The sequence below is a fragment of the Telluria sp. ZB4P36 genome (assembly GCF_059685865.1).
The window spans coordinates 56,784-112,607 of record NZ_JCASIE010000015.1 but is presented as its reverse complement, the minus strand read 5'-3'; the positions used below and the strand labels follow the sequence as shown (position 1 = coordinate 112,607).

General features: G+C 66.3%; 52 protein-coding genes, 1 tRNA gene and 1 riboswitch (2 of these 54 running past the window's edge). Of the genes, 31 read left to right on the top strand and 22 right to left on the bottom strand.

The features are described from left to right. From AC56LK_RS18710 to glyA, 5 genes are all read right to left on the bottom strand, one after another. On the bottom strand, positions 1-580 hold the 5' portion of the coding sequence (locus tag AC56LK_RS18710) for a pilus assembly PilX family protein (protein WP_497185990.1). 95 nt of this gene lie to the left of the window's left edge; 580 of the gene's 675 nt are visible here — the first part of the coding sequence; its start codon is at positions 578-580; the stop codon falls past the left edge of the window. A gap of 7 nt (positions 581-587) precedes the next feature. Then, positions 588-1,520 carry a PilW family protein gene (locus AC56LK_RS18705; protein ID WP_497185989.1) on the bottom strand — a complete coding sequence of 311 codons (933 nt, stop codon included), beginning with the start codon at positions 1,518-1,520 and terminating at the stop codon, positions 588-590. Beyond that, positions 1,517-2,023 carry a type IV pilus modification protein PilV gene (pilV, locus tag AC56LK_RS18700; protein WP_497185988.1) on the bottom strand — a complete coding sequence of 169 codons (507 nt, stop codon included), beginning with the start codon at positions 2,021-2,023 and terminating at the stop codon, positions 1,517-1,519. The genes AC56LK_RS18705 and pilV overlap by 4 nt, the downstream gene beginning before the upstream one ends. A gap of 112 nt (positions 2,024-2,135) precedes the next feature. Beyond that, positions 2,136-2,594: a transcriptional regulator NrdR gene (nrdR, locus tag AC56LK_RS18695; protein WP_497185987.1), complete on the bottom strand. Its 459-nt coding sequence runs from the start codon at positions 2,592-2,594 to the stop codon at positions 2,136-2,138. 27 nt (positions 2,595-2,621) lie between these two features. Beyond that, complete coding sequence (glyA, locus tag AC56LK_RS18690) at positions 2,622-3,869, bottom strand: serine hydroxymethyltransferase (protein ID WP_497185986.1); 1,248 nt, start codon at positions 3,867-3,869, stop codon at positions 2,622-2,624. A gap of 100 nt (positions 3,870-3,969) precedes the next feature. Next, a riboswitch (ZMP/ZTP riboswitch) is annotated at positions 3,970-4,086 on the bottom strand. Between the two features lie 145 nt (positions 4,087-4,231). Here glyA and AC56LK_RS18685 point away from each other — a divergent pair. From AC56LK_RS18685 to AC56LK_RS18645, 9 genes are all read left to right on the top strand, one after another. After that, positions 4,232-4,978 carry an SDR family oxidoreductase gene (locus AC56LK_RS18685; protein WP_497185985.1) on the top strand — a complete coding sequence of 249 codons (747 nt, stop codon included), beginning with the start codon at positions 4,232-4,234 and terminating at the stop codon, positions 4,976-4,978. A gap of 232 nt (positions 4,979-5,210) precedes the next feature. Then, positions 5,211-5,615, top strand: coding sequence for a tol-pal system-associated acyl-CoA thioesterase (gene ybgC / locus AC56LK_RS18680; RefSeq protein WP_497185984.1), 405 nt, complete (start codon positions 5,211-5,213; stop codon positions 5,613-5,615). A gap of 38 nt (positions 5,616-5,653) precedes the next feature. After that, a complete protein-coding gene (gene tolQ / locus AC56LK_RS18675) occupies positions 5,654-6,337 on the top strand; it encodes a protein TolQ (RefSeq protein ID WP_436106841.1) in 684 nt (227 codons plus the stop codon). A 13-nt stretch (positions 6,338-6,350) separates the two neighbouring features. Next, positions 6,351-6,785 (top strand): biopolymer transporter ExbD, encoded by a 435-nt coding sequence (locus AC56LK_RS18670; protein ID WP_497185983.1) that lies wholly within the window; start codon positions 6,351-6,353, stop codon positions 6,783-6,785. Positions 6,786-6,864: 79 nt separating this feature from the next. Next, positions 6,865-7,719, top strand: a complete 855-nt coding sequence (gene tolA / locus AC56LK_RS18665) for a cell envelope integrity protein TolA (protein ID WP_497185982.1) — start codon at positions 6,865-6,867, stop codon at positions 7,717-7,719. Positions 7,720-7,738: 19 nt separating this feature from the next. Then, positions 7,739-9,004: a Tol-Pal system beta propeller repeat protein TolB gene (gene tolB / locus AC56LK_RS18660; RefSeq protein WP_497185981.1), complete on the top strand. Its 1,266-nt coding sequence runs from the start codon at positions 7,739-7,741 to the stop codon at positions 9,002-9,004. Positions 9,005-9,040: 36 nt separating this feature from the next. Next, positions 9,041-9,562 carry a peptidoglycan-associated lipoprotein Pal gene (gene pal / locus AC56LK_RS18655; RefSeq protein WP_497185980.1) on the top strand — a complete coding sequence of 174 codons (522 nt, stop codon included), beginning with the start codon at positions 9,041-9,043 and terminating at the stop codon, positions 9,560-9,562. Between the two features lie 108 nt (positions 9,563-9,670). Continuing rightward, the gene (ybgF, locus tag AC56LK_RS18650) at positions 9,671-10,426 is read left to right on the top strand and encodes a tol-pal system protein YbgF (RefSeq protein ID WP_497185979.1); all 756 of its coding nucleotides are present in this window, start codon (positions 9,671-9,673) and stop codon (positions 10,424-10,426) included. Positions 10,427-10,498: 72 nt separating this feature from the next. Continuing rightward, positions 10,499-10,574, top strand: a tRNA-Lys gene (locus AC56LK_RS18645). Between the two features lie 42 nt (positions 10,575-10,616). Here the strand turns inward: AC56LK_RS18645 and AC56LK_RS18640 are convergent. The 4 genes from AC56LK_RS18640 to AC56LK_RS18625 form a co-directional block, all read right to left on the bottom strand. Further along, positions 10,617-11,429, bottom strand: coding sequence for an ABC transporter ATP-binding protein (locus AC56LK_RS18640; RefSeq protein ID WP_497185978.1), 813 nt, complete (start codon positions 11,427-11,429; stop codon positions 10,617-10,619). A 13-nt stretch (positions 11,430-11,442) separates the two neighbouring features. Further along, positions 11,443-12,333, bottom strand: coding sequence for a nitrate ABC transporter permease (gene ntrB / locus AC56LK_RS18635; protein ID WP_497185977.1), 891 nt, complete (start codon positions 12,331-12,333; stop codon positions 11,443-11,445). A 27-nt stretch (positions 12,334-12,360) separates the two neighbouring features. After that, entirely contained in the window at positions 12,361-13,611 is a 1,251-nt protein-coding gene (locus tag AC56LK_RS18630) for a CmpA/NrtA family ABC transporter substrate-binding protein (protein WP_497186000.1), read from the bottom strand. A 321-nt stretch (positions 13,612-13,932) separates the two neighbouring features. Further along, positions 13,933-14,355 (bottom strand): hypothetical protein, encoded by a 423-nt coding sequence (locus tag AC56LK_RS18625; RefSeq protein WP_497185976.1) that lies wholly within the window; start codon positions 14,353-14,355, stop codon positions 13,933-13,935. Between the two features lie 532 nt (positions 14,356-14,887). Here AC56LK_RS18625 and AC56LK_RS18620 point away from each other — a divergent pair. Beyond that, positions 14,888-15,070, top strand: coding sequence for a hypothetical protein (locus tag AC56LK_RS18620; protein ID WP_497185975.1), 183 nt, complete (start codon positions 14,888-14,890; stop codon positions 15,068-15,070). 39 nt (positions 15,071-15,109) lie between these two features. Here the strand turns inward: AC56LK_RS18620 and AC56LK_RS18615 are convergent, their stop codons facing one another. Beyond that, the gene (locus tag AC56LK_RS18615; protein ID WP_497185974.1) at positions 15,110-16,807 is read right to left on the bottom strand and encodes a methyl-accepting chemotaxis protein; all 1,698 of its coding nucleotides are present in this window, start codon (positions 16,805-16,807) and stop codon (positions 15,110-15,112) included. 246 nt (positions 16,808-17,053) lie between these two features. On the opposite strand from AC56LK_RS18615, the gene AC56LK_RS18610 reads away from it, so the two are divergent. The 4 genes from AC56LK_RS18610 to AC56LK_RS18595 all read left to right on the top strand — a co-directional run bounded on the left by AC56LK_RS18610 (position 17,054) and on the right by AC56LK_RS18595 (position 20,948). After that, positions 17,054-18,454, top strand: coding sequence for an L-cystine transporter (locus AC56LK_RS18610; protein ID WP_497185973.1), 1,401 nt, complete (start codon positions 17,054-17,056; stop codon positions 18,452-18,454). Positions 18,455-18,564: 110 nt separating this feature from the next. Beyond that, positions 18,565-19,335 (top strand): histidine phosphatase family protein, encoded by a 771-nt coding sequence (locus tag AC56LK_RS18605; protein WP_497185972.1) that lies wholly within the window; start codon positions 18,565-18,567, stop codon positions 19,333-19,335. A 6-nt stretch (positions 19,336-19,341) separates the two neighbouring features. Next, positions 19,342-20,355, top strand: a complete 1,014-nt coding sequence (locus AC56LK_RS18600) for an NAD(P)H-hydrate dehydratase (RefSeq protein WP_497185971.1) — start codon at positions 19,342-19,344, stop codon at positions 20,353-20,355. Between the two features lie 197 nt (positions 20,356-20,552). Next, on the top strand, positions 20,553-20,948 hold the full coding sequence (locus AC56LK_RS18595) for a hypothetical protein (protein WP_497185970.1): 396 nt from the start codon (positions 20,553-20,555) through the stop codon (positions 20,946-20,948). A gap of 222 nt (positions 20,949-21,170) precedes the next feature. Here the strand turns inward: AC56LK_RS18595 and AC56LK_RS18590 are convergent, their stop codons facing one another. From AC56LK_RS18590 to AC56LK_RS18580, 3 genes are all read right to left on the bottom strand, one after another. Then, on the bottom strand, positions 21,171-24,371 hold the full coding sequence (locus tag AC56LK_RS18590) for an efflux RND transporter permease subunit (protein WP_497185969.1): 3,201 nt from the start codon (positions 24,369-24,371) through the stop codon (positions 21,171-21,173). Positions 24,372-24,382: 11 nt separating this feature from the next. After that, positions 24,383-25,549 (bottom strand): efflux RND transporter periplasmic adaptor subunit, encoded by a 1,167-nt coding sequence (locus AC56LK_RS18585; protein ID WP_497185968.1) that lies wholly within the window; start codon positions 25,547-25,549, stop codon positions 24,383-24,385. A gap of 185 nt (positions 25,550-25,734) precedes the next feature. Beyond that, positions 25,735-26,151 (bottom strand): divergent PAP2 family protein, encoded by a 417-nt coding sequence (locus tag AC56LK_RS18580; protein ID WP_497185967.1) that lies wholly within the window; start codon positions 26,149-26,151, stop codon positions 25,735-25,737. A gap of 169 nt (positions 26,152-26,320) precedes the next feature. Between AC56LK_RS18580 and AC56LK_RS18575 the strand changes: the two genes are divergently transcribed. Together AC56LK_RS18575 and AC56LK_RS18570 are read left to right on the top strand one after the other, a co-directional pair. Next, the gene (locus tag AC56LK_RS18575; RefSeq protein ID WP_497185966.1) at positions 26,321-27,367 is read left to right on the top strand and encodes a DUF475 domain-containing protein; all 1,047 of its coding nucleotides are present in this window, start codon (positions 26,321-26,323) and stop codon (positions 27,365-27,367) included. 84 nt (positions 27,368-27,451) lie between these two features. Beyond that, on the top strand, positions 27,452-27,868 hold the full coding sequence (locus AC56LK_RS18570) for a DUF8785 domain-containing protein (protein ID WP_497185965.1): 417 nt from the start codon (positions 27,452-27,454) through the stop codon (positions 27,866-27,868). A gap of 60 nt (positions 27,869-27,928) precedes the next feature. Here AC56LK_RS18570 and AC56LK_RS18565 read toward each other — a convergent pair whose 3' ends face one another. Continuing rightward, positions 27,929-30,262: a coiled-coil domain-containing protein gene (locus tag AC56LK_RS18565; RefSeq protein ID WP_497185964.1), complete on the bottom strand. Its 2,334-nt coding sequence runs from the start codon at positions 30,260-30,262 to the stop codon at positions 27,929-27,931. Between the two features lie 102 nt (positions 30,263-30,364). Then, complete coding sequence (locus AC56LK_RS18560) at positions 30,365-31,372, bottom strand: serine/threonine protein kinase (RefSeq protein WP_497185963.1); 1,008 nt, start codon at positions 31,370-31,372, stop codon at positions 30,365-30,367. A gap of 99 nt (positions 31,373-31,471) precedes the next feature. Between AC56LK_RS18560 and AC56LK_RS18555 the strand changes: the two genes are divergently transcribed. Further along, the gene (locus tag AC56LK_RS18555; protein WP_497185962.1) at positions 31,472-32,164 is read left to right on the top strand and encodes a UPF0149 family protein; all 693 of its coding nucleotides are present in this window, start codon (positions 31,472-31,474) and stop codon (positions 32,162-32,164) included. A gap of 30 nt (positions 32,165-32,194) precedes the next feature. Here AC56LK_RS18555 and AC56LK_RS18550 read toward each other — a convergent pair whose 3' ends face one another. Beyond that, positions 32,195-32,887, bottom strand: coding sequence for a CBS domain-containing protein (locus tag AC56LK_RS18550; RefSeq protein WP_497185961.1), 693 nt, complete (start codon positions 32,885-32,887; stop codon positions 32,195-32,197). Further along, positions 32,866-33,327 carry an HPP family protein gene (locus tag AC56LK_RS18545; protein ID WP_497185960.1) on the bottom strand — a complete coding sequence of 154 codons (462 nt, stop codon included), beginning with the start codon at positions 33,325-33,327 and terminating at the stop codon, positions 32,866-32,868. The genes AC56LK_RS18550 and AC56LK_RS18545 overlap by 22 nt, the downstream gene beginning before the upstream one ends. Positions 33,328-33,464: 137 nt before the next feature. On the opposite strand from AC56LK_RS18545, the gene AC56LK_RS18540 reads away from it, so the two are divergent. Next, positions 33,465-34,412 carry an MBL fold metallo-hydrolase gene (locus AC56LK_RS18540; RefSeq protein ID WP_497185959.1) on the top strand — a complete coding sequence of 316 codons (948 nt, stop codon included), beginning with the start codon at positions 33,465-33,467 and terminating at the stop codon, positions 34,410-34,412. On the opposite strand, the gene AC56LK_RS18535 is transcribed toward AC56LK_RS18540, so the two are convergent. Next, the gene (locus AC56LK_RS18535) at positions 34,409-36,886 is read right to left on the bottom strand and encodes a hybrid sensor histidine kinase/response regulator (protein WP_497185958.1); all 2,478 of its coding nucleotides are present in this window, start codon (positions 36,884-36,886) and stop codon (positions 34,409-34,411) included. The genes AC56LK_RS18540 and AC56LK_RS18535 overlap by 4 nt on opposite strands. Positions 36,887-36,951: 65 nt before the next feature. Continuing rightward, positions 36,952-37,536: an oligoribonuclease gene (orn, locus tag AC56LK_RS18530; protein WP_497185957.1), complete on the bottom strand. Its 585-nt coding sequence runs from the start codon at positions 37,534-37,536 to the stop codon at positions 36,952-36,954. Positions 37,537-37,585: 49 nt separating this feature from the next. Here orn and AC56LK_RS18525 point away from each other — a divergent pair, with 49 nt between their 5' ends. The 7 genes from AC56LK_RS18525 (at position 37,586) to AC56LK_RS18495 (ending at position 45,479) form a co-directional block, all read left to right on the top strand. Beyond that, positions 37,586-38,848, top strand: a complete 1,263-nt coding sequence (locus tag AC56LK_RS18525; protein ID WP_497185956.1) for a M48 family metallopeptidase — start codon at positions 37,586-37,588, stop codon at positions 38,846-38,848. Beyond that, the gene (locus tag AC56LK_RS18520) at positions 38,845-39,171 is read left to right on the top strand and encodes a 4a-hydroxytetrahydrobiopterin dehydratase (protein WP_497185955.1); all 327 of its coding nucleotides are present in this window, start codon (positions 38,845-38,847) and stop codon (positions 39,169-39,171) included. Before AC56LK_RS18525 ends, AC56LK_RS18520 begins: the two co-directional genes overlap by 4 nt. Further along, the gene (gene rsgA / locus AC56LK_RS18515; protein ID WP_497185954.1) at positions 39,168-40,070 is read left to right on the top strand and encodes a ribosome small subunit-dependent GTPase A; all 903 of its coding nucleotides are present in this window, start codon (positions 39,168-39,170) and stop codon (positions 40,068-40,070) included. The genes AC56LK_RS18520 and rsgA overlap by 4 nt, the downstream gene beginning before the upstream one ends. Positions 40,071-40,153: 83 nt before the next feature. Then, positions 40,154-41,080, top strand: coding sequence for an ornithine carbamoyltransferase (gene argF / locus AC56LK_RS18510; protein ID WP_497185953.1), 927 nt, complete (start codon positions 40,154-40,156; stop codon positions 41,078-41,080). Positions 41,081-41,177: 97 nt separating this feature from the next. Beyond that, complete coding sequence (locus tag AC56LK_RS18505; RefSeq protein WP_497185952.1) at positions 41,178-42,410, top strand: argininosuccinate synthase; 1,233 nt, start codon at positions 41,178-41,180, stop codon at positions 42,408-42,410. A 45-nt stretch (positions 42,411-42,455) separates the two neighbouring features. Further along, the gene (locus tag AC56LK_RS18500) at positions 42,456-42,821 is read left to right on the top strand and encodes a YkgJ family cysteine cluster protein (RefSeq protein ID WP_497185951.1); all 366 of its coding nucleotides are present in this window, start codon (positions 42,456-42,458) and stop codon (positions 42,819-42,821) included. Between the two features lie 33 nt (positions 42,822-42,854). Next, positions 42,855-45,479 carry a sensor domain-containing protein gene (locus AC56LK_RS18495; protein WP_497185950.1) on the top strand — a complete coding sequence of 875 codons (2,625 nt, stop codon included), beginning with the start codon at positions 42,855-42,857 and terminating at the stop codon, positions 45,477-45,479. On the opposite strand, the gene AC56LK_RS18490 is transcribed toward AC56LK_RS18495, so the two are convergent. Both AC56LK_RS18490 and murB read right to left on the bottom strand, forming a co-directional pair. Beyond that, positions 45,476-46,195, bottom strand: a complete 720-nt coding sequence (locus tag AC56LK_RS18490) for an SDR family oxidoreductase (RefSeq protein ID WP_497185949.1) — start codon at positions 46,193-46,195, stop codon at positions 45,476-45,478. The two genes, AC56LK_RS18495 and AC56LK_RS18490, sit on opposite strands and share 4 nt — an antisense overlap. A gap of 18 nt (positions 46,196-46,213) precedes the next feature. Continuing rightward, a complete protein-coding gene (gene murB / locus AC56LK_RS18485; RefSeq protein WP_497185948.1) occupies positions 46,214-47,242 on the bottom strand; it encodes a UDP-N-acetylmuramate dehydrogenase in 1,029 nt (342 codons plus the stop codon). Between the two features lie 143 nt (positions 47,243-47,385). On the opposite strand from murB, the gene AC56LK_RS18480 reads away from it, so the two are divergent. The 3 genes from AC56LK_RS18480 (at position 47,386) to AC56LK_RS18470 (ending at position 51,764) form a co-directional block, all read left to right on the top strand. Next, entirely contained in the window at positions 47,386-47,871 is a 486-nt protein-coding gene (locus tag AC56LK_RS18480) for a YajQ family cyclic di-GMP-binding protein (RefSeq protein ID WP_277488261.1), read from the top strand. A gap of 125 nt (positions 47,872-47,996) precedes the next feature. After that, positions 47,997-49,265, top strand: coding sequence for a nitronate monooxygenase (locus AC56LK_RS18475; protein ID WP_497185947.1), 1,269 nt, complete (start codon positions 47,997-47,999; stop codon positions 49,263-49,265). A gap of 129 nt (positions 49,266-49,394) precedes the next feature. Further along, entirely contained in the window at positions 49,395-51,764 is a 2,370-nt protein-coding gene (locus AC56LK_RS18470; RefSeq protein WP_497185946.1) for an EAL domain-containing protein, read from the top strand. Positions 51,765-51,785: 21 nt separating this feature from the next. Here the strand turns inward: AC56LK_RS18470 and AC56LK_RS18465 are convergent, their stop codons facing one another. Further along, positions 51,786-52,724, bottom strand: a complete 939-nt coding sequence (locus AC56LK_RS18465; RefSeq protein ID WP_497185945.1) for an exopolyphosphatase — start codon at positions 52,722-52,724, stop codon at positions 51,786-51,788. Positions 52,725-53,005: 281 nt separating this feature from the next. Between AC56LK_RS18465 and AC56LK_RS18460 the strand changes: the two genes are divergently transcribed. From AC56LK_RS18460 to AC56LK_RS18450, 3 genes are all read left to right on the top strand, one after another. After that, positions 53,006-54,280: a sensor histidine kinase gene (locus AC56LK_RS18460; RefSeq protein WP_497185944.1), complete on the top strand. Its 1,275-nt coding sequence runs from the start codon at positions 53,006-53,008 to the stop codon at positions 54,278-54,280. Positions 54,281-54,348: 68 nt separating this feature from the next. Next, positions 54,349-55,116 carry a LytR/AlgR family response regulator transcription factor gene (locus AC56LK_RS18455; protein WP_497185943.1) on the top strand — a complete coding sequence of 256 codons (768 nt, stop codon included), beginning with the start codon at positions 54,349-54,351 and terminating at the stop codon, positions 55,114-55,116. A gap of 148 nt (positions 55,117-55,264) precedes the next feature. Continuing rightward, a protein-coding gene (locus tag AC56LK_RS18450; RefSeq protein ID WP_497185942.1) for a PAS domain-containing sensor histidine kinase crosses the window boundary here: on the top strand, positions 55,265-55,824 show its beginning. The gene runs 637 nt beyond the window's last position; the window shows 560 of its 1,197 coding nt (coding positions 1-560); it begins with the start codon at positions 55,265-55,267; its stop codon lies off the right edge, out of view.

The following is a 55,824-nucleotide window of genomic DNA, read 5'->3' as shown; positions in this document are numbered from 1 at the left end:
CGGCGGCGGGCAGCTTCAGGTAATAGGCCTGCAGCACCACCTGGGTCGCCGCCGCACTGCCGAAGCCGAGCGCGCTCACCCGGTACAGCAGCGCTCCGGATGCCGACGGCATGCGCTCGATGAGGTAGCGCGGCGCCCGGGCCGCCAGTCCGCCCTCGCCTGCCGGGATCTGGGCGCCCGTGAAGCTGCCGAGGGCGACCGCCGGCCCGTCCTCGTCCGCCAGTGCGGCCAGGATGGTGCCGGCGTCCGGGGCGTGTTCGCACAGGCCCTCATAGGGGGCGCCGCCACGGCAGCCGCCCGCGAAGGCCGCCGCGGTCCCGTTCGCCAAGGCGGCGGCGCGCGCCGACGCGGGGTCGCTCAAGCCTTCGATGTCGTGTTCGGCGTCCGCCAGCGCGGCCATCGCGCCCTGCAAGGCCAGCATCCGGTCGCGCTCGTGCCCGGCGGCACGCGCACCGCTGATCGCCGTGCGCGCCGCGGCAATGCTGGTCATCAGGACCGCCAGCATCAGCAGCAGCGCGGTCAGCAGCGCGACGCCACGCTGCTCCTTGCCATGCCGGGAAGGCCGGGTAGATGCCGTCATCGCGCCCTCAGCGCATGCGCGCCGGCAGCGCGATGGTGGTGCCGAATACCTTGCGGTAACGCGGCGCTGCGCCGGCGGACAGGGCCGCCTCGCGCAGGCGCGTGCCGGCATCGTCCGCGCCGGCCGGCTCGCCGTAGCCGCGCCCGAACAGCGCGTAGACGGTATCGCCCGCCGTCCCCAGCCGGCTGACCGGACCATGCAGCAACAGCGCCACCCGTACGCTCACGATCTTCTTCCAGTGGGTGCGCCGGCGCAGGTCCGCCGCGCGCTCGGCGGCGGTCGCGCCGGCGAGCGCGAGTCCCGCGTCCAGTCCGGCCAGGGCCCTGGCGTTGACGTAGCGCTCCGGCGCCCCGTCGGCATCTGTGTCGAGGCCGTACAGCACCTGGAAGCTGTCGACCGCGCCGACCACCGCATCTGCCGACCAGGCGCCGGCGCCCCGGTATTTGCAGCGCAGCTCGGCATCGCCCTGGGCGTTGCGGGCGACGTAGAAGATGCTCCAGCCTTCCTCGTCGCGGTGCACGCTGAAGCCGGCGCAATCGAGGCTGGTGCCGTCGCCATTCGGCGCCGCTCCCGTGCCCGGGAAACGGACTGCCAGCACGTCGCTGCCGTTCACCACATCGGCGGCAGCGGCGGATGCGTCGTCGATGCCGAAGCCGGTCCGGTGCACGCTGCTGGCGTCGAGCCCGGCCAGGCGCGCCGGCGCACCCAGTTCCGGTCCGGTAGCGGCGCCTTCCCAGTCGGCGGCCGCGGCCTGCCGCACCGCCCTGGCGATCGCTTCCAGGGCATAGCGTCCGGCGTCGTCCATCGCGGCCGTCTCCAGCTGGGCGGCAAAGGCCCGGTTGGCCCAGATGAACAGGCCGGCCGCGCCGAGCAGCACGCCCAGGCCGACCGTCATGGCGACCAGCAGCTCGACCAGCGACATGCCTCGTTGGACCATCATCGGAGCACCGCCACGTAGCCGGGTGCATCGCCCGTTCCCTGCCAGCCCAGCTTGACGACCGGCAGCGCGTCGGCGTTGCCGTCGCAGCTCCAGCGGAAGCGGCGGGTGGCGCTGTCCCAGGGCGAGCCGTCGCGGCACACGGCGATGCGGCCGCGCGGGAACTGGACGTGCAGCGCCTGGCGGATGTCGTGCAGGTCGGACTCGGCCAGCTGGGCCGGCGTGCAGCCGGCGCCGCCGTAGCAGCCCATGCCGGCTGCGGGCGGGCCGCCGGCCGCGTCATAGGCGAAGGCGAGATAGGGATTGGCGCCGTCGGGCAGGCCGGCGACCGCAGGATTGACCTGCATGCGCGCCGCCAGCGACGCCGCCAGCTGCGCCGCTTCGGACATCAGCGCCGATTGCTGGCGCGTGCGTTCGGCTGTCAGCTGGGTTGCCCCGGCGCCGACGATGCCGATGGCCAGCACGAACAGCGCGACCAGCACCTCGGCCAGCGTGAATCCCCCCATTTTTGCCCTCACATGCCCTCCCGGTCGACTGCGAGCTGCGAAGTTATCAGGCGAGCGCCGGCCAGCCGTGAGCTGGCGCAATCGTGTCAGGGGAACTGCTGGGAGTGGACGTTTACTTGCGAGGATGGCCGACTTCGGCCAGCGCTTCCTGGAACTCGGCCAGGTCTTCGAAGTTCTTGTAGACGGAGGCGAAGCGGATGTAGGCGATCTTGTCGAGCCGCTTGAGTTCCTGCATCACCAGCTCGCCGACGTAGCCGGTGTCCACCTCGCGGCGGCCGCTGGTCAGGAGCTTTTCCTCGATGGTGGCGACCGCGGTGTCGATGGCTTCGGCGGCGACCGGGCGCTTGCGCAGCGCCAGCATCAGGCTGCCGCGCAGCTTGTTGGACGAGAACTCGGTGCGGCTGCCGTTCTTCTTGACGATGATCGGCATCGACAGCTCGATGCGCTCGTAGGTGGTGAAGCGCTTGTCGCACTTCGCGCAGCGCCGGCGCCGGCGGATGGCGTCCCCTTCCTCGGACACGCGGGTGTCGAGGACCTGGGTATCTTCATGCTGGCAGAAAGGACATTTCATGGGGCGCCGGGCTGCTGGTGAAAACCCTTACTTCGCGTAGACCGGATACTTGTCGGTCAGCAGCTTCACTTCCGCCTTGACGCGCTCGATGGTCGCGGCGTCGTGCGGGTTGTCCAGCACGTCGGCGATCAGGTGGCCCACCTTGACCGCGTCTTCTTCCTTGAAGCCGCGGGTGGTGAAGGCCGGGCTGCCGAGGCGGATGCCCGAGGTGACGAAAGGCTTCTGCGGGTCGTTCGGGATGCCGTTCTTGTTGCAGGTCATGTGTGCCTGGCCCAGGATTGCTTCCGCTTCCTTGCCGGTCAGGCCTTTCGAACGCAGGTCGACCAGCATCACGTGCGACTCGGTACGGCCCGAAACGATGCGCAGGCCGCGCTCGGTCAGGGTGTTGGCCAGGGCGGCGGCGTTCTTGACCACCTGCTTCTGGTATTCCTTGAACTCGGGCGACAGCGCTTCCTTGAAGGCCACGGCCTTGCCGGCGATGACGTGCATCAGCGGACCGCCCTGGATGCCCGGGAAGATCGCGGAATTGATCTGCTTCTCGTACTCGGCCTTCATCAGGATGATGCCGCCGCGCGGGCCGCGCAGCGACTTGTGCGTGGTCGAGGTGACGAAGTCGGCGTGCGGCACCGGGTTCGGGTATTCGCCGGCGGCGATCAGGCCGGCGTAGTGGGCCATGTCGACCATGAAATAGGCGCCGACTTCCTTGGCGATGCGGGCGAAGCGCTCGAAGTCGATGCGCAGCGCGAAGGCGGAGGCGCCGGCGATGATCATCTTCGGCTTGTGCTCGCGCGCCAGGCGTTCCATGGCCTCGTAGTCGATGTCTTCCTGCTCGGTCAGGCCGTACGAGACGACGTTGAACCATTTGCCCGACATGTTCAGCGCCATGCCGTGGGTCAGGTGGCCGCCTTCGGCCAGCGACATGCCCATGATGGTGTCGCCCGGCTTGAGCATGGCGAAGAACACGCCCTGGTTGGCCTGCGAGCCCGAGTTCGGCTGCACGTTGGCGGCTTCGGCGCCGAACAGTTGCTTCAGGCGGTCGATCGCCAGCTGCTCGGCGACGTCGACGTATTCGCAACCGCCGTAATAGCGCTTGCCCGGATAGCCTTCGGCGTACTTGTTGGTCAGCTGCGAGCCCTGCGCTTCCATCACGGCCGGCGAGGTGTAGTTCTCGGAAGCGATCAGTTCGATGTGGTCTTGCTGGCGAACGTTTTCTTTTTGGATGGCATCCCACAGTTCCGGGTCGATATTGGCGAGCGTATGATCTTTTGCAAACATGTAAAACTCCAATCGAGAGAAATACCAGGCAACGGGCAGCGTTGAATCGGGCGGGACCGGCAGGCGCGCAGGCACCCTCCCGATACGACACGTACCAGTCGGTGGCTGCCCAGGCGAACGGCGGGTGACATCTCACGTTCCCCGGTGGGTGCCCACCTTTTGCCAGTGCCCTACAATGTCTTGGGCGCACGGCGTTTCGCCAGTTACGTGAGACGTAAATGAAATGATTGTATGTGATCCGGGCCCCTTAGGGCAAGGAAACAGCTGTCTTCTTAACAAGCTCGCAGCCTGGCAAACCGGCGCCAGCAGACTTGTGGCCATTTCGGCTACAATTTTCAGATCCACCGCCCTCAGGACTCACCATGATCGTCTTCATCACCGGCGCTTCGGCCGGCTTCGGCGCCGCGATGGCGCGCGTTTTCGTCCGCAACGGCCACCGCGCCATCCTGGCCGCGCGCCGCACCGAGCGCCTCGCCGAACTGGCGCGCGAGCTGGGCGACGCCGCCCTGCCGGTCACGCTGGACGTCACCAGCCGGGCCTCGATCGAGGCTGCCCTGGCCGGCCTGCCGGAAGGCTGGCGCGACATCGACGTGCTCATCAACAATGCCGGCCTGGCGCTGAACACCAAGCCGGCCCACGAAGTGCCGCTGGAAGACTGGGACACCATGATCGCCACCAACTGCCAGGGCCTGGTGACCATGACCCGCGTCTTGCTGCCGGCGATGGTGGCACGCGGCAACGGCCTGGTGATCAACCTGGGTTCGGTGGCGGGCCATTACCCTTACCCGGGCGGCAACGTGTATGGCGCGACCAAGGCCTTCGTCGAGCAGTTCACCCTGAACCTGCGCGCCGACCTGGTCGGCACCGGGGTGCGCGCGACCAACCTGGCGCCGGGCCTGTGCGGCGGCACCGAGTTCTCGAACGTGCGCTTCAAGGGCGACGACGCGGCGGCGGCCAAGGTGTATGAAGGCACGCAGCCGCTCACGGCGGAGGACATCGCGAACACGGCATACTGGATCGCGACCCTGCCGGCGCACGTCAACGTCAACAGCATCGAGCTGATGCCGACCTGCCAGGGCTTCTCGCCGTTCACGATCAAGCGCAGCTGATTTCCACTGTATTTACCGCCCCGGATGTACCACCCGAATCGCGCGCTCTGCAATTGTGAGAAAGTGTTACAGTAATTGGCCTTTCGGCTATGTTTCACGTCTACTACTGCGCACCGTAGCTGCCTTTAGCGAAAGGCAGGCCCGACCTTTTCCCTGTCCTATGTTCGCAAGCGTACATAGGGAGGGCAAAATCGCGTAAAATGTTTCCTATTTAAAATTAATGGCAGGGGAAATGCCTTCAGCTTTTGACTGGACAGTCAGGGTCTATTACGAAGATACCGACGCCGGTGGCATCGTGTTTTACGCCAATTACCTGAAATTCTTCGAACGTGCGCGCACCGAGTGGCTGCGTGCGGCCGGCGTCGGCCAGCAGGAATTGCTGGACGCGGACGGCACCGCTTTCGTCGTCAAGAGTGCCTCCCTGGACTACCATGCGCCGGCTCGCCTGGACGACGTGCTGACCATCCGCACCACGGTCGAAAAGCTCGGCCGCGCATCGGTCCAGTTCGCCCAGCAGGCCTGGAAAGGCGAGCTGCTGCTGACCAGTGCCAGCGTCAAGGTCGGCTGTGTCGACATCGCCACCATGCGGCCACGTTCGCTTCCAGACCATGCTGCTGATAAAATGCGCGCCGCGTAAACGAGCGCCTGAATAATCCGACAACAGAAGCCTTACCGATGACCGAGACCCCAGACCTTTCGTTGACCGCCCTGATCTTCAACGCCCACCCGCTGGTGCAGTTGATCATGGCCCTGTTGCTGATCCTGTCGATCGTGAGCTGGACCTATATTTTCCGCAAGGTCTTCGCCCTGCGCGCAGCACGCAGCCAGACCGAGCAGTTCGAGCGCAGCTTCTGGGCCGGCGGCAACCTGCACACCCTGCACCAGAGCGCCAGCGCCCAGCGCGACCAGAGCGGTCCGCTGGCGCGCATCTTCGAATCCGGCATGGGCGAATTCATCAAGGGCAAGCAGGCCGCGCGCGACGTCGCCGACATGGGTCCGGTGCTGGACGGCTCGCGCCGCGCCATGCGCGCCGCCTTCCAGCGCGAACTCGACGCCCTCGACATCCACCTGAACTTCCTGGCCTCGGTCGGTTCGGTCTCGCCCTACATCGGCCTGCTCGGCACCGTGTGGGGCATCATGAATTCCTTCCGCGGCCTGGCCAGCGTGCAGCAGGCGACGCTGGCAGTGGTCGCGCCCGGCATCGCAGAAGCCCTGATCGCCACCGCGATCGGCCTGTTCGCAGCGATCCCGGCGGTGGTGGCGTACAACCGCTTCACCCACGACATCGACCGCCTGGCGATCCGCTTCGAGAGCTTCGTCGAAGAATTCTCGAACATCCTGCAGCGCCAGGCGCGCTGAGACGGAGGACAGGATGGCCTTTTCCAGCAGCAGCCTGCGCGGCGGACGCAAACGCAAGTTCAAATCCGAGATCAACGTCGTGCCCTACATCGACGTGATGCTGGTGCTGCTCATCATCTTCATGGCGGTGCCGGCGAACGAGGCGCCGAGCGTCGTCAACCTGCCGAGCGCCGAAAAGTCGGCGCTGCCGCCGGACACCTATATCCGGATCTCGGTCCAGCCGGACAGCAAGCTGTCGATCGGCGTCGGCGGCAAGCAGAAGATGGCGTCGGAAGAAGTGGCCGACCGCACCGCCCTGCTCGAACGCCTGCGCGCCCTGCACGAGGAAAATCCGGACTACCCGGTCTTGATCGAAGGCGACCGCGACAGCAAATACGATGACGTGATCCAGCTGATTTCGGAAGCGAAGAAGATGGGTATCAACCGGGTGGGACTTGCCACCAAGTGATATGTCAGCCGCATTGAAGCCCGCCCCTCAGCCTGCTACCGCCGGCGCGCCCTACCAGGTGCCGCCAGAACCGAGCCGCATGCCAGCCTTCCTGCTGGCAGTGGCCGTGCACGCCGTCCTGATCGGCTTCCTGTGGTTCGGCATCAGCTGGCAGAGCAACGAACCCGTTGCGGTCGAGGCCGAAGTCTGGGACATGTCGGTCCAGAGCGCCGCCGCGCCGACCCTCCCTCCCCCGCCCGCCCCCGAGCCGGAACCCGAACCCGAGCCCGCTCCGCCGCCGCGTCCGGTAGAACCGCCGCCCGTGGAACGCCCTGCGCCGACGCCGCCGGATATCAATTTGCAGCGCGAGAAAGAGCGCAAGGAAAAAGCACTGGCCGAGCAGAAGGAACGCGAGCGCAAGAAGGAAGAAGCGCGCTTGAAGGACCTCGCCGAGAAAAAGAAGAAAGACGACGAACAAAAAGCGAAGGACTTGGCCGCCAAGAAGGAAGCTGATAAGAAAAAGGCTGACAAACTGGCCGCTGAGAAGGCGGCCAAGGAAAAAGCCGAGAAGGCCGAAGCTGCCAAGCTCGAGAAGTACCGCCAGGAAGACCTGAAGCGCATGGCAGGCGCCATGGGCACCACGGGCACCGCCGAGAAATCGACCGCGCCGAAGGCCGACAGCGGCTACGTGGCCGCGATCACCGCCGCGATCAAGAGCAATACCGCCTATGGCGGCAGCACCACGATGCCGGGCAATCCGAAGGCCATTTTCAAGGTCGAGCAATTGCCGACCGGAGAAATCATGTCGGTGCGCCTGGTGAAAAGCAGCGGTGTGCCTGAGTTTGACAGAGCAGTGGAAAATGGTATCAAAAAGGCATCCCCGCTCCCGAAGAAGAAAGACGGCACGGTGGAGCGCACGCTCGACGTCAACTTCTCGATGAAAGACTACGACTGATCGCTACTGAAGACAGACTATGAAAAAACTCCATTACCTGCTGTTTAGCGCCACCCTGCTGATGGGGACGGCGACGCAAGCCCAGATCAAGGTCGAGATCGCCGGTGTCGGCAGCAACCAGATCCCGGTCGCGGTCGCCGCCTTCGCCGACGAAGGCCTGGCCCCGGCCGACGTGTCCGACATCATCCGCGCCGACCTCGAGCGCAGCGGCGTATTCAAGGTCATCGACGCCGGCCAGACGATCAGCGACAGCGCCAGCGTCGACCTGGCCGCCTTCCGCGCCAGCGGCGCCGACGCCCTGGTGGTCGGCAGCGTGTCGCGCGGTCCGGACGGCCGCTTCGCGGTGCGCTACGAGCTGCACGACACCGTCAAGGGCGGGCAGATCTCGCAGCTGGGCGGCGAAGTGCAGCCGAAGTACATCCGCCTGCAGGCCCACCGCATCGCCGACGACGTCTACGAAAAGCTGACCGGCGTGCGCGGCATCTTCTCGACCCGCATCGCCTACGTCAAGGAAGACCGCGCCGGCCGCAACTACACCCTGGCCGTGGCCGACGCCGACGGCGAGAACGAAGTCGTGGCCGCGCGCGGCCGCGAACCGATCATCTCGCCGGCCTGGGCGCCGGACGGCACCAAGGTCGCCTACGTCTCGATGGAAGACCGCAAGCCGGTGGTCTACCTGCAAGACCTGATGACCGGCCGCCGCAACGTGATCTCCAACCTGAAGGGCAACAATTCGGCGCCCGCCTGGTCGCCGGACGGCCGCACCCTGGCCGTGGCCCTGTCGAAGGACGGCAATACCGAAATCTACACCGTGAACTCGGACGGCACCGGCCACCGCCGCCTGACCAACAGCCCGTCGATCGATACCGAGCCACAGTTCTCGGCCGACGGCCAGACCATTTACTTCACCAGCGACCGCAGCGGCGGTCCGCAGGTCTACAAGATGAGCGTCGCCGGCGGCAATCCGACCCGTGTGACCTTCAACGGCAATTACAACATCAGCCCGCGCGTGTCTTCGGACGGCAAGACACTGGCCTGGATTTCCCAGCGTGGCGGCGGTTTTTCTCTCTACGCGATGGACCTGGCCAGCGGCCAGGAGCTGCGCCTGGCCGAAGGGGCCACCGAACCGAGTTTTTCGCCTAACGGCAAGTACATCATGTATGCGACCAAAGGCGGCGGGCGTGTCTCGCTCGCCGTGGTCTCGGTGGATGGACGGGTGAAGCAGCGCTTGACCACCAATGCGGGAAACATTCGGGAGCCCAGCTGGGGTCCCTTCATGAAGTAAATAGCAGTAAATCTTTAATAGACAAGGAGAAAAACCATGCGCAACTTCCAGAAAGTAGCCCTCATCGCTTCGGCCGTCCTGCTGACCGCTTGCTCGTCGACCAAACTGCAAGAGACCCCGGTCGTCGAAAAGACCCCGACCCCGACCGCGGCACCGGCTGAGCCGGCACGCGAAATCCGTCCGGTCGAAACCGGCAGCGTCGATCCGCTGAACGATCCGAAAGGCGAGCTCGCCAATCGCAGCGTCTACTTCGACTACGACAGCTTCGTCGTGCGCGAAGACGGCAAGCCGGTCGTCGCCAACCACTCGGGCTACCTGACCAAGAACACCGGCCGCAAGGTCCTGATCCAGGGCAATACCGACGAACGCGGCGGCACCGAGTACAACCTGGCCCTGGGCCAGAAGCGTGCCGAAGCCGTCCGCCGTGCGATGTCCTCGCTGGGCGTGTCGGACAACCAGATGGAAGCCGTCTCGCTGGGCGAAGAAAAGCCGAAGGCCACCGGTAGCGACGAAGCTGCATGGGCTGAAAACCGCCGCGCGGACATCGTTTACCAGTAATCTTCCAGCAATCAAGCTGACAGTTTTAAGACTCGGCTGATTGACAGCGGGGCGGACAGCAGTGCAGACTGCATCCGCCCCGTTTTTACTCTGCAACCGGAAAACACTATGATGAAACTGTCCCCGTCCCGTCTTGCCTGCCTGATCCTGGCAGCCTGGATGCCGCTGCAGGCCTCCGCCGGCCTGCTCGACGACGACGAAGCGCGCAAGGCCATCCTCGAGCTGCGCGCCAAGGTCGACGCCGTTGCCCGCGAGCTGAAGGCCCAGATCGAGGCCAAGTCGGACAAGACCGTCCAGCTCGACATGCTGAACCAGCACGAGCAGACCATGCAGGAAATCTCGCGCCTGCGCGGCCAGATCGAAGTACTGGCCAACCAGATCGCCCGCGCCCAGGAAAGCCAGAAGCAGCTGTACGCCGACCTCGACGCCCGCATCAAGAAGATCGAGCCGCAGCAGGAAACCGTGGACGGCCAGGTCGCCCAGGTGCTGCCGTCCGAGAAGAGCGCCTACGACAGCGCCACCGCCCTGTTCCAGACCGGCGACTACAAGGGCGCCAGCGCCGCCCTGCAGGACTTCGTGCGCCGCTACCCGGATTCGGCCTATGCCGCCAACGCGCAGTATTGGCTCGGCAACGCCTGGTTCGCGCTGGGCGACTACAAGAAGGCCATCGCCGCCCAGGAAGTGCTGACCACGACCTACGCCAGCAGCCCCAAGGTGCCGGATGCGATGCTGAACATCGGCAGCAGCTATGCCCTGCTGAAGGACAGCAAGAACGCCAAGAAGGCGCTGCAGCAGCTGGTGTCGAAGTATCCCGAGTCGAGCGCGGCCAAGACCGCCAAGGATCGCCTGGCCTCGCTGAAATGAACTTGAGCTGCGCCATGGTGTCGTGAAGCATTTGACAGCGAACGCGGCCCAGCCTATAATCTCGCTTCTTTCGGGTCGTTAGCTCAGCTGGTAGAGCAGCGGACTTTTAATCCGTTGGTCGCAGGTTCGAATCCCGCACGGCCTACCAAGTTTCAAGAAAACGCCAACCTTCGGGTTGGCGTTTTTGTTTTCAGGCCGCCTGCGCCGCCGGATGCGCCTGCTTCCGGTACAGGAACTCCAGCACCGCCCTGCGATGCTCGGTATAGCGTGCATCCTGGGCCAGCGCCACCCGGTCGCGCGGCCGCTCCAGCTCGACCTCGACGATCTCGCCGATGGTCGCGGCCGGCCCGTTGGTCAGCATGACGATCCGGTCCGACAGCAGCACCGCCTCGTCCACGTCATGCGTGACCATCACCACGGTCGATTTGGTGGCCGCGACGATCTTGAGCAACTCGTCCTGCAGGTGGGCACGGGTCAGGGCATCGAGGGCGCCGAAGGGTTCGTCCATCAACAGCACCTTCGGCTCCATCGCCAGCGCGCGGGCGATGCCGACGCGCTGCTTCATGCCGCCCGAGATCTCATGCGGGCGCTTGCCTTCGGCACTGGCGAGCCCCACCAGGGCCAGTGCATCCTGGGTACGCTGGCGCAGCTGGGCGCGCGATTCAAGCCCGCCGAAAACCCGTTCCACTCCCAGATGGATGTTCTCGTAGCAGGTCAGCCAGGGCAGCAGCGAGTGGTTCTGGAACACCACGGCCCGCTCCGGCGAGGGCCCGGCAATCTCGCGGTTGGCGCACAGCAGCACGCCCTCGGTCGGCTTCAGGAGGCCGGCGATCAGGTTGAGCAGGGTCGACTTGCCGCAGCCCGAGTGGCCGATCAGGGTGATGAACTCGCCCTTGCGCACGGCCAGGTCGATGCCCTGCAGCGCCTGGAACACGCCCTTCTTGGTGTGGAAGGCCATCTCCACGCCGCTGATGTCGATGAACTTCGGATTCGGATGGTTCATGCTCGTTCCTCCTTCAGTTGGCCGTTTGTTCGTGGGTCAGCGCACGGGCCAGGGCCACCAGCGCCTGCTCCAGCAGCAGGCCGACCACGCCGATGATGACGATCGCGATGATGATGTGCGAGACGTTCAGGTTGTTCCACTCGTCCCACACCCAGAAGCCGATGCCGACCCCACCGGTGAGCATTTCGGCCGCCACGATGACCAGCCAGGCCGTGCCGATCGCCAGGCGCACCCCGGTGAGGATGTAAGGCAGTGCCGAGGGCAGCAGGATCTTGGTCAAGACCTTCCATTCGGTCAGGTTCAGCACCCGCGCCACGTTCATGTAGTCCTGCGGCACGCGCTGCACGCCGACCGCGGTATTGATGACCATCGGCCAGATCGAGCAGATGAAGATCGACCAGATCGCGGCCGGGTCGGCCGACTTGAACACCAGCAGGCCGATCGGCAGCCAGGCCAGCGGCGACACCGGCTTGAGCAGGCTGATGATGGGCGCGAACATGCGGCCCACAAAGGCCACCCGGCCGATCATGAAGCCCAGCGGGATGCCGACCAGCGCGGCCAGGCCGAAGCCCAGCGCCACCCGCTTCAGCGACGCCAGCACGTTCCAGCCGATGCCCTGGTCGTTCGGACTGTTGCGGTAGAACGGGTCGGCGAACAGGACGATCGCTTCCTGCAGGGTCGCCTGCGGCGTCGGGAAGGCCGTATTGCGGCTGGCGATGATCTGCCAGGCCAGCACCACCAGGGCAATGCCCAGCACTGGCGGCAGGACCAGTTTCACGATCCTGGCGAAGGGCTGCGCGCCGCGGGCGGCTGCGGCGGCCGGCTTGCGTGCCGGCAGCGAACGTGCGGATGCCGTCGGCGCGGCAACCGCCGGCTTGGGGAGGGATCTCAGGATGGCGCTCATGGCAGCTCCTTTTTCAAACGATGGGATTCAGACCTTGATCTTGAACGAGGCCGCGTAGGCCTTCGGGTTCCTGCCGTCCCAGACGGCGCCGTCCATGAGTCTCGAACTGCGCAGCGGGCTTTTCGGAATCGGCGTCCCGGTCATGGTGGCGGCTTCCTTGTACAGCGCGACCTGGTTGACGCTCGATGCCACGGCCAGGTAGTCCGGGTCGTCCTTCAGCAGGCCCCAGCGGCGGTGCTGGGTCATGAACCACATGCCGTCCGACAGGTAGGGGAAATTGACCGCACCATCGTTGTAGAACTTCATGTGGTTGGGGTCGTCCCAGGTCTTGCCCAGTCCGTTCTGGTAGCGGCCCATGATGCGCTGGTCGATGGCATCCTTGCTGGTGTTGACGTAGGACTTGCTGGCGATGACTTCGGCCATCCTGTTCTTGTTGGCCAGCGAGGAATCGATCCATTTGCCGGCTTCGAGGATGGCGGCCATCATGGCGCGGCAGGTGTTCGGATGCTTCCTGGCGAACTCGAGCGTGCTACCCAGCACCTTCTCCGGGTGGTCGCGCCAGATGTCCTGGGTGGTGGCGGCCGTGATGCCGACCTTGTCCATGATGGCGCGGTGGCCCCAGGGCTCGCCCACGCAGAAGCCGTCCATGTTCCCGACCCGCATGTTGGCCACCATCTGCGGCGGCGGCACGGTGATGACCTTGGCATCCTTCATCGGATTGATGCCGTTGGCCGCCAGCCAGTAATACAGCCACATCGCATGGGTGCCGGTCGGGAAGGTCTGGGCGAAGGTGTACTCTCGTTGCTCGGTGCGCATCAGCTTCGCCAGCGATGCACCGTCGACCGCCCCCTTGTCGGACAGCTGTTTCGAGAGCGTGATGGCCTGGCCGTTGTTGTTCAGGCCCATCAGCACCGCCATGTCCTTCTTCTGGCCGCCGATCCCCATCTGCACGCCGTACAGCAGGCCGTAGAGCACGTGGGCGGCGTCCAGCTCCCCATTGGCCAGCTTGTCGCGCACGCCGGCCCAGGAAGCCTCCTTGCTCAACACGAACTTGACGCCGTATTTCTTGTCGAGGCCCAGCACCGAGGCCATCACGACCGACGCGCAATCGGTCAGCGGAATGAAGCCGATCCTGATTTCTTCCTTTTCCGGCTTGTCCGAACCGGCGGCCCAGGCGCTACCCGTCGCCAGGCCCAACAAGCCCGCCCCCGCCGCCACGCCTGCACCCTGCATGAAATTCCTGCGCGTGACATTCACCCCGTCGGCAGCTTGCGGCATGGTGCTCTTCGCTTCGAGTCTCTGGTATTTCATCGCGGTCCTTTATGTTCAGGCAAAAAAAAGCGACGCGTACCCCACATGAGCTGCTCATGTTCGGGTAGACGTCGTTGTCCGGGTGGCTCTGCCGGCGCTGGCAGGTCACGTTGCGCTCCGTTGCGCCAATGTCAATATGCAAGCGCCGTGCCAGGGAGGTCTGCAGAGGGAAGCGGCGGCCGGCCGGGAGGCCGGTGCACCGTCTAATGGCAGATGCGCCGCACAGCGATTGTGCGGCGCATCATTTTGGGAGGAAAGTGTGCCGCCGCATGGGGCGGCGCGGAACCGTCAGCGCTGCGCGAGGGTGGCGCTCACGACGACGACCTGTGCCAGGCGGTCATTGGGTACATAGCTCATCTGCATCTCATCGCGGTCCTGGCCGCGGTTGAAATCCATGGTCACATTGCCGTCGCGCGATACGAAGCGGTCCGGCGACACCGCCACCAGGCGAATGACCGGCTGCCGGTCGATCTGCGCACTGATGCCGTTGGCAGTCGTGCCGACCTTCATGCGCCAGCCATTCGACATGGCATAGGCGCCGCGCACGGCATCGAGGTGTTCCTGGTAGACCCTGGCGGTGCGGGCCGGGGCGGTCACCTCCACACTCGAGATCGACGAGCTGCTCGTGGCGGGATAGCTGTGTGACTGGGCCACCGCGTCGGCGGCCAGAAGAAACAGGGGAATGGCACTCAGTAGGGCGAGGCGGCGCATGATGACTCCTTCAGGGCACGGGACTGGCGCGCTGGCGACGCCAGCGCGGCTCATTCCAGTCTAGGGCGGGGTCCGCCACCTGCAAGGCGTCTTTGACGGACATCACGAAACGGTCTCGATCGCCGCAAAGTCAGACCTGGCCGAAATGATACAAAAACAACATGTACCGAGAGTTTTTTGTATCGAATTGTATTCCTGGCCGCCCAGCTGCCCCGGTCTTCCGTTCAGCGTAAGTGTTGGTTTCCCCCTACGCCCCCCTGCATCCGCTTGACTTTACCGAGCGGCGGCGGGATATTGTTGTTTTACGGAAATTTCTTGAGATTGTAAGCAATCGTGTACGCCCTTGTCATCGTTAAGCCTGCATGTAGAATAAATAACATCCAGTGCGGCAAGTTCGCGTGCATAGGGCGTCGCCTGCCGCCCGGCTCCGCCGGCCGTTCGCCAGCATCGTCGCGCCATCCGGGGGCGCCACGCATTGAACACCACCCATTGAACGCCAGCCTCCGGTGGAGGCGGTAATAAGGAAGCCAGCATGAACACCGAGCATTCGCATCCACGCATCCATCCGGGCACCGTCGACCGCAGCAATCCGAACGCGCCGAAGCGCACTTTCGCAAAGAGCATCGTGTCGAACAGCCGCCGCCTGCGCCAGCGGGTCGGCGTCGCCGTCAGCCTGTGCCTCGGCCTGGCGGCAATCGTCATCGCCCTCGAATAAGAACGAAGGCCGCGGGCCGCCAGGCCCGCGGCCTTGCCGTCAGAACTCTTCCCAGCCCTCGGTCGCTTCCGCCTTGCGCGTCGCGGCCTCCTTGCGGGCCGGCGCCCGGGCGGCCGCCTTCGGCGGCTTCATCGTTATCGCGCCCGCTGCCTTCGCCGGACGCGCCGTAGCGGCCGCTGCAGGTGCCGCCTGCGCATCGAGCCGGAAAATCCCGACCGCCTGCGCCAGCTCCGCCGCTTCCTGCTGCAGCGACTGCGCCGCGGCCGAGGCCTGCTCGACCAGTGCCGCGTTCTGCTGCGTCACCTCGTCCATCTGCGCCACGGCGTCATTGATCTGTTCGATACCTGCGGTCTGCTCCTGGCTCGCGGCCGTGATCTCGGCCATGATGTCGGTCACGCGGCCGACGCTCTGCACGATGTCCGCCATGGTCGCACCGGCCTGGTCGACCAGCATCGAACCGTGTTGCACTTTCTCGACCGAATCGTCGATCAGCGCCTTGATCTCCTTGGCTGCCGCCGCGCTGCGCTGGGCGAGGTTGCGCACTTCGCCCGCGACCACGGCGAAGCCGCGGCCCTGCTCGCCCGCGCGCGCCGCTTCCACGGCCGCGTTCAGGGCGAGGATATTGGTCTGGAAGGCGATGCCGTCGATGACCGAGATGATGTCGACGATGCGGGTCGCCGAGTGGTTGATCGCCCCCATCGTGGCCACCACCTGCTCGACCACGGCGCCGCCCTTGCCCGCCACTTGCTGGGCCGACGCCGCCAGCGCATTGGCCTGGCGCGCATTGTCGGCGTTCTGCTTGACGGTCGAGGTCAGTTCTTCCATCGACGATGCGGTCTCTTCCAGCGAGCCGGCCTGCTGCTCGGTACGCGCGGACAGGTCGAGGTTGCCGGCGGCAATCTGGCCGGTGGCGGTGGCAATGGTGTCGGTGCCGCCGCGCACGCGGGTGACGATCTGCACCAGCGACGTATTCATGTCCCGCAGCGCCATCAACAGGCGGCCGGTCTCGTCCTGCGAGTTCACCTCGATCTTGCGGGTCAGGTCGCCCGCGGCGACGGCACCGGCGATCTCGACGGCCTGCTCGAGCGGGCGCACGATCGCGCGCACCAGCATCCAGCCCACCACGGCGGCCATCAGGAGGCCGAATGCCAGACCGGCCAGGCAGACCAGGCGCACGGTCTCATAGGTCCGTTGCGAGCGCTCGTAGTCGGCCTTCGCCACGCGCTGCTGCAGCTCGATCAGCTGGCTGCCATACGCGTCGACCGGCTGGAACAGGCGGGTCATCGGCCCCGCCACCTGAGCTGCCGCCTGCGCCGTGTCGCCGCTGCGCACGGACTCGATCGCGGGCAGCAGGCCCTGGGCCAGGAATGCCTTGCGCGCCTCGACGAACTTCGCCACCAGCGCCGCCTCCTCCTCGGTCAGCTTGGTCTGTTCGTAAGCCTTCCAGGTGCTCGATACGGTCGCAATATTTGCCTCTACTTGGGACATCAGCGCACGGCGCTGCGTATCGTCGATCATCTGGCTGGCCTTCGCAAGGAGCAACTGGTTGGTGGTTATCAATTGCATGACGCGGCCAAGCTGGCCCAAGGGAACGGCACGGTCATCATGCATGCTCTTCATGTCGGCATTGGCGAGGCTCAGGTTATAGATGCCGATGACGGCGCCCGCCACCAGTTCGGCGGCCAGGAAGGCGATGACGAAAATGAGTCGGGTCTTGATGGTGAGATGTTTGAACATGATGGGCTCGGAAAGGGGTGGCCTGTGCATTGAAATACAGCAATAGATTACTACCCAGTACGCATTACAGCTGGACCAAAGGCATCTTTCATAGGTGGACGTCGCAACGGAACCACAAAGTCTTGGCAACCCGCTATCGTTCGTGATCGGCCCGACAATACTGACCGCCTCGGCGTTAATGCCGGTTTGCCTATAGAATGCTGCGATTGATTTCCACAGCGCATTAGCTGCCTTGCACAGACTCCGATGAACTTTCCTGTCCTGATCAACCTGACGCTCGCCCTGGCCGTGTGCGTCCTGCTCTACCGCCTGCAGGCGAACCACGTCTCCTTCACCAAGCGCGTGTTCACCGGCCTGGGCCTGGGTGTCGTGCTGGGGGCGGCCATGCAGGCCTTCTACGGCGCCGGGTCGCCCGAGGTCGGCGGCACCAATGCCTGGCTGGACGTGGTCGGCAGCGGCTACGTGAAGCTGCTCCAGATGATCGTGATTCCCCTGATCATGGTCTCGATCGTGCAGGCCATCCTCAAGCTGCGCAATGCGGCCTCGCTCGGCACCATCAGCACGCTGACGATCGGCATCCTGATCGCCACCACGATCGTGGCGGCCGCCATCGGCATCCTGATGGCCAAGCTGTTCGGCCTGAGCGCGGTCGGACTGACGGCCTCCACCGCCGAAGTGGCGCGCGGTGAATATCTGCAGGGCAACCTGGCCGCCGCGAAAGAGATTTCGCTGCCGAGCATGCTGCTGTCCTTCATCCCGGCCAATCCGTTCCTGGACATGACCGGCGCGCGCAAGACCTCGACCATCGCGGTGGTGGTGTTCTCGATCTTCATCGGCATCTCGGCCACCGGCATCGCCGGCAAGAAACCCGAGGTGTTCCAGTCCTTCAGCGACTTCGTGCACGTGGCCCACGTGATCGTGATGCGCATGGTCACCCTGGTGCTGCGCCTGACGCCCTTCGGCGTGTTCGCCCTGATGGCCAAGATGGTGGCCGGCTCGAGCCTGCAGGACATCCTCAGCCTGGCCAGCTTCGTCGCCGCCTCCTATTGCGCGCTGGCCCTGATGTTCCTGGTGCACCTGCTGCTGGTCGCGGGCAGCGGCCTGAACCCGCTGCGCTTCGTCGCCAAGATCTTCCCGGTGCTCGCCTTCGCCTTCAGCTCGCGCACCAGCGCCGGCAGCATCCCGATGAGCGTGGCGACCCAGACCGCGCGCCTGGGCACCCCGGAAGGCATTGCCAACTTCGCCGCCTCCTTCGGCGCCACCATCGGCCAGAACGGCTGCGCCGGCATCTACCCGGCCATGCTGGCGGTGATGATCGCGCCGACCGTCGGCATCGACCCGTTCGCCGCGTCCTTCCTGCTGCCGCTGCTGGCCATCGTCGCCTTCGGTTCGATCGGCGTGGCCGGCGTCGGCGGCGGCGCCACCTTTGCCGCACTGATCGTGCTGTCGGCGATGGACTTGCCGGTGGCGCTGGCGGGCCTGCTGATTTCAGTGGAACCATTGATCGACATGGGCCGCACCGCGCTCAACGTCAGCGGCTCGATCACGGCCGGCACGGTCACCAGCCGCCTGCTCGGACAGACTGATTTGCGCGTGTTTCATAGCGACGCGGAAATCAATTTAGATAGCGAATCGCAAGCCGTGTAAGAGGGTTCCGACGCTGCGGCGAGCCTGTCCGGAAAGCCTGCAATCGTGCGCTTTCCGCCCGTAGAATCCGTCTATGATGCCGTCATGTCAATATCGAAGACGGGCTGGTGATGGAACAAAAGTGGCCACAGGAAGTCTGGCTGGTCAGGCATGGACAAAGCGCCGGCAACGTCGCGCGTGACCTCGCGGAAGCTGCCGCCGGCCACCGCATCGACATCGCCCATCGCGACGTCGACGTGCCCCTGTCCGAGCTGGGCGAGCGCCAGTCCCAGGCCCTCGGTTCCTGGTTCGCCTCCCTGCCGCCCGAGCAGCAACCGACCGTGGTGCTGCATTCGCCCTATGTGCGCGCCGCCGAGACCGCCAACATCCTGGTGCAGCGCCTGGATCCGACGCGCCGCAGCCAGCTGGTCGTCGAATCCGACGAGCGCCTGCGCGAGAAAGAGTTCGGCATCCTCGACCGCCTCACCACCTACGGCATCGCCCACCACCATCCGGAGCTGTACGAACAACGCCAGCACGTCGGCAAATTCTATTTCCGCCCGCCCGGCGGCGAGAGCTGGTGCGACGTCATCCTGCGCCTGCGCAGTGTGGTCGACACCCTGAACCGCGAGTTCTGCCGCGAGCGCGTGCTGATCGTCGCGCACCAGGTTACGGTGAATTGCTTCCGCTACCTGTTCGAGCGTCTCGACGAAAAGACCATCCTCGATTTCGACCGCGCCGGCGACGTGCCCAACTGCTCGGTCACGTCCTACGAATACGATCCCGGGCTCGGCAAGGGCGGGCACCTGGCCCTGCGCCTGGTTAACTTCGTCGCGCCGCTCGAAGCGACCGGCACCCCCGTCACCGCCAGCAAGGACCTGCCTGCCGCACCGAAGGCCTGATTCCCCATGACTACCCTGACTCGCGCCACTGCCGTGCATGACGTCGACACAGCCCTGCTGCGCAGCTGGCCGGTGCCGATGCCCGCCGTCGAAGGCGACAAGGAAATCCGCGGCCACGTGCTCGTCGTCGGCGGCTCCTGCGAGATGCCGGGCGCCGTCATCCTGGCCGCCACCGCCGCGCTGCGCGCGGGCGCGGGCAAGCTCACCATCGCCACCGGACAGAGCGTGGCCCAGCTGGTGGCGCTGGCCATGCCCGAGGCGCGCGTCATCGGCCTGCGCGAACACGCGAGCAATGGCTTCAGCATCGAGGCCGTCGCCGCGCTCGACCCGCTCGCCGAGCGCATCGACGCGGTGCTGGTCGGGCCGGGCATGCGCGACGAGCCGGCCACCGCCGCGCTGGTGCATGCGCTGCTGCCGGGCCTGGAGGCGGCCGGCACCAGCGTCGTGCTCGATGCCTGCGCGATGGGCGCAATGCTGCATCCACCCGCCGATTGGCCGCAAGGCATGCCCTGGCGCTTCGGGCGTCCCGTGATCCTCACGCCCCATGCGGGCGAGATGGCGCACCTGACCGGCATCGCCAAGGAAGACATCAACGCCCTGCCCGACCCGCGCGCGCTGGACGCGGCGCGCGCCTGGAATGCGGTCGTCGCATTAAAAGGCGCGCGCACTGTCATCGCCAGCGCGGATGGAACGTTGTACCAGCATGAAGGCGGCAACGTGGGCCTGGCCATCTCCGGATCCGGCGACGTGCTGGCGGGGATCATCGCCGGCCTGGCCGCCCGCGGTGCGCCGCTGGACCAGGCCGCCTGCTGGGGCGTGGCGCTGCATGCGCGGGCCGGCGAACGCCTCGCCGAGCGCATGGGCACACTCGGTTATCTGGCGCGGGAGATATCGCAGGAAATACCCGCGCTGTTGGAACAGATCGCAGGCAATGATGCCGGCGACAATCAGACCACCCGGCAGCCGCCGGTGGGCTGGGGGGCGGGCAGTACGCTTGAACTCCAGCATTCCGCAACTTAGCGCGGAATCGAGTACGACAGGATGCGATCCGACGATCGGATTCGTGCACTGACCGGGGCCGCGTGTTGCGTCGGTTCCCTGATGGTTCCACTGCTGGGTTTCCGAACCCTCGGAGGACCTGACCTGGCGCCGCAGCCGGCCCAAGGCCTCACCTGGGCACTGCGGCACAAGATAGACGTGAACGAGGAGTTTAAACAATGAAAGCACTGACTCAAGCACCAAAAATCCTGCTGACTGCTGCCGTGTTGGCCTCCCTGCTGGGCGCCTGCCGCAAGAACGAGCCGGCGACCGACACCACGACCACCACGCCGGACACCTCGGCCACCGCGCCGAGCACCACCTCGGGCGCCACCGGCACCACGGGTGACACCGGCACCGGTGCAACCGGCACCGGCACCACCGGCGCCACCGGCACCACCACCGATCCGACGATGACCACGCCGCCGACCGGCACCAGCACCGATCCGGCAACGACGCCGCCGCCGACCGGTACCGACACGACCCCGCCGACCGGCACCGGCGCCACCTCGGGCACCTCGGGCACCACCGGCACCACCGGCACCGGCACCACCCCGCCGACCAGCGGCCGCTGATCGGCCATCCGCCAGGCAAGGAACGGAGTCCGCGCTGCGGGCTCCGGGACTTCCGGTCCTGCCGGAAGCCTGGTTTCCTGCCCTTGTTGTATCGGCGATCGCCAGCCCGGCAGGGCTGGCTTTGTCGTTTTTTGCGCTAGCTTCTCAGCCTCTCCTTCTTCTTTCCCGCATTAAAAAAGCCAGCCCGAAGGCTGGCTCTTGCAGATGCTCGCTGCTGCCTGCTTATGCCGGCTGCACCGCCCTGCGTCCGGTCACGAAGCGGCCGGCGCGCACGATGCTGCGGAAGATCAGGCGCACGAAGGTCAGTGCCAGGATCGCCTCGACGAAGGTCACCAGGAAGGCCAGCGCCGGGTTGTAGCGGCCGGCACGGCGATTGAACTTCGCAAACATGCGGTCGCGGGCGATCTCGATGCTGTCGTAGAAGGTCGGCACCACCAGCAGGGTCAGGAAGGTCGAGGTGATGGTACCGCCGATGATCGCGATGGCCAGCGGCTGGTAGAACTGGCCGGCGTCACCCAGGGCCAGCGCCACCGGCAGCATGCCGGCGATCAGCGCGAAGGTGGTCATCAGGATCGGACGCAGGCGCTTGCGGCCGGCCTGCATCAGCGCGTCTTCACGGTCCATCCCCTCCTTCTCCAGGGCGCGGGCAGCGTCCAGCAGCAGGATCGCGTTCTTCGCCACCAGGCCCATCAGCATGATGACGCCGATCAGGCTCATCAGGTTGAGGGTGTTGTTGGTCATCAGCAGGGCCAGCACCACGCCGATCAGCGACAGCGGCAGCGACAGCATCACGCCGATCGGTGCGGTGAAGGAGCCGAACTGCATCACCAGGATCAGGTACATCAGGCCGATACCCGAGATCAGCGAGATGCCCATCGCGGTGAACACTTCCTGCTGGTCCTGGCCGGCGCCGCCCAGCTGCAGGCCATAGCCCGGCGGGAAGTCGAAGCTCTTGGCCAGCTTCATGGCGTCGGCGGTCACTTCACCCGGCGAACGGCCCTGGGCGTTGGCCGAGACGGTGATCATGCGCTCGCCGTTCTTGTGGCGAATCGCGGCCGGGCCCTTGCCCATGGTGATGCTGGCAATCTGCTCCAGCGGCACCATCATGCCGGTGCCCTGCACCGCGATCGGCAGGCGCTCGATGCTGTCGGTGTTGACGCGGTCGTCCGGATGCAGGCGCACGGCGACGTCGCGGGTCTCGCTGCTCGGATCGACCCAGTCGCCCACCTCGATGCCGGCGAAGGCCACGCGCAGCGACTGGGCGGCGTCGTTGATCGAGATGCCCATGGCGTTGGCCAGGCCGCGGTCGAGCACGATCTGCAGCTCGTTCTTCGGATCCTGCTCCGACAGGGTGACGTCGACGGCGCCCGGGACCTGGCGCAGCTTCTCCATGTAGGCGGTGGTCAGTTCCATCAGCTTGCGCGAATCCGGGCCGGTGAACTGGATCTGGACCGGCTTGCCGCCGCCGTTCAGGTCGTCGATGACGACGTATTCGGCGCCGACCAGGCGGCCGACCTTCTCGCGCAGTTCGGTCGCGATATCCGCACCGCTGCGCTTGCGCTCGCTGCGCTTGCCGATGTCGACGTAGATACGGCCGCCGCCGGTATTCGCATTGCTGTTGGTGTCCTTGACTTCAGGAATCGCACGGGCCAGCTCGGCCGCCGCCTCGACCTTGCGGCGCGCATATTCCACGCTCGACGAGGCCGGCACGCGGATTTCCACCATCAGGGTGCCCTGGTCGGATTTCGGCAGGAAGCTCGAACCGCCGAACTTGCCCTGCAGGACGATCGCGCCGACGAAGCTGGCGACGGCGATGGCGGCCATCCACTTGCGGTGGTGCAGCGCCCAGGCGATCACGCGGCTGTAGCGGTCGGCCTGGTGGTCGAACCAGACGTTGAAGCGGTCCAGCATCTTGCCGATGCCCTTCTTCTGGATCTTGTGGTGGTCGACCGGGTCGCCCCAGTAGGCCGACAGCATCGGGTCGAGGGTGAAGGAGATGAACAGCGACACGATCACCGAGCAGGTCACGGTCAGGGCGAACGGACCGAACCATTGTCCGGACATGCCCGGCATGAAGGCGACCGGGATGAACACGGCCATGATCGAGAAGGTGGTCGCGGCCACGGCCATGCCGATCTCGGCAGTGCCTTCGAGGGCCGCGGTGCGGCGGTCGGAACCCAGTTCCATGTGGCGCACGATGTTTTCACGCACGACGATCGCATCGTCGATCAGCACGCCGATCGCCAGCGACAGGCCGAGCAGGGTCATGAAGTTCAGGGTGAAGCCGCACAGCCAGACCGCGATGAAGGCGGCCAGGACCGAGGTCGGCAGCGACAGCGCGGTGATCAGGGTCGAACGCCAGGAGTTCAGGAAGACGTAGACGACGAAGATGGTCAGGATCGCGCCCAGCACCAGGGATTCGATCACGTTGTTCAGGCTCATCTGGGCGTCTTCGCCGCCGTCGCGCACGACTTCCAGCTTGGTGCCCTGCGGCAGTTCCTTCTGGGTCTCTTCGACGACCTGGTGCACCTTCTTGGCCAGCGACACGGTCGAGGCGTCGCGCGAACGCGAAATCTGGATGCCCACGTTCGGTTTGCCGCTGCGGATCGACAGGCTGTTGACGTCGGCGTAGCCGTCCTTGATCTCGGCCACCTGGTTCAGGCGCACGATCTGGTCGCCGTTGCGCTTGACCACGACTTGCGAGAAATCTTCCGGACGCTCGATGCGGCCGACCAGGCGGATGCCCTTCTCGTCCAGCTCGCTGCGCAGCTTGCCCACCGGTGCATTGGTGTTCTGGGTACGCAGGGCATTGGTCACGTCCGAAGCCGACACGTTGAACTCACGCATCTTTTCGGCGCGCAGCAGGACCGACAGTTCGCGGCGCAGGGCGCCGTTCACGTTCACGGTCGAGACGCCGTCGATGGCGCGGAATTTATCGGCCAGCACGTCTTCGGCGTAGCGCGAGATTTCCGCGTGGCTCTGTGCGCTCGAGGACAGGGCCAGCGACATCACCGGCTCGGAGGCCGGGTCGACGCGGCGCAGGATCGGCTCGCGCATCTCGACCGGGAGCTTGTAGCGCACCGCGGCAATGGCGTTGCGGACGTCGTCCGAGGCTTCGATCAGGTTGCGGTCGAAGTCGAATTCCATCCAGATCGAGGCGCCGCCTTCGTAGGAGTTGGAATTGACTTCGGTGACGCCCTGGATCGCCAGCATCTGCTTCTCGATGCGGTTGGTGATCTCGCGCTCGGCGGTCTCGGGCGAGGCGCCCGGATACGGGATGTCGACCACGATGATCGGCACTTCGACGTCCGGGTTCTGGTTGACCTTCAGCTTGGACAGGGCCAGCAGGCCCATGGCCATCATCGCCACGATCAGCACGACCGTGGCGACGGGTTTCTTGACACTGAAATTAGAGAGGAACATTGTTGTTTTCCTTATTTGCCCTGGACCGGCGCTGCGCTGGCAACGCGGGCGGTCGGCATCTCGACCTTCTGGCCGTCCTTCAGGTTCGAGGTCGGGGCGCGCAGCACGACGTCGCCGGCGGCCAGGCCCTGCTTGATCTCGACGTTGCCGGTGCGCGGATCGCGGGCGCCGACCACCAGGTTGACCTGGGACAGGGTCTTGTCCTTGATGCGCCAGGTGTAGGCCTTGTCGCCGGCCTTCACCACGGCCGCTTCCGGCAGCATCAGGGCGCTCGTGCTGGCGGCGTCGATGCGTCCTTCGGCGTACAGGCCGGCCACCTTCGGCTGGGCCTTGTCGGCGAACTCGACCAGCACCTCGACCTGGCGGGTGACGGCATTGGCGGCCGGGTCGATGCGCTTGACGACGCCGGCGAACTGCTGCTCGCCATAGCCGTTGACGCGGAAGTTGACCTTCTGGCCGACCTTCACGGTGCCGACCGAGTCGGCCGAGACGCGGCCTTCGAAGCGCATGCTGTTCGGATCGATGACCTTGACCAGTTCCTTGCCGACGTTGGCGGTGTCGCCGGCCGAGACCTTGCGTTCGGAGACGATGCCGTCGAAGGGTGCGCGCACGACCGTGCGCGAGCTCATCTGGCGTGCGGTGGCGGCGCGGCTCTTGGCGGCGGACAGCTCGCTCTGGGCACTGTTGCGGCGCACTTCGGCTTCGTCCAGGCCGACGGCCGAGGTCATGCCGGACGCGCGCAGGGTCTTCATGCGCTCGAGCTGGCGGTTGGCCTGGTCCAGGGCCTGGCCGGCGGCGCGCACGGCTTCGTTGGCCGACAGCACGCTGTCGCGGATCGCGGTTTCATCGAGGCGCACCAGCACGTCGCCGCGCTTGACCTGCTCGCCATTCTCTTTCAGGACCTGCAGCACCACGGCCGAGACTTCGGCGCGCAGGTCGGCCTTGCGTTCCGGCTGGATCGAGCCGGTGACCACCGGGCCGCTGCTCAGGGTGTCGCTCTGGACGGTCAGCACGTCTTCGGGTGCGACCTGCAGCTGCGTAGGGCGCTTGTCCTTGGGGCCATCCTTGGCGCCGGCCTGGGCTGTTTCCTGACCTGGCTTGGCAGGCTCCTTGGCCTCCTTGCTGCAGGCGGCGAGCGCCGAGGCGATGGCAAGGACGAGTAGTGTTTTGCGCAGCATTTGGTTCTCCAGAGAGTGGACTCAGTGATTATTCTTGTAAAAGCCGGATATAGACAGCCAGCGCGCAGTATCAAGTAGTGTCCTGCCAACTTCAAGTGACGACTCTGCGTACTGCGGAAATCGAGGGATGAAATGCGGTATTTCGCGATGAGCTGCATTTCAGACGGACTGAAATGCGCCCGATTTCAGCCGAAGATGGCGTGGACCAGGAAGCCCATCCCGATGCCGGTGGCGATGCCGCCGCCGATCTCCACCAGGGTATGGCCCATGCGCTCGCGCAGGACGATGTGCCCGACAGTGTCGCACGCCAGCCTGTTGATGGCCGCCGCCTGGCGGCCCACGTGCTGGCGCAGGCTGTTCGCGTCGATCATCACGATGAAGGCGAGCGTCACCGCGACCCCGAACGCCGGATGGCCGATCCCTTCGCGCAGCGCGATCAGGGTGGCCATGCTGGTGACGACGGAGCTGTGGTTGCTGGGGAAGCCGCCGTTGCCCACCAGGTTGAACGCCCAGCGGCGCTGGCGCACGCTGGTAATCAGGAACTTGATCGGACCGACCACCATCCAGGTCAGCACGGGTGTTACGAGGTATGCAAAATCCATGTCGAAATCCAGGTGCTTGTTTAAGCTGAGTTGATGCCGGGCGGAATTATCTCAGAAGCAAGCCCACAGGGACACAAATACCGCGATGAATCAAGGACATCCGTAGCGCCGCCGCACCACCTGGAACGCTAATATTCACTCAACTAGATCAGATAGACAAGGGGGCGGTATGCGGCATTTCCGGTTGTCGATCGCGGTAACGGTCATCCTGATGGGCGTCGCCGGCTGGTGGGGCTACGAGCACCGCGGGCTGCCGGGACTGCTGCAGGCGCTCTGGATCACGGCCGTGCTGGGCGTGCTCGAAGTGTCGCTTTCTTTCGACAACGCGGTCGTCAACGCCTCGGTCCTGCGCGGCTGGAACGAATTCTGGCGCAAGCTCTTCCTGACGGTCGGCATCCTGGTGGCCGTGTTCGGCATGCGTCTGCTGTTCCCCCTCGTCATCGTCTCCGCGGCGACCGGGCTCGGCCTGGTCGAGGTCTGGCACCTGGCGATCGACAACCCGAGGGAATATTCGCGCCACCTGACCGAAAAGCACGCCGAGGTGGCGGCCTTCGGCGGCGCCTTCCTGATGCTGGTCTTCCTGAACTTCCTGTTCGACCAGGAAAAAGAACTGCACTGGCTCGGCTGGATCGAGGAAAAGGTCGGCAAGTACGGCACCGAGGGCCTGGCCATCATGCTGACCCTGCTGGCGGTCTGCGGCGCCATGTACCTGATGCCGCCGGTGCGCAAGCTGCCTGTGCTGGTCGCCGGGGTCACCGGCGTGCTGATCTACATCGGCGTGCAATGGCTCAGCGGCCTGCTCGAGAAGGAAGAAGACGACCCGGCGGTGGGCAAGATGATCGCCCAGGGCAGCATCGGCGGCTTCCTCTACCTGGAAGTGCTGGACGCCTCGTTCAGCTTCGACGGCGTGATCGGGGCCTTCGCCATCACCAACGACGTCGTGATCATCATGCTGGGCCTGGCGATCGGCGCCATGTTCGTGCGCTCGATGACGGTGTTCCTGGTCTACAAGGGCACGCTGGAAGAGTTCGTGTTCCTGGAGCACGGGGCGCACTACGCGATCGGCATCCTGGCCCTGATCATGTTTGCCAGCGTCCACTACCACATCCCCGAATGGTTCACCGGACTGTCGGGGCTGGCCTTCATCCTGGTGTCGCTGTGGTCCTCGGTACGCTACCGGCGCCGCACGGAGGCGCGCGAGCATGCGTCCGGCTAGCCCGCACGGGTTTGCGATTTGGCCCGCCCGTGGCAGAATGGGCGCGGCCGCCCTGCTGCCATCCTGACAACTTGATTGAATACCATGCCCAAGACCATGCCGAAACGCGCTACCGCCCTCCTCCTCTCCGCCCTCGCCGCCATCGTGGTGCTGTTCGCGCTGTACACCTGGTTTACGCTGAGTTGGTCGTATTCGGAAGGCGAACGGGCGGGCTACCTGCAGAAGTTCTCGAAGAAGGGCTGGCTGTGCAAGACCTGGGAAGGCGAAATCCTGCTGTCGAGCATGCCGGGAGCGATTCCGGAACGCTTCGCCTTCACCGTGCGCGACGAGGCGGTGGTGAAGCAGTTGCAGAAAGGGATGGGACAGCGGGTGCAGATCACCTATGAACAGCACGTGGGGATCCCGACCTCGTGCTTTGGCGAGACCGAGTATTTTGCGACCAGGGCCTCGACGGGGCCGGTGAACCCGGTGGCGCCGAGTGAGGTGCCGGCCGCCCAGTAATACCTCGCGCGTATCACCAAGCACCAGTGATATGCGCGACATATCACCGGTGCGCGACAATCACTCTTCGCTTTTCCTCTGATTGAGGATCACGTCCGCCAAACGCGTCGCCGCCTGCGACGCCGAGGCCGGCGGCATCTGCTTGAACCGCCCCAGCACCTCGCGCGTGATGTTCACCGAGGCCACGCGGTGCGCGGCTTCCGCCTTGCGCTCGCCGATCGCACGCTCGCTTGCCGCCAGCTCCTGCGTATGGTCTTCGTAGCGCTGCGCTTCCAGGTCGGCCAGCTCCTTGCGGGCATCCGCCATGCGCTGGGTCGCCTCGGCCGCCTTGCGCTGCATGTCGGCGTGGCGCTGGGCGTGTTCCAGCAGGGCGCGCTGGGCTTCGCGCTTCTCGACCGCCGCCTGCAGGGCGGCCTGTTCCACCGTTTCGCGTTCGCGCGCCAGGCGGGCCTGCTCTTCCTCGGCCACGGCGCGCGCCTGCGCGGCCTGGGCCGCAGCATGCTCCGAGGCCAGGCGCGCGGCGGCCGCCTCGTTGGCGCGCGCATCCGATTGCGCCTGCTGGCGCTGGGCGGCCAGCTTGCGCTCGACCAGGGCCAGCGATTCGCGCGCCGCTTCCGCCGCCAGGCGCTCCTCGGTCAGCGCCGCTTCGCTCAGCTCCCGCCGGCGCCGCTCGACTTCGGCACGTTCGGCCTGCACCTGGGCCAGCTCGGCCGCACGGCGCGCCTGGGCCTGCTGGGCGGCCGCGGCGGCCTCGGCATGCTCGGCTTCCTCGATCGCGGAACGGGCCTGCGCCCGCTGTGCCTCCAGGGCGGCCTGCTGCGCGGCCTCCAGGCGGCGCTCGGCCTCGCGCTGTTCGCGCAGCTGCGCCGCCGTTTCAGCGTCGGCCTGGGCGCGCGCTTCGGCAACGCGCGCCAGTGCGTGCTCGGCCTGCAGGCGCTCCTGTTCGCGCGCCAGCGCCGTTTCTTCGGCGGCGGCGCGTTCGCGTTCGGCCTGGGCCAGGCGCTCGGCCTGCTCGGCGCGCAGCCGCGCCGCCGCCAAGGCCTGCTGCTCGGCCTGGGCCTGCTCGCGCACGGCCGCCATCGCCGCTTCGGCGAGCGCGTTTTCCTGGGCCTTGGCATCGGCCGCGGCCCGCATCAGGGCGGCACGCTCTTCCAGCAAGGCCCGTTCGCGTCCTTCCTGTTCGGCCTGACGCAGGGCCGCCTGCGCAGCCGCCTCGTCGGCCGCGGCGCGCTCGCGCGCCTGGCTGGCCGCGACCGCTTCGGCCTCCGCCCGGGCCTCTACCAGCCCGCTCGCCTCTTCCTCGGCGCGGGCGCGTTCTTCAGCAACCGCGCGCAGCCTGCGGTCGGCCTCGATGCGCGCCTCGGTCGCCGCCAGGATGCGGGTCTCGGCCTCGCGCCTGGCCTCGGCGCCGGCGGCGGCCATCTGCTCCAGGCGTTCGCGGTGGGTGGCGGCGTCGCGCAATTCCTTCTCGGTCTGCAGGCGCATGCGCAGCGACTGGGCCGCCACGCGCTCGGACTCGGCCTGGGCCAGCGCGATCGCCTCGCGCTCCTGTTCGATATGGGCCAGGGCGCGCGCTTCTTCCAGCGCGCGCGCCTCGGCCGCGGCGCGGGCAAAGCTCGCTGACAGCGCCACCTGGTCGGCGCGCTCGCGCTGCTGGGTCAGTTCCAGCGCCTCGGCCTCGGCCTCGGCCAGCTTCTCGGCGGTCTGGCGGGCGGCGCGTTCGGCCCGCTCGCGCTCGCGCGCCAGGATCGCCACGCGCGCGTCGGCGCTGGCGTTGTGCAGCACTTCTTCCTTGGCCGCCTCGACCGCCGCCATGCGCTCGGCCGCCTGCAGGCGCGCCTGCCCGGTCTGCAGCAGCAGTTCCTCGGCGGCCTTGGCCGCCTGGGCCGCCATCTCGGCCTGGGCTTCCACCTGGGCGGTGGCGCGGCGGCGCGCTTCTTCTTCGAGGCGCCCACGGGCCTCGGCCGCCATCCGGGTCTCGGTTTCCGACTGCACCCGGGCGCGCAGCTCGACGGTCTCCTGGCGGATCGCCTCCAGGCGTTCGTTCGAGGCCTGGGCGGCGGCACGCAGCGACTCCAGACGCTCGCGGTTGGCGGCGATCGCTTCTTCGGAAGCCTGGGCGCTGGCCAGTGCCGCGGCAGTCGCGGCCGCGTCCATGGCGGCGCGCTCCTCGGCCAGCGAGCGGGCGCGCGCCTCGGCGTGGGCGCGGCTTTCGGCGGCGACCTTGGCTTTGGCCTCGGCTTCGACGCGGGCGATGCCTTCGTGGATCTCGTGCATTTCCATCGGTCCGCGCCCGGCAGGCTCCGGCACGACGCTGCCCGCATGGGCCGTGCGCGGCTGCGCAAGGTCGATCGTGAAGTCGGTGTCGTCGGGCTCGGGCTTGATGGGTTCCATGGTCGTTCTCAGTGGTGCACGCAGGATGCGTTCAGCCGATTATCCGGGAAATCGCGCGCGCGCGTCACGCCGAACTGAACGGCAAAAGCGCGGCAATTCCTGCTATACCTGCCACAGCGGCGGCTCATCCATCAGCGCCACCTGCTCGCGCAGCTCGAGGATGCGGTCCTGCCAGTAGCGCTGGGTGTTGAACCAGGGGAAGGCCGCCGGGAAGGCCGGGTCGTCCCAGCGCATCGCCAGCCAGGCCGAATAATGGATCAGGCGCAGGGTGCGCAGCGCCTCGACCAGGTAGAGCTGGCGCGGGTGGAATTCGCAGAAGTCCTCGTAGCCGGCCAGCACGTCGGCCATCTGGCCCACCATTTCCTGGCGCTCGCCGGACAGCAGCATCCACAGGTCCTGCACCGCCGGCCCCATGCGGCTGTCGTCGAAGTCGACGAAATGCGGGCCGTCCGGGGTCCACAGCACATTGCCGCCGTGGCAGTCGCCGTGCAGGCGCAGCAGCGGCAGCTCGCCGGCCCGCTCATAGCAGCGCGCCACGCCCTCCAGCGCCTGCTCGACCACGCTGGCCCAGGTGGCGGCCAGCTCGGGCGGAATGAAGCCGTGCGTGCGCAGGTAATCGTAGGGATCGCGCCCGAAGGTCCGTGGATCGAGCGCGGGCCGCTGCGCGTAGGGCCGGATGGCGCCGACGGCATGGATGCGGCCGATGAAGCGCCCCATCCATTCGAGGGTATCGGAATCGCCCAGCTCCGGCGCCCGCCCGCCGCGGCGCGGGAACACCGCGAAGCGGTAGCCGGCAAAATTGTGCAGGCTGCGGCCGTCGATGACGCTGGCCGGCACCACCGGGATTTCCCGTTCCGCCAGCTCGGCCACGAAGGCGTGCTCCTCGAGGATCGCCGCATCGCTCCAGCGCTCCGGGCGGTAGAACTTGACGACCACCGGCGGCCCCTCTTCCAGGCCGACCTGGTAGACGCGGTTCTCGTAGCTGTTCAGGGCCAGCAGGCGGCCGTCGCCGTACAGGCCGACACTCTCGACGGCCTCCAGCACCGCTTGCGGATCGAGCCGTGCGAACGGATGGGCTTGCGGGTTTGCTTCAGTAGACGAATGATCCATGTGCGCATTGTATCCGGCGGCGCTGCGGCGCAGGTTTTCCGTGCTCTCGTCCCGCGCAGGCGTTACACTGGCGCCTTCAAAACGCAACAAGAGCCCCACATGCATCTCGACGAACCCCTCAGCGACAAAGAATTCGACGAACTCGACCAGTTCCTGCTGTCCGACCGCTCCCCCGAGGACGCGATGACGATGGACACCCTGCACGGCTACCTGACCGCGATCGCGATCGGCCCGGAAACCATCATGCCGGCCGAGTGGCTGCCGCGGGTCTGGGGCGAGGACGGCAAGCAGGCGCCGGCCTGGAAGAATCCGAAGGAAGAACAGCGCATCATCAACCTGATCATGCGCTTCATGAACGAAGTGCTGATCACCTTCGAAGCCGCGCCGAAGGAATTCGAGCCGCTGTTCTGCGAGCACGAGATCGACGGCGAGAACCTGATCGACGCCGAAGCCTGGTGCTGGGGCTTCTGGGAAGGCATGGAGCTGCGCCCGGGCTCCTGGGACCCGGTCTGGGATTCCGAAGTGGCCGAACTGATGCGCCCGATCTACCTGCTCGGCGCCGACGAGATCGACGAAACCGAACTGCCGGAAGTCGAAGACCCGCGCAAGGCGCACCAGCTGGCGCTCGAGATCGAAGCCAATATCCCGGCGATCTACCGCTACTGGCTGCCGCAGCGCAAGGGCGCGGTCGAAACGATCAAGCGCGAAGAGCCGAAGGTCGGCCGCAACGACGACTGTCCTTGCGGCAGCGGCAAGAAGTACAAGAAGTGCTGCGGCGCCGAAGCCGGCTAAACCAAAGCAAGGCTGCCTGAAGCGCAAGGCTCAGGCAGCCGACTCCGTCAATCCCAGATCCAGCCCCACCAGGAGGTCGCCGGGCTGCACCATCCCCGCCAGCCTGCCCTCCTCATCCACCACGAACACCTGCTTCGCCCCGTCGTGGAAGCGGCTCAGCAGCGCCGTGACCGGCGCCGCCGCCGTCACGGCGACGAAGTCCGGCTCGACCAGCTGGCCGACGGTCGGCACCGTGTCGCGTCCGAACAGCAGCGCCGTCGCACGGCGCGCGCGCGCGGGCAAGGGCCGGCTGGCGCTGCCGCCGGCCGCCACCAGGCCCGCCATGCTGAGCACCCCGATCGGGCAGCCGGCGGCATCCACCACCGGCAGCGCCGGCACGCCGTGCCGCACCAGCAGCGCACGCGCGGCCGCCAGCGGCATGTCGGGGGTCAGGTTGGCGGGCACGGGATGCGCGAGTTCGCCGCAACTGTGCCGGCGCGCCCGGCGCTCGGCCGCGCGCTGTTCGGTCTCGGCGAAGATCGAGGCCAGGTCGTCACGGCTGACGTCGAGCGTCTCGCCGAAGCTGTCCAGCGCCGCGTCCAGGTCTTCCCTGGCGAAACCCGCCTTTTCCTCGGGCGGACGGGCGGCCGGCTGCACGTGCGGATACGGATGGCCGGACAGCCTGTTCCAGGCCACCGCGCCCAGCACCATCAAGACCGAATTCAGGCCCACCGGCGCCAGCACGACCAGAAACCGGCATCCTGCACCGCCGCCCCGCCCAGCACCGCAGTGACCGCCACCGCCCCGCCGGGCGGATGCAGGCAGCGCAGCGAGGCCATGGCGGCGATCGCCAGTCCGCCGGCCAGGGGTGCCGCCACCAAGGGGTCGGCCGCCTGCGCGCAGGCCACGCCCACCAGGGCCGACAAGATATTCCCGCCGATGACCGGCCAGGGCTGGGCCAGCGGCGCCGCCGGCAGGCAGAACAGGAGCACCGCCGAAGCGGCCATCGGGGCGATCAGGAAAGGCAGCGCGTGGTTGGCGGCCGCACCGAGCGCGGCGCGGCTGATCAGGGCGGTGAGCAGCAGGGAAGCCAGTGCGCCGAGGGCGGCGGAAACCTGGTGGGTCAGCGAAGTGGGGCCGGCGGGGCGCAGGCGCTGCAGCCTTTCTACGAGCGACGGGAACATGGATTCTATTTACAACAATGGAACTTGCCATTACACCACAGCTTGCAAAATCGCGTTTTCCCCCACGGGGCAGTGAGCATTCCCTCAGGCAATCATGTAGGATAGACAATAGTAACAACCAACAACAAGGACCCGCGATGAAAACACTCCAGCAACGAAGCCTTGCCGCCGCGCTTGCCGCGACCTGCTTCGCCGGCGCCGCCATGGCCGCCGCCCCGATGGTGAAGACCCCCGCCCCCGGCTATAGCCGCATCATGCTCGGCCAGTTCGAGATCACCCCGCTGTCGGACGGCACGGTGGACCTGCCGGTTCATGAACTGCTGGCCCAGGATGCGAAGAAGACCAACGCCACCCTGGCCGCGTCCCACCTGAAGTCGCCGCTGGAAACCTCGGACAACGCCTACCTGGTCAATACCGGCAGCAAGCTGGTGCTGATCGACAGCGGCGCCGGCAGCTTGTTCGGCCCGACCCTCGGCAAGCTGGTCGCCAACATGAAGGCCGCCGGCTACAAGCCGGAGCAGGTCGACGAGATCTACATCACCCACTTCCACGGCGACCACGTCGGCGGCCTGGTCAACAACGCGGCCGCCGTGTTCCCGAACGCGGTCGTACGCGCCAACAAGGCGGAGTCGGACTTCTGGCTGAGCCAGGCGAACATGGACAAGGCCAAGGACAAGGACAGCTTCAAGGGCGCCCAGGCCGCGCTCGGCCCGTATGTGAAAGCCGGCCGGTTCAAGCCCTTCGAAGGCAGCGTCGAGCTGGTGCCGGGCATCCGCGCCAACCCGACCGGCGCCCACACCCCGGGCCACACCACCTACCTGGTCGAGAGCGGTGGCCAGAAGCTGCTGGTGATCGGCGACCTGATCCACGTCGCCAGCGTGCAGATGGAAAACCCGGGCGTGACCATCCAGTTCGACAGCGACCAGAAGGCCGCGGCCATCGCGCGCAAGAAGGAATTCGACGCCGCGGCCAAGGGCGGCTATATGATCGGCGGCGCCCACCTGCAGTTCCCGGGCATCGGTTACCTGCGCAGCGAAGGCAAGGGCTACCGCTACATCCCGGTCAACTACACCCAGATGCGCTAAGCCACCCCGGCGCGCAGGCCTGCGCCGACCTCGTCGAGCAGGCGCGCCAGCGCATCGAAGTCGAGCGGCTTGACCAGGTGGTGCTGGAAGCCGGCGTCGCGGGTCTGGTCGCGGTCCTGCTGCTGGCCGTAGCCGGTCACGGCCACCAGCACGGCCGCGGCGGTTTCCGGCTGGGCGCGCAGGCGCCGCGCCAGCTCGCGGCCGTCGATCCCGGGCAGGCCGATGTCGAGCAGGCAGACGTCCGGCACGCTGCCGCGCGCCCGCTCCAGCGCCCGCAGGGATTCGTGCTCGACCACCACCTCGTGCCCCTGCGCGGCCAGCAGCAGGCCGAGCGTCTCGGCCGCATCCACGTTGTCGTCCACCACCAGCACTTTCAGGCCCTGCGGCGTCCCGTCCTGCGCCGCGCCCGCCGGCAGGCCGGCTTCCGGCGCGGCCGCCTCCTGCATCAGCGGCAGGGTGATCACGAAGGTGCTGCCCTTGCCCAGCCCCGGGCTGGAACAGGCGACCGTCCCGCCATGCAGCTCGACCAGGTTGCGCACCAGGGCCAGGCCCAGTCCCAGGCCGCCCTGCGAGCGGTCGGACGAGCGCTCGGCCTGGGTGAACAGGTCGAATACCCTGCCGGTCAGTTCGCGGTCCATGCCGATGCCTGCGTCGCGCACGCCGATCACCAGGGCTTCTGCCCGTACTTCGGCGCGCAGGTCGATGGCGCGGGCTTCCGGCGTGTACTTGGTGGCGTTGCCGAGCACATTGGCCACCACCTGCACCAGGCGCGCCTTGTCGCCTTCCACTTGCGCCCACGAGGGCGGCAGGTGCACCGACAGCCGCTGCTGCCTTGCCTCGATCGCGGGCCTGACCTGCTCCACCGCCTCCTGCACCACCGCGCGCATGCCGACCCGGGCCCGCTCGAGCGTGATCAGGCCGCGGGTGACGCGCGAGACGTCGAGCAGGTCGTCCACCAGGCGCGTCATGTGGCGCACCTGGCGCCCGATGATGTTGCTGCTCTGGCGCACCCGCGCTTCTTCCAGGCGGCCGATGCGCAGCAGCTCGGCGGCGGCGCTGATCGGCGCCAGCGGGTTGCGCAGCTCGTGCGCCAGCATGGCCAGGAACTCGTCCTTGCGGCGGTCGGCCTCGACCAGCTTTTCCTCGGCCAGCTTGCGGTCGGTGATGTCGCGGAAGAAGGAGGCGATGCTGCCGTCCTGCATCGGGTAGGCACGCACTTCGGTCCAGATGGGCTGGCCGTCCGGGTAGGTATGGGCATAGATCGCGGCCGAGGCAAGCCGGGTGCGCATCACCTCGCGGTACATGCGGCCGGCGTCCATGTCGACCGTGTGCGGGAACACTTCCCAGTGGTTGCGCCCGATCACCTCGGCCGCTGACGCGCGGCACAGGCGCAAGCCTTCGGCATTCATCTCGACGATGGTCCAGTCGGCGTCGAACACCGCGAAGCCTTCGGCGATGGTGTCGAAGATGTGGCGGCTGCGGTCGCGTTCCGCGCGCAGCTCGGCCTGGGCACGGGCCGTTTCGGTCGCCGCCCAGGTGCGCTCGGCGACGTCGCGCGCCAGCTGCACGTCGTCCTCGCTCCAGTGGCGCGGTTGCGGGCAGTCGATGCCGAGGCAGGCCGTCAGGCGGCCCAGTTTCACCAGAGGCACCACCAGCAGCGCCCCGATCCGGTCGGCCACGTAGGCGCTGCGGTAGCCCATGGTGCGCACGTCGCGCGCGGTGTCGTGGATGCGCACCACGTCGCCGGCCCGCAGGGCGGCGCCCACGGCCGGACCGAACTCGTCGAGACTGAAGCCGGGCCGGGTGAGTTTGCGTTCGTCGCGGGCCCACCAGCGCGGCACCGCGAAGCGCCCGCTCGCCGGGTTCACTTCGGCATACACCACCCGGCCCGCATGCAGCTCGCCGCCCAGCAGCGCGCTGGCGGTGGCGATCACCTCCTCGCTCGAAGCCAGCGGCCGCAGCGCATCCGACACGGTGAGCTCGAAGGCGGCGCGGCGCTCGGCGGCGACGCGGCGCGTGGTTTCCATCACGGTGCAGAACAGGCCGGCCACCTGGCCGTCGTCGCCGACCAGGGGCGCGTGCGAGAAGGTGAAGGTGGCGCGTTCGGGGTAGCCGCGCCGCATCACGGTCATCGGCATGTCCTCGTAGTACACCGGCTTGCCCGACAGGGCGCGGTCGATCAGCGGCACCATCTCCTTCCAGACCTCGGCCCACAGCTCGCAGAAGCGTTCGCCGAGCGCGCGCCCGTGCTTCTGCCCGAGCAGCGGCACATAGGCGTCGTTGTAGAGGAAGATCAGGTCCGGCCCCCAGGCCAGGAACATGGGGAAGGCCGAGTGCAGCATCATGTCGACGGCCGTGCGCAGGGCCGGCGGCCAGTCTCCAGGTGGACCGAGCGGGGTCTGGGTCCAGTCATGACGGCGGATGCGCGTGCGCATGCCGCCATTGTCGGGCCCACTGTGCAGGAATGAGGACATGGGCCGATTGTCTCACAGCTTTTATTGCCTGTAATGCATTTTGTAACACAGGCAAGGCATGCATATCACAGTTTAATGAAGTGCTCGCGGTAGTAGCGCAGCTCTTCGATCGACTCGACGATGTCGGCCAGCGCCGTGTGCTTCTGGTGCTTCTTGAAACCGGATGCCAGTTCCGGCTTCCAGCGGCGGCACAGTTCCTTCAGGGTCGACACGTCCAGGTTGCGGTAGTGGAAGAAGGCTTCCAGCTTGGGCATGCCGCGCGCCATGAAGCGGCGGTCCTGGCAGATCGAGTTGCCGCACATCGGCGACTTGTTCGCGGGCACGTACTTTTTCAGGAAGGCGATCAGTTCCTGCTCGGCCTGGGCTTCGGTGACGGTCGAGGCCTTGACGCGGTCGATCAGGCCCGACTTGCCGTGGGTGCCCTTGTTCCAGTTGTCCATCTTGTCCAGGGTCTCGTCCGACTGGTGGATGGCGAAGACCGGGCCTTCGGCGATGATGTTCAGCTCCGGGTCGGTGACGACCACGGCGACTTCGATGATGCGGTCGGTGTCCGGATCGAGGCCGGTCATTTCCATGTCGAGCCAGACCAGGTTGAATTCGTTCGGACGCACGACGGTCGCGGCGCCTTCGGTTTGTGTAGCTTGTGACATAATTCTCTCTTCATTATTGCGTAATCCTGCATTTTCTCACAGGCACAGAATGTCTTCACTTGGGTTTTCGGTATTGTTCGTCGTTTTCTTTGCACTGACCCTGGGCGTGCGCTTCTGGCTGGCCAGCCGCCACATCCGGCACGTGCTGCGCCACCGCGCCAGCGTACCGGCCGAGTTTGCGCCAAAGGTGCCGCTCGCGGCGCACCAGAAGGCGGCCGACTATACGGTGGCCAAGACCCGGCTCGGGATCGCCGCCATGCTGTGGGGCGGCGTGGTGCTGATCGGCTTCACCCTGCTGGGCGGGCTCCAGGCCCTGTCGCTGTCCCTGCTCGGCCTGACCGGGCCCGGCCTCGCGCACCAGATGGCCCTGGTGGTCGCCTTCGCGGTGATCTCCGGCCTGCTCGACCTGCCCTTCGACTGGTACCGCCAGTTCGTGCTGGAACAGCGCTTCGGCTTCAACAAGATGACGCCCGGCCTGTGGCTGGCCGACATGGCCAAGGGCGCGGTGGTCGGCGCCGTGATCGGCCTGCCGCTGCTGTGGGTGATCCTGACGCTGATGGAGAGAAGCGGCGGCCTGTGGTGGCTGTGGGCCTGGTGCGTGTGGAGCGGCTTCCAGCTGCTGATGATGGTCTTGTATCCGAGCGTGATCGCGCCGATGTTCAACAAGTTCACCCCCTTGCAGGACGCCAGCCTGCGCGAACGCATCGAAGGCCTGATGGCGCGCGTCGGCTTCGCCTCGAAGGGCCTGTTCGTGATGGACGGCAGCAAGCGCAGCGCCCACGGCAACGCCTATTTCTCCGGCTTCGGCAGCAACAAGCGCATCGTGTTCTTCGACACCCTGCTGTCGCGCCTCGACCCGCACGAGATCGAAGCCGTGCTGGCGCACGAACTCGGCCACTTCAAGCTGCGCCACATCGTCAAGCGCATCGTGGTGATGTTCGCGCTGTCGCTGGGCTTCCTCGCGCTGCTGGGCTACCTGAAGACCCAGGCCTGGTTCTACACCGGCCTCGGCGTGCAGCCGATGATGGGGGCCTCGAACGACGGCATGGCCCTGATCCTGTTCATGCTGGTGCTGCCGGTGTTCACCTTCGTGCTCTCGCCGCTCAGCTCCATCACCTCGCGCAAGCACGAGTTCGAAGCCGATGCCTTCGCGGCGAAACACACCGACAGCGGCCACCTGGTCTCGGCCCTGGTCAAGATGTACGAGGACAACGCCTCGACCCTGACCCCGGACCCGCTGTATTCAAGCTTCTACGATTCGCACCCGCCGGCCTCGGTGCGGGTGAAACACCTGACGATGGCGGCCGCATGAACCTGCTCGACCAACACTGCATCCACGGCGCTCCGGCGCTCGACCCGGCCGCCGTCCGCGCCCGCCTCGCCGGCCTGCCGGACTGGCAGGCCATCGACGGCAGCATTGCACGCGAATACCGCTTCCCCGACTACCGCGCCACCATCGCCTTCGTGAACGCGATCGCCGACATGGCCGAAGCGGAAAACCACCACCCCGAGCTGACGGTGGCCTGGCGCCGCTGCACGGTCGCGTACACGACCCACTCGGCCGGCGGCGCGCTGAGCGACAACGATTTCATTTGCGCGGCCAAGGCCGACGCAATCCATAAGGCGGGTGCATGAGTGAACTGACCGGCACCATCATCGCCGCCCACGGCCGCCACTACCTGGCCGATGCAAACGGCGACAAGCTGCAGTGCGTCACGCGCGGCAAGAAGACCAATGTGGCGGTGGGCGACATCGTCCACCTCAAGCGCACCTCGAACGACCAGGCCGTGATCGAGAAGATCGCCGACCGCACTACCCTGCTGTACCGCTCGGACCAGTACAAATCCAAGCTGCTGGCGGCGAACATCTCGCGCCTGTTCATCGTCGTCGCCACCGAACCGGGCTTCGCCGACGACCTGGTCTCACGCTCGCTGGTGGCGGCCGAGGCGGCCGGCATCGAAGCCCACATCATCCTGAACAAGGTGGACGTCGAGGACCCGCTGGCGCGCGCCCGCGAGCGGGTCGGCCTGTATGCCTCGCTCGGCTACCAGGTGCACGAACTGTCGGCGCGCGCGAACCCGGAACACGCGGTCGCGACCCTGATGCCGCTGCTCGCCGGCCAGTCCTCGATCTTCATCGGCCAGTCGGGCATGGGCAAGTCGTCCCTGATCAACCTGCTGGTGCCGGACGCCGACATCGCCGTGCGCGAGATTTCCGAAGCGCTCGACACCGGCAAGCACACCACCACCTTCACGCGCCTGTACTGGTTACCCGGTAGTTCGCCCGACAGTGCGTCGATCATCGATTCGCCCGGCTTCCAGGAATTCGGCCTCTACCACCTGACGGAAGGGATGCTGGAGCGGGCCTTCGTCGAGTTCAAGCCCTACCTGGGCGGCTGCAAGTACTACAACTGCCGCCACCTGGCCGAGCCCCAGTGCGCGGTACTGGGCGCGGTCGCGGAAGGCAAGATCGCGAAGATGCGGCATGCGCTGTATGGCCAGCTGCTGCACGAGTCCGCGCAGACCCTGTATTGAAGGTTTTTACCCGCCTTCCCTAACGTCAAATAAAACCCCTTATAATTCAAGGGATAACAGTTCAGCAAAGACGCCAAGACGCTATGCCAGTCGCAAAACCGATCAAGCACTTCCTGCAGTTCTCCGACTTCTCTTTCGACGAATTCGAGTACGTCATCGAGCGCGCCAAGGTCATCAAGCGCAAGTTCAAGGCCTACGAGGTCTACCACCCGCTGGTCGACCGCACCCTGGTGATGGTGTTCGAGAAGAGCTCGACCCGCACCCGCCTGTCCTTCGAAGCCGGCATGCACCAGCTGGGCGGCGCCGCGATCTACCTGAACACGCGCGACAGCCAGCTGGGACGCGGCGAGCCGGTGGAAGACGCGGGCCAGGTCATGTCGCGCATGTGCGACATCATCATGGTGCGCACCTTCGGCCAGGAGATCATCGAGCGCTTCGCGGCCAACTCGCGCGTCCCGGTGATCAACGGCCTGACCAACGAACACCACCCCTGCCAGGTGCTGGCCGACATCTTCACCTTCTACGAACACCGCGGCCCGATCACGGGCAAGACGGTGGCCTGGATCGGCGACGCCAACAACATGCTGTACTCCTGGCTGCAGGCGGCCGAGGTATTCGGCTTCCACCTGAACGTCTCCACGCCGAAGGGCTACGACCTCGATCCGAAACTGGTATCGACGCAGCGCTACACCCTGTTCGACAATCCATCGGATGCCTGCGAAGGCGCGCACCTGGTCAACACCGACGTCTGGACCAGCATGGGCTACGAGAAGGAAAATGCCGAACGCCTGAGGGCCTTCGACGGCTTCATCGTGGACGGCGCCAAGATGGCGCGCGCCACCCCGGACGCCCTGTTCATGCACTGCCTGCCGGCGCACCGCGGCGAGGAAGTCGCCGCCGAAGTCATCGACGGCCCGCAGTCGGTGGTCTGGGACGAGGCGGAAAACCGCCTGCACGTGCAGAAGGCGCTGATCGAATACCTGCTGCTCGGCAGGATCGAAGACAAGTAAGATTTTTTCACCCACCACAACCATTTAGTTTGATCGTCGGCCCGCGAGGGCCGGCTGACCATCCCGACCCCACCTCCTCCTCTACACTGGAATCTCCATGAGCGACATTAAAAAAGTAGTCCTCGCCTATTCGGGCGGCCTCGACACCTCCGTCATCCTGAAGTGGCTGCAAGACCACTACAACTGCGAAATCGTCACCTTCACCGCCGACCTCGGCCAGGGCGAAGAGCTGGAACCTGCGCGCGCCAAGGCGATCAAGTTCGGCATCAAGCCGGAAAACATCTACATCGACGACGTGCGCGAGGAATTCGTGCGCGACTTCGTGTTCCCGATGTTCCGTGCGAACACCGTCTACGAAGGCGAATACCTGCTGGGCACCTCGATCGCGCGTCCGCTGATCGCCAAGCGCCTGATCGAGATCGCCAACGCCACCGGCGCCGACGCCATCTCGCACGGCGCCACCGGCAAGGGCAACGACCAGGTGCGTTTCGAGCTGGGCGCCTACGCGCTCAAGCCGGACGTCAAGATCATCGCTCCATGGCGTGAATGGGACCTGCTGTCGCGCGAAAAGCTGCTGAAGTACGCGGAAGACGCCGGCATCGACATCGACATGAAGCACAAGAACGGCGGCGCGCCCTACTCGATGGACGCCAACCTGCTGCACATCTCCTTCGAAGGCCGCCACCTGGAAAACCCGAGCGCGGAAGCCGAGGAATCGATGTGGCGCTGGACGGTGTCGCCGGAGCAGGCGCCGAACGAAGCCGACTACCTCGACATCGAATACGAACAGGGCGACATCGTGGCCCTGAACGGCAAGCGCATGAGCGCCGCCGAGGTACTGACCGAGCTGAACCGCTTGGGCGGCAAGCACGGCATCGGCCGGCTTGACTTGGTGGAAAATCGCTACGTCGGCATGAAATCGCGCGGCTGCTATGAAACCCCGGGCGGCGCCATCATGCTCAAGGCCCACCGCGCGATCGAATCGATCACGCTGGACCGCGAAGTGGCGCATCTGAAGGACGACCTGATGCCGCGCTACGCTTCGCTGATCTATAACGGCTACTGGTGGGCGCCGGAGCGCGTCGCGCTGCAGACCCTGATCGACCACACCCAGCAGACCGTCAACGGCTGGGTGCGCGTGAAGCTCTACAAGGGCAACGTGATCGTGGTGTCGCGCGATTCGAAGACCGACTCGCTGTTCGACATGAACATCGCGACCTTCGACGAAGACGGCGGCGCCTACAACCAGGCGGACGCGGGCGGCTTCATCAAGCTGAACGCGCTGCGCATGCGCATCGCGGCCAAGGCACGCGCCGCACGCAACAGGTAAGCGTTTTCGCTTCATCGGGAGGCCGCCTGCGGGCGGCCTTTTTTCATGGGCGCGGCAGTGCTACTATCGCAAGCCATGAGCGATCCTGGTGACAATCCTTGTCTGGACTGCGGCGCCTGCTGCAAGTCCTTCCGTGTGTCCTTCTACTGGGCCGAGGCGCCCGAGCGCGGGTTGCCGGAAGCCATGACCGAACAGCTGACGCCGCATCTGTCGTGCATGAAGGGGACGAATGCGCCGGCGCCGTATTGTGCGGCGCTGGGCAAGGGCGATGCGGGGCGGATGGCGTGCGGGGTGTATGCCTTGCGGCCCAGCCCGTGCCGGGAGGTGGAAATTGGCGACGATAAGTGTACTCGTGCGCGGGCGAGGCACGGGATGCCTGCGTTGACGCTTGCTCTTTCCCTTTCAGTATAGAATGAGCCGGCATCACCCCACCACCGAGCCAGCATGCCCCCTGATCACGATATCGAGACCGGCAAGACCCTGGCTCGTCGCAGCGCCGGCTCTGGCCGGCTGCCCGCGGCACCCGCCGGTGCCGCCGCCGTGGACGCCTTCGCCATCATCTACCGCAACATCGAAGACGTCGTCTACCAGCTCACCGTGGAAGCCCCCGACCGCTTCCGCTTCATCAACGTCAATCCCGCCTTCTACAAGGCGACCCAGCTGACGCCCGAGCAGGTCATCGGCAAGATGGTCGATGAAGTCATCCCCGAGCCTTCGCTGTCGCTGGTGCTCGGGCACTACCGCGAGGCGATTCGCAGCGGCCAGACCCAGCGCTGGGAAGAAAGCAGCGACTACCCGGCCGGCCGCAAGGTGGGCCGGGTCTCGATCACGCCCGTGTTCGACGCCGGCGGACGCTGCACCGACCTGGTCGGTACCGTGCACGACATTTCCGACGTCATCAACCGCGAGGAGCGGCTGCAGCAGGCCCACCGCAAGCTGGAAGAGGCCTTCGCCACCCAGGGCCGGCTGGCCGAGTCGCTGCGGCGCGAGGAAGAGCGCCTGGTGCTGGCACTGAACGGCACCGGCGAAGGGGTATGGGACTGGCGCATGGACGAGAATTCGGTCAGCTTCTCCACTAAATGGAAGGAGATCATGGGCGCCACCGGCAGCCTGGACGGCGCCACACCGAAGATCTGGACCACCCGCATCCACCCCGACGACAATCCCAACGTGCGGCGCTGCATCTCGCGCTACCTCGCCGGCGAAGAAGCCCTGTACACCTGCGAGTACCGCATCCGGCGCTTCACCGGCGAATGGATCCGGGTGCGCTCGCGCGGCAGCATCGTCGAGCGCGATGCGCAAGGCCAGCCGCTGCGCATGATCGGCACCATCACCGACATCACGGAGCCCTGGCGGATGCGGCAGGCGCTGGCCGCGAGCCATGAAAGGCTGGCCCAGCTGGCGCAGCAGGTCCCGGGCGCGCTGTTCGAACTGGTGCGGCATCCCGACGGCCGCTACACCTGCCCCTTCATCAGCGACATGGCCCATACCCTGTTCGAGCTGGCCCCGGCCGCGATCCAGTCCAGCCTCGACTGCCTGGCCGAACGCATCCCGCTGCTGCACCGCGGCCGCCTGCGGCGCGCCCTGGAGCGCTCGGCGTCCGGCATGCAGCCGCTGCGCGCCGAGTTCCAGGTCGAGCTGCCCGGCGGCGAACGCTGCTGGCGCGAGGTGATCGCGACACCGGCCCCGGGCATCGACGGCGGCACCTCCTGGTACGGCTTCATCGATGACATCAGCAGCCGCAAGCAGAGCGAGGAGACGATCCGCCAGTTCACCGAGAAGCTCGAACGGCGCGCCAATTACGATGACCTGACCGGCCTGCCCAACCGGGCCCTGTTCCGCGACCGCCTCGAGCAGGCGATCCGCCGCGCCGACGACGAAGCGGGCGAACTCGCCCTGCTGTTCATCGACCTCGACCGCTTCAAGGAGGTCAACGACCTGCTCGGCCATGACGCCGGCGACCTGCTGCTGGTCGAGGCCGCGCAGCGGATCCGGGCCTGCGTGCGCAAGGGCGATACGGTGGCGCGCCTCGGCGGCGACGAGTTCACGGTGATCCTGACCGAGACCCATGAACTGGTCCACGTCGAAGCGGTCGCGCAGGCGATCCTGGACGCGCTCGCCCAACCCTTCCAGATCCAGGCCGAACTCCTGTACATCGCCGGCAGCATCGGCATCGCCCGCTTCCCGGACGACGCGCGCGACCCGGAAGAACTGATGCGCAATGCCGACCACGCCATGTACCGCTCGAAGTCGGGCGGGCGCAACCAGCTGACCTTCTTCGAGGCGAACATGCAGGCGGCCGCGATCCGCCGCCTCAAGCTGCTCGCCGAGCTGCGCAATGCCGTCCCCGGCAAACAGCTCGAGCTGTATTTCCAGCCGATCGTCGACCTGGCCTCGAACCGGATCGTCAAGGCCGAGGCCCTGCTGCGCTGGCGCCATGCCTCGGGCGCCCTCCTCAGTCCGGATACCTTCATCGAAGTCGCCGAGGAATCCGGCCTGATCCACGAGATCGGCGACTGGGTGTTCCGCACCGCGGCCCATTATTCGAAACGCTGGTCGGAACAGCTGGGGCACGACTTCCAGATCAGCATCAACAAGTCGCCGGTCCAGTTCCAGCTCCAGGCCACCGCTGCCGACTGGGTGGCCTACCTGCACGAGATCCGGCTTCCCGCCCGGTGCATCAACGTCGAAATCACCGAAGGCCTGCTGTTGAACCTGTCGGAATCCGTCATGTCGAAACTGGGGGCGCTGCAGTCGAGCGGCATGCAGGTGTCGATCGACGACTTCGGCACCGGTTACTCCTCGATGAGCTACCTGAAGCGCCTCGACATCGATTACCTGAAGATCGACCAGTCCTTCATCGCCGAACTGGTCCATGACAATTTCAGCCGAACCATCACCGACAGCATCATCGTCATGGCCCACAAGCTCGGCCTGAAAGTGATCGCCGAAGGCGTCGAGACCGCGGAACAGCGCGCCTGCCTGAGCCGTTCGGGCTGCGACTACGGCCAGGGCTTCCTGTTCTCGCCGCCGGTGCCGGCAGCCGCCTTCGAGGCGCTGCTGCGCTAGCTGCCGTTGTTGCGCAGGTCGTCGACCGGCTCGTGGCCGAAGCGCTTGGACAGCAGGCAATCCACCAGCTTGGCCGCGCAGTGCGCCGGTGTTTCCAGCACCCCGCTGTCCTTCATGTCGACGAAGCGCTGCTTGAGCGGGAACTGCGCGTCCGGGGTGGCGCGGATCTGGGCCTGCATGTCGGTGTCGATGACCCCCGGCGCCAGGCTGACGCAGCGCACCCGCGGGTCGCCGTCGAGGGCCACCGCGCGCGCATGCTGGTCGAGCGCCGCCTTGGTGGCGCAGTACACACTCCAGCCCGGATAGGCGCTGCGCCCCGCTCCGCTCGAGATGTGCAGGATGCGCCGTTCGGCCTGCGGTGCGGCCTGGACGAAGGCGCTGGACAGCGCCAGCGGCGCGCCGACGTTCAGCGTGGCCGCGCGCAGCGCCGCCAGCGGGTCCTGGGAAGCCAGCGGCCCCACCGGCGTCACCACGCCGGCGTTATTCACCAGCAGCGCGGTGTCGCAGCCGGCGAGGAAGGAGCGCAGCGTATGCCCCTGCAGCCAGGCTGCCAGGGCCGCGCTGTCGCCCAGGTCGACCACGGCCTGCTCCATTCCCTCGCTCGACTCCGCATGCCCACGCGCCAGACCCAGCACGGAGATGCCGCGTGCCATCAGTTCCGCAGCGATGGCGGCGCCGAGGCCACGCGAGTGGCCGGTCACGACTGCCTTGATCATGATGTTGCCTCCGCTAAACTAGATGAATACCGGTTCCGGCTCCAGTTCGACCCCGTAGCGCGCCTTGACGTCGGCCTGGATCGCGCGCGCCAGCCGCACCACGTCCTCGCCCCGGGCGCCGCCCAGGTTGACCAGCACCAGCGCCTGCTTCGGATACACGCCCGCCGCGCCCAGCGCCCTACCTTTCCAGCCGCACTGGTCGATCAGCCAGCCGGCGGCCAGCTTCTCGCTGCCGTCCGCCTGCGCATGGTGCACCAGGTTCGGAAATTCGGCCAGCAGGCGCGCACAGTGCTCGTGTGGAACCACGGGGTTCTTGAAGAAGCTGCCGGCGTTGCCGATCTCGGCCGGGTCGGGCAGCTTGCGGCGCCGGATCGCCTCGACCGTGCGCCCGATGTCCTGCGGCGTCGGCGCCGTGAAACCGCCTTCCTCCACCGCCTTGGCCAGCTCGGCATAGCGCAGGTTGGGATGCCAGTCCAGGGGCAGCGCGAAAGTGACGTCGAGCACGACCAGCGCGCGTCCTTCCGGATGCTTGAACAGGCTGTCGCGGTAGGCGAAGCGGCAGGCCGCCGCGTCGAGGGTGCGCAGTTCGCCGCTGGCCATGTCGTAGGCGCTCAGCGAGTGGAACACGTCCCTGGTTTCGGTGCCGTAGGCGCCTACGTTCTGGATCGGCGCCGCGCCGACCGTGCCCGGGATCAGGGACAGGTTTTCCAGCCCGCCCAGGCCCTGCGCCAGGGTCCACTGGACGAAGGCATGCCAGTTCTCGCCGGCCTGGGCCCGCACCAGCAGCTTGCCGTCCCGCTCGCCCAGCACTTCCTTGCCGAGGCCGGCCATGTGCAGGACGATGCCGTCGAAGTCGCGCGTGAACAGCATGTTGCTGCCGCCGCCCAGCACCAGGCGCGGCAGCCCGGCGAGCGCCGGGTCGCGCCGCAGCGCGTCCAGCTCCGCCGCCCCTTCGACCCGCAGGTAATGCCGGGCCCGCGCCGGGATGCGGAAGGTGTTCAGGGAGGTCAGCGGGAAGTCGTGGAGGATGGGCAGGGTGGCTTGCATACGTTGACGGTGTTTTTTGATCATTATAGAGGCAAGCTCGGGTCAGACTGTTGCCGTGTGGGCAAATGTAATGGCCTGAGGGAGGCGTTGTCCGTTAAAATAGAGGGATTCGTCTATATGCACCATCCAGAAAGAGGAGCGCCATGCCATCGTTTGATGTCGTCTGCGAAGCAGACATGGTTGAAGTAAAGAATGCGGTCGAGCAATCGAACAAGGAAATCACCACCCGCTTCGACTTCAAGGGCAGCTCGGCCAATGTCGAGCAGAAAGAAAAAGAACTCACCCTGTTCGCCGATTCCGATTTCCAGCTCGGCCAGGTCAAGGACGTCCTGATCAACAAGATGGCCAAGCGCAAGGTCGATGTGCGCTTCCTGGATGAAGGCAAGGTCGAGAAGATCGGCGGCGACAAGGTCAAGCAGGTCATCAAGGTGCGCAACGGCATCGAGACCGAAGACGCCAAGAAGATCACCAAGCTGATCAAGGAAAGCAAGATGAAGGTGCAGGCCAGCATCCAGGGCGAATCGGTGCGCGTCACCGGCGCCAAGCGCGACGACCTGCAGGCCGCCATGGCCCTGCTGCGCAAGGATATCCAGGACCTGCCGCTGGCGTTCAACAACTTCCGCGATTGAACGACGCGCGCAAGCCGCCAACGCGGCGTGGCAGCGGCCATGCCTGAGAGTAGAATGACGACCGTATGCTGCGGTTGGTCAATGCATTGATACGCGTAGGGAACTACAGCGGTTTAAGGATTGCAATGAAACGTGTTGATGATTTCCGCCTGCGACTGGGCAACAAGGAATATGTGCCCATCATGATCGGCGGGATGGGCGTGGACATCTCGACCTCCGAACTGGCCCTCGAAGCTGCCCGCCTCGGCGGCATCGGCCACATCTCGGATGCGATGGTGCAGGACGTGTCGGACCGCAAGTTCGACACCACCTTCGTCAAGGACAAGACCAAGCTCTACAAGTTCAATATCAACAACATGAACAAGGCGGTGGTGCAGTTCGACCTCGACCGCCTGGCCGAGGCGACCCGCCTGCACGTCGGCGCGACCATGGAAGCGAAGAAGGGCGATGGCCTGATCTTCGTGAACTGCATGGAAAAGCTGACCATGAACGCGCCCAAGGAAACCCTGCGCACCCGCCTGTCGGCGGCGCTCGACGCGGGCATCGACGGCATCACCATGTCGGCCGGCCTGCACCTGGGTTCGTTCGATCTGATCAAGGACCACCCGCGCTTCCGCGACGCCAAGCTGGGCATCATCGTGTCCTCGGTGCGCGCGCTGCAGCTGTTCCTGAAAAAAGTGTCGCGCCTGGACCGCCTGCCCGACTACATCATCGTCGAAGGCCCGCTGGCCGGCGGCCACCTCGGCTTCGGCATCGACGACTGGCAGCAGTACGACCTGCATACCATCATGGACGAGATCCATGCCTACATGCGCGAGCAAAAGCTCGACATTCCGGTGATCGCCGCCGGCGGCATCTTCACCGGCTCGGACGCGGCCGGCTTCATGGAAAAAGGCGCCGGCGGCGTGCAGGTGGCGACCCGCTTCACCGTCACCCACGAGTGCGGCCTGCCGGACCACGTCAAGCAGGAATATTTCCGCGCCAGCGAAGAAGACATCATCGTCAACGGCGTGTCGCCGACCGGCTATCCGATGCGTATGCTCAAGAGCACGCCGGCGATCGGTTCCGGCATCCGCCCGGGCTGCGAATCCTACGGCTACCTGCTTGATGCCACCGGCAACTGTGCCTACATCAACTCGTACAACCGCGAGGTGCAGGCCAGCCCGGACGGCAAGAACATCACCGTGTTCGACAAGACCTGCCTGTGCACGCACATGCGCAACTTCAACTGCTGGACCTGCGGCCACTATACCTACCGCCTGAAGGACACCACCCACCGCCTGGCGGACGGCAGCTACCAGATCCTGTCGGCGCAGCACGTGTTCGAGGACTACCAGTTCAGCGTGGACAACCAGATCGCGCTGCCGCCGAAACAGGAGATCGTGGCGGCCTGACACAGATCAGATAGCTGTTCCGTATCCGACCAGCCACGCTCCGCCGTGGCTTGTTTGCATTGCGCCCCCTCCCCGCGAAGCCGTGTAAGCTGATTCCGCAAACGAGCGCTTTTCACGAAGGGTTCCGGCATGTCGAGCATCGAACCGTCCGCGCAGGTGTGCTTCCTGACCGATGACGAGGGCAAGGTCGCGACCTGGAATCCGGCCTGTGCCGCGCTGTTCGGCTGGACGTCCGAGGGCGCGCCCGGACGCGAGCTCACCAGCCTGCTGGCCGGCGAGGCAAGCTGGCCCGCGCTGGCCTCGGCGGGCGGCGGGCGCGTCCGGTTCCGCTTTGCCGGCGGCGCCGAAGGCAAGGCTACCATCTCCCTGCTCCGCCAATACAACGCGGGCGGCGAGCCGCAGGGCTGGAGCGCCAGCGTCACGCTGGCGCCTTCCGAGTCCCCGTCCGAAACCCAGCGCGTCGGCGCGACGCCGCTGTCCGAGGTGGTCGACCTGCTTCCCGGCACCTTCTACGCCATTAACCGCGCCGGCCGTTTCGTCCTCTGGAACCATAACCTCGAGCGTCTCACCGAAATGACGCCGGACGAGCTCGCCGCGGCCCAGGTCATGGAGATGTTCGAGCCGCGCGACCGCAAGCTGGCCGTCGAAAACTTCCGCCGCGTGTTCGACGAAGGCGCCGAGGTCTCGATGGAGATCAACTACGTCTCGCGCAGCGGGCGCGAGACCCCGATGATGGTCGACGGCGCCCTGGTGGCCTGCAACGGCGACCGCTACCTGTTCGGCATGGGCATCAACATCACCAAGCGGCGCGAGAAGGAACGCCAGCTGCTCCTGAGCGAACGGGCGCTGCATGCGGCCAGCAACGGCATCGTGATCACCCGCTGTTGCGGGCGCGACAACATCATCGAATACGTCAACCCGGCCTTCGAGCACATCTCGGGCTACCCGGCCACCGAGGCCATCGGGCGCGATTCGCGCTTCATGGCGGCGCCCAATTTCGATGCCCACGAGCGCAGCCAGGTGCGCCTGGCCCTGGCCGAGCGGCGCCCGGTGAACGTGGTGTTCCGCAACATGCGCAAGAACGGCGAGATCTTCTGGAACGACCTGAACATCACGCCGGTGCGCGACGACTACGGCGAAGTGACCCATTTCATCGGCATCCTGCAGGACGTGACCGCCATCAAGCAGCGCAGCGAGCACCTCGAGCACGAGATCAACCACGACGCCCTCACCGGCGCCGCCAACCGCACCCTGATGTGGGACCGCCTCGAGCACGCGGTGCACCTGGCGCAGCGCCATGGCTCGATGGTGGCGGTGGTGCTGATCGACCTCGACAACTTCAAGACCATCAACGACACCTTCGGCCACGAGGCGGGCGACGTGGTGCTCAAGGTGGTGGCGCGGCGCCTGCAGGCGGCGGTGCGCGAGAGCGACACGGTGGCGCGCATGTCGGGCGACGAATTCGTGCTGGTGCTGGTCGACCAGCCCTCGGTGCGCTTCACCTTGCGCATGGCCGAGCGCCTGCAGCGCGCAATGACCATGCCGGTGGCCTTCGGCGGCAACGAGATCCCGGTCGGCGCCAGCATGGGGGTGGCGGTGTTCCCGAACGACGGCACCACGCCCGCCGAACTGATGCGCGCGGCCGACCTGGCGATGTACCACGTCAAGGGCAATGGCGGCGGCGTCCATTTCTTCTCGCCCGAGATGCGCACGGCCAGCGAGAAGCGCGCCGCGCTGGCCGACAGCATCCGCAGTGCCCTGGAGCACGACGAGCTGTTCCTGCTGTTCCAGCCGCGCATGGACGCGCGCAGCGGCAAGGTTCGCGGCTTCGAGGCGCTGCTGCGCTGGCGCCATCCGAAGAACGGCATCATGCTGCCGGCCACCTTCCTGTCCGAGGCCGAGGAATCCGGCAAGATGATCGAAATCGGCAACTGGGTGCTGGACCAGGCCTGCGCCTTCCTGCAGGAGCTGCGCCAGCTCGGCTACACCGGCCTGCCGGTGTCGGTCAACGTCTCGCACCGCGAGTACAGCCAGCACGGCTTCATCCCGGGCCTGGCCGCGCGCATGGAGCGCTACGGGCTGCCGCCGGGCAGCCTGGAGATCGAGATTCCCGAGGCCGACCTGATCCGCAATCCAGCCCTCGGGCGCGACCTGTCGGCCCAGTTGCGCGAGGTCGGCGTGGCGCTCTCACTCGACGAGTTCGGCAAGGGGATTTCCGACCTGTCCTTCCTGCGCCAGCTGTCGGTGCGCCAGGTGAAGCTGTCGAAAGCGGCGGTGCACGACATCGCCGTCGAAGGCAATGGCAGCCTGCTGGCCAAGACCCTGATCGACATCGGCCACAACCTCGAATTCGCGGTGGTCGGCGAAGCGGTCGAGACCGAGGCGCAGGTGGAATTCCTGCGCTCGCATGGCTGCGACCAGCTACAGGGGCAATGGTTCAGCGAACCGCTGATGCCGGATGCGGTGCGCCAGATGCTGGACCAGCGCTACCACGCATGACCGTTGCAGCGCTCCGCGCTGTCAACCGTCCTTGTTGATACGGTTGATCAAGGCCCCGAGCACGTCTTCTGCCATCTCATTGTCCACCTGGCAGGTACCGGCATTCTCATGCCCGCCCCCACCGTATTCCAGCATCAGGGCGCCGATGTTGGTAGGCGAGCTCCGGTTCAGGATCGACTTGCCGGTGGCGAACACGGTGTTCTGCTGCTTCACGCCCCACAGCACGTGGATCGAGATGTTGGTCTCGGGGAACAGCGCGTAGATGACGAAGCGGTTGCCGGCATAGATCACCTCTTCCTGGCGCAGGTCGAGCACCACCAGGTTGCGGTGGACCCGGGCGCAGCGGCGGATCTGCTCCTTGCAGCGCTCGCTATGCTCGAAGTACAGCGTGGTGCGCTCGCGCACGTCGGGCAGTTCCATGATCTGTTCGATCGAATGCTTCGCGCAATAGTCGATGAGGGCCATCATCAGCTGGTAGTTCGAGATCCGGAACTCGTGGAAGCGGCCCAGGCCGGTGCGTGCGTCCATCAGGAAGTTCAACAGGTTCCAGCCCTGCGGGAGCAACACTTCGTCACGCGAGAAGCGCGCCGCGTCGCCCTTGTCGACCGCCGCCATCATGTCGTTCCAGGCGGCCGGGAAGGTCGCGGCGCCGCCGTAGTGGTCGTACACCACCCGCGCCGCCGATGGCGCCTCGGGATGGATGACATGGTTCTCGCGCCTGCCCGTATTGCGGATGGTCTCCGACAGATGGTGGTCGAAGGCCAGGTGCGCCGCCGCCACATACGGCAGGTTGGTCGTGATGTCGCGCGCGCTGATCGCGATCTTGCCGTCCTGCATATCCTTCGGGTGCACAAACAGGATGTCGTCGATCAGGTTGAGGTGCTTCAGCAGCACTGCGCACACCAGGCCGTCGAAGTCGCTGCGGGTTACGAGTCGGAATTTTTGCTGGTCGGCTGACATCGGCACTTCCTTTCAGGAGTCGGGACGCGGGACAGGGGCGCTAAAGATCATACCTTGCAATGTTTCTGGTTGTCAGCCTTTGCGGTGGCGCATCCTGGCTGGGCTGGACGCCATCCATTCCCCGGATTGTGCAGGCTGTCGCACAGCACTGGCTGCATGGGAAGGCGAGGAGTAAAGTTGCATCATCCCAACAGTTGTAGTTGCCGGAAATGTTGTATTTCCGGCACGCGCCAGCGGCGACGCGGTACACTCGCAGCTTGCACTGAAAGCGAAGAATCAACATGCAAGCAAGGAAGACAAGCCCGCACTATTTTTCGAGCGCCCTGTCGTGGTTGTACCGCGGCTTCGACGCCGTGGCGACCTGGGTCACCCAGCTGTCGTGGTGGAAGTTTTTCCTGTTTGCGATCCTGACCCTCACGGCCGGCGCGATCCTGCAGGAAGAGCTGTTCTCCGGTCCCGGCGAAGAATACGTCTCGCGCGCCGAGCGCGATGCCAAGCGCGGCAGCGACGCCGCCATCCTGATCGACGAGAGCGGCATCCGCTTCCACCCGCGCAGCCGCGCGCGCAACGGCGTCACGCCGCCGGATGCACCTGTCGCCCCGCCCGGTGCATCCGAGCTGCCGGTGCCGCCGGATCCGCCGGCCGCCCCGGCGCCGAATGCCACCCCTGTCCCGCCTGCCCCACCCGCCCCGGCGGCAGGCGAATCGGTCCATATCGAACTGCCGCCGCAGATCAGCGAGGAACTGTCGAACGCGATCGATGCGGCGGTGGAAGACGCGGCGGAGCAGAAGGTGTCGCGTTACCACAAGCAGGCCTCGACCTGGTTCATGAACTTCGTGCTGCTGTTCGTGCTGGCCCTGTTCGGCACCAAGGCCCTGGTCGGCGGCAAGAAGCGCGCCGAAGCGCAATCCCAGGTGGCCAACGCGGCCGCCGAGCGCGAGGCCATGCAGCGCCAGCTGTCGGAAACCAAGATGCAGATGATGCAGGCCCAGGTCGAGCCGCACTTCCTGTTCAATACCCTGGCCTCGGTCGAGCACCTGATCCAGGTCGATCCGCCGCGCGCCTCGGCCATGCAGCGCAGCCTGATCCAGTACCTGCGCGCGGTGCTGCCGCAGATGCGCGACAACGCCGTCGTCACCGGTCTCGGACGCGAGGTGGACATGGTCACGGCCTACCTGGCCCTGCTCAAGATGCGCATGGAAGAACGCCTGACGGTGGTGATGCAGGTGCCGGACGAACTGCGCAGCGCCGCCTTCCCGCCGATGATGCTGCAGTCGATGGTCGAGAACGCGATCAAGCACGGCCTCGAGTGCAAGCCGGAAGGCGGCACCCTGAAGATCCAGGCCGAGGTGATCCACAGCAAGCTGGTCGTCACCGTCACCGACGACGGCGTCGGCTTCGGCGTGGTGCCGAGCGACGGCACCGGCCTCGGCCTGCAGACCATCCGCGACCGCCTCAAGCTGCTGCACGGCGAGGCCGGCCAGTTGCACATCGCGGCCAACAGCCCGAGCGGCGTGATCGCCATGATCGAGGTGCCTTACCAAGTGTCGAAGTAACCCGCCATGACTTGCCCGCCGCGCCGTTTCATTGAATAATTATTAAATCCTTACAGTTAGAGACGACCATGCCTACTGCGATCATTGCCGACGACGAAAGACTGATGCGCGACCAGCTGCGCCTGCGCCTGTCCGAGGCCTGGCCTGAACTGGAAATCATCGGGGAAGCCAAGAACGGCGAGGAAGCCGTGGAACTGGTGGACCAGCTCAAGCCCGACCTGACCTTCCTCGACATCCGCATGCCGGGCAAGACCGGCATGGAAGCGGCGCGCGACATCGGCGACCGCAGCCAGATCGTGTTCGTCACCGCCTACGACCAGTACGCGGTGGAAGCCTTCGAGCGCGGCGCGATCGACTACGTGCTCAAGCCGACCGAGCCGGAGCGCCTCAAGCTCACGGTGGACCGCCTCAAGACGCGCCTGGAGCGCCCGGCCGAACGCGCCAACGTCAACGACAGCGTGCAGGCGATGCTGTCGCAGCTGGCCGAGAAGATCGCCGCGCCGAAACCGCGGCACCTGCAGTGGATCCAGGCCAGCATCGGCCAGGACCTGCGCATGATCCCGGTGGAAGACATCCTGTTCTTCCGTTCCGACGAAAAATACACCTGCGTGCAGACCGCCAGCTTCGAAGCCCTGATCCGCAAGCCGGTGCGCGACCTGGCCGACGAGCTCGACCCTTCGCTGTTCTGGCAGATCCACCGCGCGACCCTGGTCAACGTCAACGCCATCGAGGGCGTGACGCGCGACATCCGCGGGCGCCACCTGGTGCTGGTCAAGGGGCGGCCGGAGAAGCTCGAGGTGAGCAGGAGTTTCTTGCATCTGTTCAAGCAGATGTGATTGGCGTCCGGGGGGGGCGCCGATACCGCCCCTCCGGCCCTCCGCCCCTCCGCCCTCCGCCCCTTTTGTCTCGCATCAAGCCCCGCCCCTCCCCCACGCCGTAATGTAGAGCTCCCGGCCCCCACGGGCCTTCATTCGCAGCTCCCGCATGACACCACAGCGACGCTTCCGCCGGCACGGTCAGGACACGGCGGTTCTCGTGTTCTCCTTCCTGGGCGGCTACTGTGCCGGCCACGCCGCCGCCGCGCTGCGCCGGGCGCGTGGCGTGCACCGCCCTGCGCGCGCCTTCGACGGTCGGCGCATCGTCAACAGCGCCAGCGATGCCATCCTGTCGATCGACGAGCACGCCGTCATCCTGTTCGCCAACCCGGCCGCGGCCCACATGTTCGCCAGCAGCGTCACCGCCATGCAGGGCAGCTCGCTGGCGCGCTTCATCCAGACACCGCTGCGCAATGCCTGCACACCCTACGACTACTTTCCCGCCGGCGGCGGGCGCGCCGGACGGCGCGCCACCGACTACGCCGTCACCGGCATCCGCGGCAACGGCCAGCTGTTCCCGATCGAAGGCTCGATCTCCACCATCGAACACGACGGGCACGAGGTCTGCACCGTGATCCTGCGCGACGTCTCCGAACGCCACCTGGTGCAGCAGAGGCTGGCGCGCTCGCACGACCAGCTGCGCCAGCTGTCCTCGGCACTGCAGACCAT

Coding starts and splice junctions, on each gene's coding strand:
- AC56LK_RS18685 (WP_497185985.1), top strand. CDS start 4,232: ATGATCGTCTTCATCACCGGCGCTTCGGCCGGCTTCGGCGCCGCGATG.
- AC56LK_RS18525 (WP_497185956.1), top strand. CDS start 37,586: ATGTCTTCACTTGGGTTTTCGGTATTGTTCGTCGTTTTCTTTGCACTG.
- AC56LK_RS18480 (WP_277488261.1), top strand. CDS start 47,386: ATGCCATCGTTTGATGTCGTCTGCGAAGCAGACATGGTTGAAGTAAAG.
- AC56LK_RS18465 (WP_497185945.1), bottom strand. CDS start 52,724: ATGTCAGCCGACCAGCAAAAATTCCGACTCGTAACCCGCAGCGACTTC.
- nrdR (WP_497185987.1), bottom strand. CDS start 2,594: ATGAAATGTCCTTTCTGCCAGCATGAAGATACCCAGGTCCTCGACACC.
- AC56LK_RS18570 (WP_497185965.1), top strand. CDS start 27,452: ATGCCCAAGACCATGCCGAAACGCGCTACCGCCCTCCTCCTCTCCGCC.
- AC56LK_RS18590 (WP_497185969.1), bottom strand. CDS start 24,371: ATGTTCCTCTCTAATTTCAGTGTCAAGAAACCCGTCGCCACGGTCGTG.
- ybgF (WP_497185979.1), top strand. CDS start 9,671: ATGATGAAACTGTCCCCGTCCCGTCTTGCCTGCCTGATCCTGGCAGCC.
- AC56LK_RS18670 (WP_497185983.1), top strand. CDS start 6,351: ATGGCCTTTTCCAGCAGCAGCCTGCGCGGCGGACGCAAACGCAAGTTC.
- glyA (WP_497185986.1), bottom strand. CDS start 3,869: ATGTTTGCAAAAGATCATACGCTCGCCAATATCGACCCGGAACTGTGG.
- pilV (WP_497185988.1), bottom strand. CDS start 2,023: ATGGGGGGATTCACGCTGGCCGAGGTGCTGGTCGCGCTGTTCGTGCTG.
- AC56LK_RS18705 (WP_497185989.1), bottom strand. CDS start 1,520: ATGATGGTCCAACGAGGCATGTCGCTGGTCGAGCTGCTGGTCGCCATG.
- AC56LK_RS18580 (WP_497185967.1), bottom strand. CDS start 26,151: ATGGATTTTGCATACCTCGTAACACCCGTGCTGACCTGGATGGTGGTC.
- orn (WP_497185957.1), bottom strand. CDS start 37,536: ATGTCACAAGCTACACAAACCGAAGGCGCCGCGACCGTCGTGCGTCCG.
- AC56LK_RS18455 (WP_497185943.1), top strand. CDS start 54,349: ATGCCTACTGCGATCATTGCCGACGACGAAAGACTGATGCGCGACCAG.
- AC56LK_RS18600 (WP_497185971.1), top strand. CDS start 19,342: ATGACTACCCTGACTCGCGCCACTGCCGTGCATGACGTCGACACAGCC.
- AC56LK_RS18555 (WP_497185962.1), top strand. CDS start 31,472: ATGCATCTCGACGAACCCCTCAGCGACAAAGAATTCGACGAACTCGAC.
- AC56LK_RS18535 (WP_497185958.1), bottom strand. CDS start 36,886: ATGTCCTCATTCCTGCACAGTGGGCCCGACAATGGCGGCATGCGCACG.
- AC56LK_RS18545 (WP_497185960.1), bottom strand. CDS start 33,327: ATGTTCCCGTCGCTCGTAGAAAGGCTGCAGCGCCTGCGCCCCGCCGGC.
- pal (WP_497185980.1), top strand. CDS start 9,041: ATGCGCAACTTCCAGAAAGTAGCCCTCATCGCTTCGGCCGTCCTGCTG.
- AC56LK_RS18460 (WP_497185944.1), top strand. CDS start 53,006: ATGCAAGCAAGGAAGACAAGCCCGCACTATTTTTCGAGCGCCCTGTCG.
- ybgC (WP_497185984.1), top strand. CDS start 5,211: ATGCCTTCAGCTTTTGACTGGACAGTCAGGGTCTATTACGAAGATACC.
- AC56LK_RS18605 (WP_497185972.1), top strand. CDS start 18,565: ATGGAACAAAAGTGGCCACAGGAAGTCTGGCTGGTCAGGCATGGACAA.
- AC56LK_RS18500 (WP_497185951.1), top strand. CDS start 42,456: ATGGGCGCGGCAGTGCTACTATCGCAAGCCATGAGCGATCCTGGTGAC.
- AC56LK_RS18620 (WP_497185975.1), top strand. CDS start 14,888: ATGAACACCGAGCATTCGCATCCACGCATCCATCCGGGCACCGTCGAC.
- murB (WP_497185948.1), bottom strand. CDS start 47,242: ATGCAAGCCACCCTGCCCATCCTCCACGACTTCCCGCTGACCTCCCTG.
- AC56LK_RS18495 (WP_497185950.1), top strand. CDS start 42,855: ATGCCCCCTGATCACGATATCGAGACCGGCAAGACCCTGGCTCGTCGC.
- AC56LK_RS18520 (WP_497185955.1), top strand. CDS start 38,845: ATGAACCTGCTCGACCAACACTGCATCCACGGCGCTCCGGCGCTCGAC.
- AC56LK_RS18625 (WP_497185976.1), bottom strand. CDS start 14,355: ATGCGCCGCCTCGCCCTACTGAGTGCCATTCCCCTGTTTCTTCTGGCC.
- AC56LK_RS18560 (WP_497185963.1), bottom strand. CDS start 31,372: ATGGATCATTCGTCTACTGAAGCAAACCCGCAAGCCCATCCGTTCGCA.
- AC56LK_RS18540 (WP_497185959.1), top strand. CDS start 33,465: ATGAAAACACTCCAGCAACGAAGCCTTGCCGCCGCGCTTGCCGCGACC.
- AC56LK_RS18575 (WP_497185966.1), top strand. CDS start 26,321: ATGCGGCATTTCCGGTTGTCGATCGCGGTAACGGTCATCCTGATGGGC.
- AC56LK_RS18470 (WP_497185946.1), top strand. CDS start 49,395: ATGTCGAGCATCGAACCGTCCGCGCAGGTGTGCTTCCTGACCGATGAC.
- AC56LK_RS18565 (WP_497185964.1), bottom strand. CDS start 30,262: ATGGAACCCATCAAGCCCGAGCCCGACGACACCGACTTCACGATCGAC.
- AC56LK_RS18475 (WP_497185947.1), top strand. CDS start 47,997: ATGAAACGTGTTGATGATTTCCGCCTGCGACTGGGCAACAAGGAATAT.
- tolB (WP_497185981.1), top strand. CDS start 7,739: ATGAAAAAACTCCATTACCTGCTGTTTAGCGCCACCCTGCTGATGGGG.
- AC56LK_RS18615 (WP_497185974.1), bottom strand. CDS start 16,807: ATGTTCAAACATCTCACCATCAAGACCCGACTCATTTTCGTCATCGCC.
- AC56LK_RS18585 (WP_497185968.1), bottom strand. CDS start 25,549: ATGCTGCGCAAAACACTACTCGTCCTTGCCATCGCCTCGGCGCTCGCC.
- AC56LK_RS18640 (WP_497185978.1), bottom strand. CDS start 11,429: ATGAACCATCCGAATCCGAAGTTCATCGACATCAGCGGCGTGGAGATG.
- tolQ (WP_436106841.1), top strand. CDS start 5,654: ATGACCGAGACCCCAGACCTTTCGTTGACCGCCCTGATCTTCAACGCC.
- AC56LK_RS18490 (WP_497185949.1), bottom strand. CDS start 46,195: ATGATCAAGGCAGTCGTGACCGGCCACTCGCGTGGCCTCGGCGCCGCC.
- AC56LK_RS18505 (WP_497185952.1), top strand. CDS start 41,178: ATGAGCGACATTAAAAAAGTAGTCCTCGCCTATTCGGGCGGCCTCGAC.
- AC56LK_RS18630 (WP_497186000.1), bottom strand. CDS start 13,611: ATGCCGCAAGCTGCCGACGGGGTGAATGTCACGCGCAGGAATTTCATG.
- AC56LK_RS18595 (WP_497185970.1), top strand. CDS start 20,553: ATGAAAGCACTGACTCAAGCACCAAAAATCCTGCTGACTGCTGCCGTG.
- tolA (WP_497185982.1), top strand. CDS start 6,865: ATGCCAGCCTTCCTGCTGGCAGTGGCCGTGCACGCCGTCCTGATCGGC.
- argF (WP_497185953.1), top strand. CDS start 40,154: ATGCCAGTCGCAAAACCGATCAAGCACTTCCTGCAGTTCTCCGACTTC.
- AC56LK_RS18610 (WP_497185973.1), top strand. CDS start 17,054: ATGAACTTTCCTGTCCTGATCAACCTGACGCTCGCCCTGGCCGTGTGC.
- rsgA (WP_497185954.1), top strand. CDS start 39,168: ATGAGTGAACTGACCGGCACCATCATCGCCGCCCACGGCCGCCACTAC.
- ntrB (WP_497185977.1), bottom strand. CDS start 12,333: ATGAGCGCCATCCTGAGATCCCTCCCCAAGCCGGCGGTTGCCGCGCCG.